The organism is Collimonas rhizosphaerae (assembly GCF_038896935.1).
Classification (GTDB): domain Bacteria; phylum Pseudomonadota; class Gammaproteobacteria; order Burkholderiales; family Burkholderiaceae_D; genus Collimonas; species Collimonas rhizosphaerae.
The window spans coordinates 169,936-227,261 of record NZ_JBANDC010000009.1 but is presented as its reverse complement, the minus strand read 5'-3'; the positions used below and the strand labels follow the sequence as shown (position 1 = coordinate 227,261).

General features: G+C 59.9%; 58 protein-coding genes (1 of these 58 running past the window's edge). 52 read left to right on the top strand and 6 right to left on the bottom strand.

Annotated features, from left to right (window positions below; translation table 11 throughout):
• The 15 genes from V8G57_RS15070 to coq7 all read left to right on the top strand — a co-directional run.
• On the top strand, positions 1-45 hold the final stretch of the coding sequence (locus V8G57_RS15070; RefSeq protein ID WP_092397133.1) for a Glu/Leu/Phe/Val family dehydrogenase. Its footprint begins 1,242 nt before the window's first position; only the last 45 of its 1,287 coding nucleotides appear in the window; the start codon falls outside the window, past its left edge; the stop codon is at positions 43-45.
• A 280-nt stretch (positions 46-325) separates the two neighbouring features.
• Positions 326-1,204, top strand: coding sequence for an amino acid ABC transporter substrate-binding protein (locus V8G57_RS15065; protein WP_092397189.1), 879 nt, complete (start codon positions 326-328; stop codon positions 1,202-1,204).
• 156 nt (positions 1,205-1,360) lie between these two features.
• Positions 1,361-2,314 (top strand): amino acid ABC transporter substrate-binding protein, encoded by a 954-nt coding sequence (locus tag V8G57_RS15060; RefSeq protein WP_092397131.1) that lies wholly within the window; start codon positions 1,361-1,363, stop codon positions 2,312-2,314.
• A gap of 134 nt (positions 2,315-2,448) precedes the next feature.
• Entirely contained in the window at positions 2,449-3,201 is a 753-nt protein-coding gene (locus V8G57_RS15055) for an amino acid ABC transporter permease (protein WP_092397129.1), read from the top strand.
• Between the two features lie 2 nt (positions 3,202-3,203).
• Positions 3,204-3,899, top strand: coding sequence for an amino acid ABC transporter permease (locus V8G57_RS15050; RefSeq protein ID WP_092397127.1), 696 nt, complete (start codon positions 3,204-3,206; stop codon positions 3,897-3,899).
• Positions 3,900-3,982: 83 nt separating this feature from the next.
• Positions 3,983-4,708: an amino acid ABC transporter ATP-binding protein gene (locus V8G57_RS15045; protein ID WP_092397125.1), complete on the top strand. Its 726-nt coding sequence runs from the start codon at positions 3,983-3,985 to the stop codon at positions 4,706-4,708.
• A 161-nt stretch (positions 4,709-4,869) separates the two neighbouring features.
• Entirely contained in the window at positions 4,870-5,619 is a 750-nt protein-coding gene (locus tag V8G57_RS15040; RefSeq protein ID WP_342830046.1) for an AAA family ATPase, read from the top strand.
• A 4-nt stretch (positions 5,620-5,623) separates the two neighbouring features.
• On the top strand, positions 5,624-6,658 hold the full coding sequence (pyrC, locus tag V8G57_RS15035) for a dihydroorotase (RefSeq protein WP_342830066.1): 1,035 nt from the start codon (positions 5,624-5,626) through the stop codon (positions 6,656-6,658).
• Between the two features lie 142 nt (positions 6,659-6,800).
• Positions 6,801-7,421 carry an ANTAR domain-containing response regulator gene (locus tag V8G57_RS15030; protein WP_092397121.1) on the top strand — a complete coding sequence of 207 codons (621 nt, stop codon included), beginning with the start codon at positions 6,801-6,803 and terminating at the stop codon, positions 7,419-7,421.
• 389 nt (positions 7,422-7,810) lie between these two features.
• Entirely contained in the window at positions 7,811-8,983 is a 1,173-nt protein-coding gene (locus tag V8G57_RS15025) for a CmpA/NrtA family ABC transporter substrate-binding protein (RefSeq protein WP_342830065.1), read from the top strand.
• Positions 8,984-9,144: 161 nt separating this feature from the next.
• Positions 9,145-9,939 carry a nitrate ABC transporter permease gene (gene ntrB, locus V8G57_RS15020; RefSeq protein ID WP_425458283.1) on the top strand — a complete coding sequence of 265 codons (795 nt, stop codon included), beginning with the start codon at positions 9,145-9,147 and terminating at the stop codon, positions 9,937-9,939.
• Between the two features lie 17 nt (positions 9,940-9,956).
• The gene (locus tag V8G57_RS15015; protein ID WP_144739457.1) at positions 9,957-10,769 is read left to right on the top strand and encodes an ABC transporter ATP-binding protein; all 813 of its coding nucleotides are present in this window, start codon (positions 9,957-9,959) and stop codon (positions 10,767-10,769) included.
• A gap of 19 nt (positions 10,770-10,788) precedes the next feature.
• A complete protein-coding gene (cobA, locus tag V8G57_RS15010; protein WP_092397115.1) occupies positions 10,789-11,559 on the top strand; it encodes a uroporphyrinogen-III C-methyltransferase in 771 nt (256 codons plus the stop codon).
• Between the two features lie 32 nt (positions 11,560-11,591).
• Positions 11,592-12,401: a DUF3025 domain-containing protein gene (locus V8G57_RS15005; protein WP_342830044.1), complete on the top strand. Its 810-nt coding sequence runs from the start codon at positions 11,592-11,594 to the stop codon at positions 12,399-12,401.
• Positions 12,402-12,450: 49 nt separating this feature from the next.
• A complete protein-coding gene (coq7, locus tag V8G57_RS15000) occupies positions 12,451-13,077 on the top strand; it encodes a 2-polyprenyl-3-methyl-6-methoxy-1,4-benzoquinone monooxygenase (RefSeq protein ID WP_342830043.1) in 627 nt (208 codons plus the stop codon).
• A gap of 2 nt (positions 13,078-13,079) precedes the next feature.
• Here the strand turns inward: coq7 and V8G57_RS14995 are convergent, their stop codons facing one another.
• Complete coding sequence (locus V8G57_RS14995) at positions 13,080-13,526, bottom strand: OsmC family protein (protein ID WP_092397109.1); 447 nt, start codon at positions 13,524-13,526, stop codon at positions 13,080-13,082.
• 517 nt (positions 13,527-14,043) lie between these two features.
• Between V8G57_RS14995 and rplM the strand changes: the two genes are divergently transcribed.
• The 6 genes from rplM (at position 14,044) to erpA (ending at position 17,839) form a co-directional block, all read left to right on the top strand.
• Entirely contained in the window at positions 14,044-14,472 is a 429-nt protein-coding gene (gene rplM, locus V8G57_RS14990; RefSeq protein ID WP_061944550.1) for a 50S ribosomal protein L13, read from the top strand.
• A gap of 9 nt (positions 14,473-14,481) precedes the next feature.
• A complete protein-coding gene (gene rpsI, locus V8G57_RS14985) occupies positions 14,482-14,874 on the top strand; it encodes a 30S ribosomal protein S9 (RefSeq protein WP_061534642.1) in 393 nt (130 codons plus the stop codon).
• Positions 14,875-15,173: 299 nt separating this feature from the next.
• Entirely contained in the window at positions 15,174-16,211 is a 1,038-nt protein-coding gene (argC, locus tag V8G57_RS14980; RefSeq protein ID WP_342830042.1) for an N-acetyl-gamma-glutamyl-phosphate reductase, read from the top strand.
• A gap of 75 nt (positions 16,212-16,286) precedes the next feature.
• On the top strand, positions 16,287-16,994 hold the full coding sequence (locus V8G57_RS14975; protein WP_092397107.1) for a DUF6776 family protein: 708 nt from the start codon (positions 16,287-16,289) through the stop codon (positions 16,992-16,994).
• A 12-nt stretch (positions 16,995-17,006) separates the two neighbouring features.
• Complete coding sequence (locus tag V8G57_RS14970) at positions 17,007-17,402, top strand: bactofilin family protein (RefSeq protein ID WP_092397105.1); 396 nt, start codon at positions 17,007-17,009, stop codon at positions 17,400-17,402.
• 74 nt (positions 17,403-17,476) lie between these two features.
• The gene (gene erpA / locus V8G57_RS14965) at positions 17,477-17,839 is read left to right on the top strand and encodes an iron-sulfur cluster insertion protein ErpA (RefSeq protein WP_014007938.1); all 363 of its coding nucleotides are present in this window, start codon (positions 17,477-17,479) and stop codon (positions 17,837-17,839) included.
• A gap of 122 nt (positions 17,840-17,961) precedes the next feature.
• Here the strand turns inward: erpA and V8G57_RS14960 are convergent, their stop codons facing one another.
• Positions 17,962-19,119, bottom strand: a complete 1,158-nt coding sequence (locus V8G57_RS14960; RefSeq protein WP_342830041.1) for an anhydro-N-acetylmuramic acid kinase — start codon at positions 19,117-19,119, stop codon at positions 17,962-17,964.
• Between the two features lie 95 nt (positions 19,120-19,214).
• The gene (locus V8G57_RS14955; protein WP_342830040.1) at positions 19,215-20,618 is read right to left on the bottom strand and encodes a peptidoglycan DD-metalloendopeptidase family protein; all 1,404 of its coding nucleotides are present in this window, start codon (positions 20,616-20,618) and stop codon (positions 19,215-19,217) included.
• Between the two features lie 241 nt (positions 20,619-20,859).
• Here V8G57_RS14955 and tyrS point away from each other — a divergent pair, with 241 nt between their 5' ends.
• The 26 genes from tyrS (at position 20,860) to lpxC (ending at position 48,797) form a co-directional block, all read left to right on the top strand.
• Positions 20,860-22,131: a tyrosine--tRNA ligase gene (gene tyrS, locus V8G57_RS14950; RefSeq protein WP_425458279.1), complete on the top strand. Its 1,272-nt coding sequence runs from the start codon at positions 20,860-20,862 to the stop codon at positions 22,129-22,131.
• Positions 22,128-22,586 (top strand): D-aminoacyl-tRNA deacylase, encoded by a 459-nt coding sequence (gene dtd, locus V8G57_RS14945; protein ID WP_144739440.1) that lies wholly within the window; start codon positions 22,128-22,130, stop codon positions 22,584-22,586. The genes tyrS and dtd overlap by 4 nt, the downstream gene beginning before the upstream one ends.
• Positions 22,587-22,630: 44 nt before the next feature.
• On the top strand, positions 22,631-23,266 hold the full coding sequence (locus V8G57_RS14940; RefSeq protein WP_342830039.1) for a YbhB/YbcL family Raf kinase inhibitor-like protein: 636 nt from the start codon (positions 22,631-22,633) through the stop codon (positions 23,264-23,266).
• A 22-nt stretch (positions 23,267-23,288) separates the two neighbouring features.
• Positions 23,289-23,948, top strand: coding sequence for a histidine phosphatase family protein (locus V8G57_RS14935; protein ID WP_342830038.1), 660 nt, complete (start codon positions 23,289-23,291; stop codon positions 23,946-23,948).
• A gap of 175 nt (positions 23,949-24,123) precedes the next feature.
• A complete protein-coding gene (locus V8G57_RS14930) occupies positions 24,124-25,230 on the top strand; it encodes a GGDEF domain-containing protein (protein WP_342830037.1) in 1,107 nt (368 codons plus the stop codon).
• Between the two features lie 84 nt (positions 25,231-25,314).
• Positions 25,315-26,331, top strand: coding sequence for a tRNA dihydrouridine synthase DusB (gene dusB, locus V8G57_RS14925; protein WP_092397090.1), 1,017 nt, complete (start codon positions 25,315-25,317; stop codon positions 26,329-26,331).
• Positions 26,332-26,443: 112 nt separating this feature from the next.
• On the top strand, positions 26,444-26,677 hold the full coding sequence (locus V8G57_RS14920; RefSeq protein ID WP_014007929.1) for a Fis family transcriptional regulator: 234 nt from the start codon (positions 26,444-26,446) through the stop codon (positions 26,675-26,677).
• A 117-nt stretch (positions 26,678-26,794) separates the two neighbouring features.
• Positions 26,795-28,360: a bifunctional phosphoribosylaminoimidazolecarboxamide formyltransferase/IMP cyclohydrolase gene (gene purH / locus V8G57_RS14915; protein ID WP_092397088.1), complete on the top strand. Its 1,566-nt coding sequence runs from the start codon at positions 26,795-26,797 to the stop codon at positions 28,358-28,360.
• A 329-nt stretch (positions 28,361-28,689) separates the two neighbouring features.
• Positions 28,690-29,232 (top strand): crossover junction endodeoxyribonuclease RuvC, encoded by a 543-nt coding sequence (gene ruvC, locus V8G57_RS14910; protein ID WP_092397086.1) that lies wholly within the window; start codon positions 28,690-28,692, stop codon positions 29,230-29,232.
• Positions 29,233-29,721: 489 nt separating this feature from the next.
• Positions 29,722-30,150 carry a division/cell wall cluster transcriptional repressor MraZ gene (gene mraZ / locus V8G57_RS14905; protein WP_061534628.1) on the top strand — a complete coding sequence of 143 codons (429 nt, stop codon included), beginning with the start codon at positions 29,722-29,724 and terminating at the stop codon, positions 30,148-30,150.
• Between the two features lie 10 nt (positions 30,151-30,160).
• Positions 30,161-31,129 (top strand): 16S rRNA (cytosine(1402)-N(4))-methyltransferase RsmH, encoded by a 969-nt coding sequence (gene rsmH / locus V8G57_RS14900; protein WP_092397084.1) that lies wholly within the window; start codon positions 30,161-30,163, stop codon positions 31,127-31,129.
• Positions 31,126-31,398: a cell division protein FtsL gene (ftsL, locus tag V8G57_RS14895; RefSeq protein ID WP_092397082.1), complete on the top strand. Its 273-nt coding sequence runs from the start codon at positions 31,126-31,128 to the stop codon at positions 31,396-31,398. Before rsmH ends, ftsL begins: the two co-directional genes overlap by 4 nt.
• Positions 31,395-33,176, top strand: coding sequence for a peptidoglycan D,D-transpeptidase FtsI family protein (locus tag V8G57_RS14890; protein WP_342830036.1), 1,782 nt, complete (start codon positions 31,395-31,397; stop codon positions 33,174-33,176). Before ftsL ends, V8G57_RS14890 begins: the two co-directional genes overlap by 4 nt.
• The gene (locus V8G57_RS14885; RefSeq protein WP_342830035.1) at positions 33,173-34,738 is read left to right on the top strand and encodes a UDP-N-acetylmuramoyl-L-alanyl-D-glutamate--2,6-diaminopimelate ligase; all 1,566 of its coding nucleotides are present in this window, start codon (positions 33,173-33,175) and stop codon (positions 34,736-34,738) included. The genes V8G57_RS14890 and V8G57_RS14885 overlap by 4 nt, the downstream gene beginning before the upstream one ends.
• A complete protein-coding gene (locus V8G57_RS14880) occupies positions 34,735-36,141 on the top strand; it encodes a UDP-N-acetylmuramoyl-tripeptide--D-alanyl-D-alanine ligase (RefSeq protein ID WP_342830034.1) in 1,407 nt (468 codons plus the stop codon). The genes V8G57_RS14885 and V8G57_RS14880 overlap by 4 nt, the downstream gene beginning before the upstream one ends.
• 1 nt (position 36,142) lies before the next feature.
• A complete protein-coding gene (gene mraY / locus V8G57_RS14875; RefSeq protein ID WP_014007920.1) occupies positions 36,143-37,312 on the top strand; it encodes a phospho-N-acetylmuramoyl-pentapeptide-transferase in 1,170 nt (389 codons plus the stop codon).
• A gap of 15 nt (positions 37,313-37,327) precedes the next feature.
• Complete coding sequence (murD, locus tag V8G57_RS14870; RefSeq protein ID WP_342830033.1) at positions 37,328-38,860, top strand: UDP-N-acetylmuramoyl-L-alanine--D-glutamate ligase; 1,533 nt, start codon at positions 37,328-37,330, stop codon at positions 38,858-38,860.
• Positions 38,857-40,092 carry a putative lipid II flippase FtsW gene (ftsW, locus tag V8G57_RS14865; RefSeq protein WP_092397070.1) on the top strand — a complete coding sequence of 412 codons (1,236 nt, stop codon included), beginning with the start codon at positions 38,857-38,859 and terminating at the stop codon, positions 40,090-40,092. The genes murD and ftsW overlap by 4 nt, the downstream gene beginning before the upstream one ends.
• A gap of 8 nt (positions 40,093-40,100) precedes the next feature.
• On the top strand, positions 40,101-41,177 hold the full coding sequence (gene murG / locus V8G57_RS14860; RefSeq protein WP_342830032.1) for an undecaprenyldiphospho-muramoylpentapeptide beta-N-acetylglucosaminyltransferase: 1,077 nt from the start codon (positions 40,101-40,103) through the stop codon (positions 41,175-41,177).
• 9 nt (positions 41,178-41,186) lie between these two features.
• A complete protein-coding gene (murC, locus tag V8G57_RS14855) occupies positions 41,187-42,593 on the top strand; it encodes a UDP-N-acetylmuramate--L-alanine ligase (protein ID WP_342830031.1) in 1,407 nt (468 codons plus the stop codon).
• Positions 42,594-42,623: 30 nt separating this feature from the next.
• Complete coding sequence (locus V8G57_RS14850; RefSeq protein ID WP_092397064.1) at positions 42,624-43,610, top strand: D-alanine--D-alanine ligase; 987 nt, start codon at positions 42,624-42,626, stop codon at positions 43,608-43,610.
• Between the two features lie 65 nt (positions 43,611-43,675).
• Positions 43,676-44,443, top strand: coding sequence for a cell division protein FtsQ/DivIB (locus V8G57_RS14845; RefSeq protein ID WP_342830030.1), 768 nt, complete (start codon positions 43,676-43,678; stop codon positions 44,441-44,443).
• A gap of 10 nt (positions 44,444-44,453) precedes the next feature.
• A complete protein-coding gene (gene ftsA, locus V8G57_RS14840; protein ID WP_092397060.1) occupies positions 44,454-45,686 on the top strand; it encodes a cell division protein FtsA in 1,233 nt (410 codons plus the stop codon).
• A gap of 118 nt (positions 45,687-45,804) precedes the next feature.
• Positions 45,805-46,980, top strand: a complete 1,176-nt coding sequence (gene ftsZ / locus V8G57_RS14835; RefSeq protein WP_014007911.1) for a cell division protein FtsZ — start codon at positions 45,805-45,807, stop codon at positions 46,978-46,980.
• A gap of 231 nt (positions 46,981-47,211) precedes the next feature.
• Entirely contained in the window at positions 47,212-47,718 is a 507-nt protein-coding gene (locus V8G57_RS14830; RefSeq protein ID WP_342830029.1) for a peroxiredoxin, read from the top strand.
• A 143-nt stretch (positions 47,719-47,861) separates the two neighbouring features.
• Entirely contained in the window at positions 47,862-48,797 is a 936-nt protein-coding gene (gene lpxC / locus V8G57_RS14825) for a UDP-3-O-acyl-N-acetylglucosamine deacetylase (protein WP_092397056.1), read from the top strand.
• A 94-nt stretch (positions 48,798-48,891) separates the two neighbouring features.
• Here the strand turns inward: lpxC and V8G57_RS14820 are convergent, their stop codons facing one another.
• Positions 48,892-49,293: a hypothetical protein gene (locus tag V8G57_RS14820; protein WP_342830028.1), complete on the bottom strand. Its 402-nt coding sequence runs from the start codon at positions 49,291-49,293 to the stop codon at positions 48,892-48,894.
• A 153-nt stretch (positions 49,294-49,446) separates the two neighbouring features.
• Between V8G57_RS14820 and V8G57_RS14815 the strand changes: the two genes are divergently transcribed.
• From V8G57_RS14815 to mutT, 5 genes are all read left to right on the top strand, one after another.
• Positions 49,447-50,400, top strand: a complete 954-nt coding sequence (locus V8G57_RS14815; RefSeq protein WP_342830027.1) for a M23 family metallopeptidase — start codon at positions 49,447-49,449, stop codon at positions 50,398-50,400.
• Positions 50,401-50,597: 197 nt separating this feature from the next.
• Complete coding sequence (secA, locus tag V8G57_RS14810) at positions 50,598-53,357, top strand: preprotein translocase subunit SecA (RefSeq protein WP_342830026.1); 2,760 nt, start codon at positions 50,598-50,600, stop codon at positions 53,355-53,357.
• Positions 53,358-53,575: 218 nt separating this feature from the next.
• The gene (gene argJ, locus V8G57_RS14805) at positions 53,576-54,814 is read left to right on the top strand and encodes a bifunctional glutamate N-acetyltransferase/amino-acid acetyltransferase ArgJ (protein ID WP_342830025.1); all 1,239 of its coding nucleotides are present in this window, start codon (positions 53,576-53,578) and stop codon (positions 54,812-54,814) included.
• 141 nt (positions 54,815-54,955) lie between these two features.
• Positions 54,956-55,831, top strand: a complete 876-nt coding sequence (locus V8G57_RS14800) for an ATP-binding protein (RefSeq protein ID WP_092397046.1) — start codon at positions 54,956-54,958, stop codon at positions 55,829-55,831.
• A complete protein-coding gene (gene mutT / locus V8G57_RS14795) occupies positions 55,828-56,241 on the top strand; it encodes an 8-oxo-dGTP diphosphatase MutT (protein WP_342830024.1) in 414 nt (137 codons plus the stop codon). The genes V8G57_RS14800 and mutT overlap by 4 nt, the downstream gene beginning before the upstream one ends.
• A gap of 21 nt (positions 56,242-56,262) precedes the next feature.
• On the opposite strand, the gene yacG is transcribed toward mutT, so the two are convergent.
• Positions 56,263-56,451, bottom strand: coding sequence for a DNA gyrase inhibitor YacG (yacG, locus tag V8G57_RS14790; protein ID WP_014007902.1), 189 nt, complete (start codon positions 56,449-56,451; stop codon positions 56,263-56,265).
• A gap of 21 nt (positions 56,452-56,472) precedes the next feature.
• The gene (gene zapD / locus V8G57_RS14785; protein WP_092397040.1) at positions 56,473-57,228 is read right to left on the bottom strand and encodes a cell division protein ZapD; all 756 of its coding nucleotides are present in this window, start codon (positions 57,226-57,228) and stop codon (positions 56,473-56,475) included.
• Between the last annotated feature and the right edge of the window lie 98 nt (positions 57,229-57,326).

Genomic DNA, 57,326 nt, shown 5'->3' with positions numbered 1-57,326 from the left:
ACCCGTGTGTTGCAAGCGCGTGAAATGCGTGGTTTGTATCCTTGATTGATGTTGCGTTATAGTCGGGATGTTTTGCGCGCGCTCAAGCTGCTGGCCGGCTGAGCGCGTGTCATCTGGCCCTGGGCGTATCCGGGGACTTGTCTGCAAAAGAGCGACGCTATAGCAGTCGCCGCCGACAAGCAAACAGCTGGCTTGAATATTGCATTAAGCATATTCATTGCATAAAAACATTATCGACAGCGCACATCAAGGGGAGAGCAGCGTGGGAATCAAGGACGGTAAGGGCGGCCAGGGCAGCAACGCGGCCGCGCGGTGCAATGCAGGTCTGGGAGTTGTGTTAGCGGTAACGTTGAGTATCGCAGCGGCAGCCGCGCATGCGGAAGACGTGCTGGCGAAAATCCGCGACAGCAAGACCATCACGATCGGATACCGGGAAGCGTCGTTCCCGTTCTCTTTTGTGGATCAGGATAAAAAGCCGGTTGGCTATGCGATCGACCTGTGCCTCAAGATAGCCGACGCGGTGAAGCAGCAATTGAAACTGCAGCAATTGAATATCGCGTATGTTCCAGTGACGTCATCTAATCGCATTGACATGATCGCAAGCGGAAAAATCGACCTGGAGTGCGGGTCAACCACCAACAATGCAGAGCGGCGCAAGCAGGTCGGCTTTACCATCGCGCATTTCATGGCGTCGTCGCGGATGCTGGTGCGGACCGAAGACAAGATCAAGAACTGGCCGGACCTGCGCGACAAGAAGGTGGTGACGACCAAGGGGACGACCAGCGTCAAATCCCTGGTCGACCGGGGCCAGGTCCGCTCCCTGAACATGACCATACTGGAAGGACGCGACCACAACGAATCGTTCAAGATGGTGGAAGACAAGGCGGCCGATGCGTTTGTGATGGATGACGTGCTGCTGTACGGATTGAAGGCTACCGCCAAGGATCCCGCAGCGTACGCGATTGTCGGCGAGCCTTTGACAACCGAACCTTACGCTATCATGCTGCCGAAAGGCGATACAAACTATAAAGCTGTGGTCGACCGTGAAATGGGCCGCATTATCCACGATGGCGAAATCAACAAGTTGTACACCAAGTGGTTCCTGAGTCCGATTCCGGCAAAAAATAATCTCGTGTTGAACATGCCCATGGGCTATCTTTTCAGGGAGTCTTTACGCTTCCCGTCGGACCAGGTTGGCAACTAAAGTAATCAGAATTGACTGTAATTTTTAATTTATGCAAAGGTGGAGACAGGCATTTTCGGAGGAGAAGTAAGAATAATAAATAAGCATGAGTTTAAGTCTGCTGCTGAGGCAGTGAGTTTGTTAAACTATACAGATAATTTTTTTACGGGAGTTGTTATGATGTCATCGAAATTAGTTGTCGCTTTGGTTGGCTTGGGAGTAATGGTTGGCTCCGTACAAGCACAAGAACTGACCGGAACACTCAAGAAAATCAAGGATACCGGCACCATCACCCTGGGCGTGCGCGATTCGTCCATTCCATTCTCTTACCTTGATGACAAACAATCGTATCAGGGTTACTCGATCGACCTGTGCCTGAAAGCTGCGACCGCCATTCAGAAACAGCTCGGCATGACTGCCTTGAACGTCAAGATGGTTCCAGTGACTTCGGCGACCCGCATTCCGCTGATCTCCAACGGCACCATCGACCTGTCCTGCGATTCCGCCACCAACAATGCAGAGCGTCAAAAGGTCGTTTCCTTTGCGCCGACCATGTACGTGACCGCGAACCGTATCCTGGCCAAGAAATCGTCCAACATCAAGACGCTGGACGACCTCAAGGGCAAGACCATCGTTTCCACTTCCGGCACGTCGAACCTGAAGCAAGTCACGATCCTCAATGGCGAGCGCAACCTCGGCATGAACATCCTGGCCGCCAAAGACCATGCTGAAGCGTTCCTGATGGTGGAAACCGGCCGCGCAACAGCGTTTGTCATGGACGACATCCTGCTGGCGTCGCTGGCGGCAAGCTCCAGAGCGCCTGCCGACTACGAAATCACCAAGGAAGCCTTGTCGGTTGAGCCGTACGGCATTATCGAACGCAAAGACGACCTGCCATTCAAGAAAGCGGTCGACACTGCGCTGAGCAATGTCTACACCTCGGGCCAGATCAACGACATCTACGCAAAATGGTTCCTGAAGGCGATTCCGCCGAAGGGCATCAACCTGAACGTGCCAGTCAGCCCAGAGCTGAAGGCTGCGTTTGCCAAGCCAACCGATTCGGGTGATCCGGCTGCCTATGCTGCCGTCCCTGAAGCGCAAAAGCAATCGCTGAAGTTGAAGAAAAAATAAGATAGGCGATAAGAACGGAACGGGAGGCGCAAGCCTCCCGTTTTGTTTCTGAAATTGAATTGCTGCGCCGCACAATAGGCGCTTGCCGATTGCTGGCGCAGCAATGGAGATTTGAGTAATAGAGGGGACTTAATATGCATTACAACTGGAACTGGGGCATCTTCTGGCAAGAGTCTCCCGACGGTGTCAGCACTTACATGGACACCTTGCTGGCCGGCCTGAAGTGGACGCTTGCGCTGTCCGCATCGGCCTGGATCATGGCGCTGATCATCGGTACGGTGATCGGTACGATCCGTACCATGCCGAACAAGTGGGCAGTACGCGTGGCCAACGGCTACGTTGAATTATTCCGCAACATCCCGCTGATCGTGCAGATGTTTCTCTGGTATTTCGTGATGCCGGAAATCGTCCCTGCGGGCGTCGGCAACTGGCTCAAGAGCCTGCCAAATGCATCATTCATCACCGCCTTCCTGGCGCTGGGTTTTTTTACGTCGTCGCGGATTGCCGTACAAGTCTCCGCTGGCATTAATGCACTGCCCCGTGGCCAAAAGCTGGCGGGTACTGCACTTGGTCTGACGTTGCCACAAACATATCGCTACGTTTTGCTGCCGATGTCGTTCCGGATCATCATCCCGTCCCTGACCAACGAATTCGCAGCAATCATCAAGAACAGCTCGGTCGCACTGACGATCGGCCTGGTGGAACTGACCGCCGCTACTTATTCGATGCGTGAATTTACCTTCCAGACTTTCGAAGCTCTCACCGGCGCTACCGTGATCTACGTGATCATCTCGGCGATTGCCTTGCTGCTGGCGCGCTGGCTTGAAAAAGCGATCGCGATTCCAGGTTTCATTGCTGCCGGCAGCGCTAACACGGGAGGTCATTAATCATGTTTTCGAATTTCGATTTTGACGTCATCCAGCGCTCCTGGCTCTACCTGTTCACCACCGGCATGAAGTTCACGCTGACGCTGACCTTGGTGGCGATGATAGGCGGCATCCTGTTCGGCACCGTGCTGGCGATGATGCGCTTGTCGCACAACAAGACGATTTCACTGATCGCCACCAGCTACGTCAACCTGATCCGCTCGGTGCCGCTGGTGCTGGTGATTTTCTGGTTCTACTTCCTGGTGCCGTACATCGGCGCCTGGATTATCGGCGCATCGCAGCCGGTGCAGGTCGGCGCATTCTCGTCGGCATTGATCACGTTCATCTTGTTTGAAGCAGCTTATTATTGCGAAATCATGCGTTCCGGGATCCAGTCGATCCCGCGCGGCCAGGTTTCTGCCGGCTATGCGCTGGGCATGAATTACTGGCAAATGATGGGCAATGTGGTGCTGCCGCAAGCGTTCCGCAACATGATCCCGATCCTGCTGACCCAGACCATCGTCTTGTTCCAGGACGTTTCGCTGGTCTATGTGCTGGGCTCGGTGCCGGACTTCGTTACTGTCGCATCCAAGATCGCGCAGCGCGACGGCCGCCTGGTGGAGATGTACATGTTTGTCGCCGTGGTGTACTTCGTGATGAGCTTCGGCTTGTCGTCGCTGGTCAAGAAGCTGCAGCAAAGGGTTGCGATTATTCGATAATTGTTCGACAAGATCCAGGCCCGGCCCAAGGAAGGGGCGGGCCTGGACTGCAAAACAGAATTCAGGAATTAGGAGAAATACTCATGATTAAGCTTAACAACGTCAGCAAATGGTACGGCCAATTTCAAGTCCTGACCGATTGCACCACGCAAGTGGCCAAGGGCGATGTGGTGGTGGTGTGCGGACCGTCGGGTTCCGGTAAATCGACGCTGATCAAGACCGTCAACGGCCTGGAGCCGTTCCAGAAGGGCGAGATCACGGTCGATGGCGTTTCGGTCGGCGACCCCAAGACCAACCTGTCGAAACTGCGCGCGCGCATCGGCATGGTGTTCCAGAACTTCGAACTGTTCCCGCACATGTCGATCCGCGAGAACCTGACCATCGGCCAGGTCAAGGTGCTGGGCCGCAGCCAGGACGAAGCCAATGAAAAAGGCTTGAAGTACCTGGACCGCGTCGGCCTGATTGCACAGAAAGACAAGTTCCCTGGCCAGCTGTCCGGCGGCCAGCAGCAGCGCGTGGCGATTGCCCGTGCGTTGTCGATGGATCCGATTGCGATGCTGTTCGACGAACCGACTTCAGCGCTCGATCCGGAAATGATCAATGAAGTGCTGGATGTGATGGTCGGCCTGGCGCAAGAAGGCATGACCATGATGGTGGTGACGCATGAAATGGGCTTCGCCAAGAAGGTCGCCAACCGCGTGGTGTTCATGGACAAGGGCCTGGTGGTGGAAGACTGCACCAAGGACGAGTTCTTTGGCGCGCCGCGTTCCGACCGCGCCCGCGATTTCCTGGCCAAGATCATTCACTGATCGCTGCGTTTTGCGCGAGGCAAGAAGCCGCTCCGGAGCATATCCGGGCGGCTTTTTTGTTGCCTGGTTGCCGGGCGCGGAAGGGCAGGCGGGGAGCATCCGGCGAGGCGCCGCCCCCCGGCCTGCGGTAAAATGACGCTCATCCGAACCCCCGCCGCACCATGCTAGCCACCAAACCTTACCTGCGCAGCCTGAAACTCAATCCCGAGCTGGCGGTCGATTATGATGTGTATCCCTTCAGCATCCCGGCCGTGCGCGAACTGGAGCAGATCGATTTTCATCCTGACGTCACGTTCCTGGTCGGCGAAAACGGCGCAGGCAAATCGACCTTGCTGGAAGCGATTGCGGTTGCCTGGGGGTTTAATGCGGAAGGCGGCACCAGGAACGCGAATTTCTCTACCGCCGAAGCGCATTCCGACCTGTATCGCTACATACGGACAGTGAAGAGCTTCAAGCGGCCCCGGGCCGGCTATTTCCTGCGCGCCGAAAGTTTCTTCAACCTCGCCACCTACGAGGAAAACATGGATGACGGACAGCATCCATCCTATGGCGACAAGGGGCTGCACCGGCAATCGCATGGGGAGTCTTTCCTGGCGCTGCTGCAAAACAAGTTCCAGCCTGACGGTTTTTACATGCTGGATGAACCGGAAGCAGCGTTATCGCCCAACCGCCAGCTGGCGGCGCTGGCGATTATCCACAAGCTGGCGCAAAATCGCAGCCAGTTCATCATCGCCACCCATTCGCCTATCCTGCTGGCTTATCCCCACGCCAGGATTTACCTGCTGGACCAGAGCGGCCTTGCCGAGACCCGCTACGAAGACACCGAACACTATACGACCACGCGCCATTTCCTGAACAATCCGGCAGCCATGCTGGAGCGACTTTTTGCAGAAGAGAATGAACATGACTGATGCCTTGACCGACACACTGACCATCACCCGTCCCGACGACTGGCATTTGCACCTGCGCGACGGCGTGGCGCTGGCCGCCGTCTTGCCGCATAGCGCGCGCCAGTTCGCCCGCGCCATCGTGATGCCTAACCTGAAGCCGCCGGTGACCACCACTGCGCAGGCGGCAGCCTACCGCGAGCGCATCCTGGCAGCCTTGCCGCAGGAGCTGGCGTTCGAGCCGCTGATGACCCTGTACCTGACCAACAATACGCCGCCTGACGAGATCCGGCGCGCCAAGGACAGCGGCTTCGTGCACGCCGTCAAGCTGTATCCGGCCGGCGCCACCACCAATTCCGATGCCGGCGTAACGGACCTGGGCAAGTGCTACAAGACACTGGAAGTCATGCAGGAGCTCGGCATGCCGTTCCTGGTGCATGGCGAAGTGACCGATCCTGCAATCGATATCTTCGACCGCGAAGCGGTTTTCATCGATCGTGTGATGCAGCCGTTGCGGCGCGACATGCCGGAACTGAAAGTGGTGTTCGAGCACATCACCACCAAGGACGCCGCCCAATACGTCGAGAGCGCAAGCGGGCCGGTGGCGGCCACCGTCACGGCGCATCACCTGCTGTATAACCGCAACGAAATCTTCAAGGGCGGCATCCGGCCGCATTATTATTGCCTGCCGGTACTGAAGCGAGAAGAGCACCGGCAAGCATTGGTGCAGGCAGTGGCGTCGGGCAGCACGCGCTTCTTCCTCGGCACCGATTCAGCCCCGCATCCGAAGGGTTTGAAAGAGCACGCCTGCGGCTGTGCCGGCTGTTATACCGCGCTGCATGCGATGGAGCTGTATGCGCAGGCATTCGACCAGGCCGGCGCGCTGGACAAGCTGGAGGCGTTCGCCAGCTTCAACGGCCCCGATTTCTACAATCTGCCGCGCAACCAGGGCACGGTCACGCTGGAGCGCCAGTCGTGGACCTTGCCGGCGGAATTGCCGCTGGGCGAGACTACCCTGGTGCCGCTGAACGGCGGCGAGACGATAGATTGGCAACTGGCGTAGGGTCATTTAACACCTCCGCTTTTTACCTTTTGCATCGACATGGTGCGATTTTTGCTTGCTTGAATGGCAGGAACGGATAAAACCGGCCTTCCATCCTGTCTAACCGTAGCTCACCGATTCGCCTTCGGATCCAGGTTCAAGCATGCAAAGTCTACGTATCGTTGTTGTCAATCCGGTCGCCATCGAGGGTGACGACGATCCCGCGTTCGAGGCGCAAGCCGCGCGCGGCAAGGCTTTGCGCATCGGCTTGCTGGAGGCCGGCTACAACATAGTCGCTTCACTTCCGGCCGACCTGTACCTGCCAGAGAGAATTGCCCAGTTGCAACCAGACATGGTCATCATCGATGCTGAATCCGATGCGCGCGACGTGCTTGAGCACGTGGTGATCGCCACACGCGATGCGCGCCGCCCGATCGTCCTGTTTACCGAGGATGCAAAAACTTCCAGCATGGATGCGGCGATGGCGGCCGGTGTCTCCGCTTATATCGTGGCCGGCCTGCAGACGGCGCGCATCAAGCCGGTGCTGGAGGTCGCTCTGGCGCGCTTCCGGCAAGAGCAGAAGCTGCTGGCGGAGCTGTCCGACACCAAGCTGAAGCTGGCCGAACGCAAGTTGCTGGACCGGGCCAAGGGTTTGCTGATGGATCACCATAAGCTGACGGAGCAGGAGGCATATCAAAAGCTGCGGCGGCTGGCGATGGACAAGAACCTCAAGCTGTCCGAAGTGGCGCAACGCATTATCGACGCTGCCGACCTGCTGGGCTGACCAGGCCGTGAACTGGACGCGCGGTTGCCGCGAGCTGGTTTGGTGCATTGCACAAGGCCGGTGCGCTTTTTGAGCGGAAAACCGGCACGGTCCTGCATTTCCCCCGGTAAAAATCCCTGGCACGTGGTTTGCATAGTCCATTTCAGGCGCCAACGCTGGCGCTGCTGGAATCGGCTAACGGCGGCCGTTTCCGCATAAGACAAAGGTGTCTTTCCGCATGGCTTGTCCAGCGCGGGATGACGCCTTTTTTGTTGCCGGAAACAATCTGGAGCCATGCGATGGAAGCAAGCAATGCACTGCAGCTAAACACCCCGGACACGCCGAACACGCTTGTCGACGGCAAGCGCCGTCAACTATTACAGACCGCGACTCTCGCGGCAGGAGCCAGCATGTTAGGACTTTCCAGCACCGGTGTTTGGGCCGCAGGCTCGGACAAGCCGGAAAAAACCGAGGTCAAGATAGGCTTCATCCCGCTGACCGATTGCGCGTCGGTGGTGATGGCGTCGCTGCTCGGCTTTGACAAAAAATACGGCATCAAGATCATCCTCAGCAAGGAAACCTCATGGGCCGGCGTGCGCGACAAGCTGGCCAACGGCGAACTCGACGCCGCGCATGTGCTGTCGGGCTTGATCTACGGCGTGCAGATGGGTATAGGCGGCCAGAAGAAAGACATGGCGATCCTGATGGGGCTCAACAATAACGGCCAGGCCATCACGCTGTCCAAGAAGCTGGCCGACAAAGGCGCTGTGGACGGGCCGTCGCTAGCCAAGCTGATGGCCAGCGACAAGCGCGAATATACATTTGCCCAGACCTTCCCGACCGGCACCCACGCCATGTGGCTGTACTACTGGCTGGCCGTCAACGGCGTCAATCCGCTCAAGGACGCCAAGGTGATTACGGTGCCGCCGCCGCAGATGGTGGCCAACATGCGGGTCGGCAACATGGACGGCTTTTGCGTCGGCGAGCCTTGGGGCCACCGGGCGATCGTCGATGGCATCGGCATTACCGCCATCACGACCCAGGAAATCTGGAAAGACCATCCGGAAAAAGTGCTGGGCACTACCGCCGAGTTTGCCGCCAAGAATCCGAACACCTGCCGCGCCTTGATCGCTGCCGTGCTGGAAGCGGGGAAATGGATCGATGCTTCGCTCGCCAACAAGAACAAGATGGCCGAAGCGATCGCCGACAAATCGTATGTCAACACCAGCAAGGACGTGATCGACCAGCGCATCATGGGCCGTTACCAGAACGGCCTGGGCAAGACCTGGGACGATCCGAACTACATGAAGTTTTACAACGACGGCCTGGTCAATTTCCCCTACCTGTCGGATGGCATGTGGTTCATGACGCAGCACCGGCGCTGGGGTTTGCTGAAAAGCGACCCGGACTACCTGGCGGTGGCCAAGTCGGTCAGCCAGATCGCGCTCTACAAGGATGCGGCGGCGATGACAAACACGCCGCTGCCGAAAGACCCGCTGCGGAGCTCGAAGCTGATGGACGGCACGGTGTGGGACGGCAGGAATCCGCAAGCCTATGCCGCATCTTTCAAGATCCGTGCATAAATAAATCCAGACGTTTATGAACCGCGATTTATTGGAGAGTCACTATGAGCGCAATCATGGACACGGCGGCAAATGCCAATCGCCAGGCGGCAGCAATGGATAGCAAGGCAACCGAGGTTGTGGCTGAAGCCGCGGTCGCCGCTCCGCGCCCGCTGCCGAAAATGAACCGCCGCAGCAGCATGCCGTCCTGGCTGATGAGCATCGTTGCGCCGTTGCTTGGCCTGGCGTTCCTGGTGCTGGTGTGGCAGATCATCGCGATGAGCAACAGCCAGTTTCCGACGCCGCTGCTGACCTTGCAGGAAGCGCTCAAGCTGTTTGCCGATCCGTTCTACCGGACCAGCCCTAACGACCAGGGCATAGGCTGGAATATCCTGGCTTCACTGCAGCGGGTCGGCGTCGGCTTCGGCCTGGCGGCGCTGGTGGGGATTCCCCTGGGCTTCATGATCGGCCGCTTCAAGTTCCTCTCCAGCATGTTCGGTCCCATCATCAGCTTGCTGAAACCGGTATCGCCGCTGGCCTGGCTGCCGATCGGCCTGCTGGTGTTCAAGTCGGCCAATCCGGCGGCGATCTGGTCCATCTTCATTTGCTCGATCTGGCCGATGATCATCAACACTGCTGTCGGCGTGCAGCGGGTGCCGCAGGATTACATGAACGTGGCGCGCGTGCTGAACCTGTCGGAATGGAAAGTCATCACCAGGATCCTGTTCCCTTCGGTATTGCCGTACATGCTGACCGGCGTGCGGCTGGCGATCGGCACTGCCTGGCTGGTGATCGTCGCCGCCGAAATGCTGACCGGCGGCGTCGGCATCGGTTTCTGGGTCTGGGATGAATGGAACAACCTCAACGTGCCGCACATCATCATCGCGATAGTAGTGATCGGCGTGGTCGGCCTGGTGCTGGAGCAATTGCTGGTGGCTCTGGCCAAGGCGTTTACCTATGAGCAAGTATCGAACTAACTGACATCGGGGAAAACATGGAACAGCGCGACGCCAAATTCATCGATATCCACCAGGCTGAAATGGTGTTCAGCACCAGCAAGGGCCAGTTCCACGCACTGCGCGACATCAACCTGACGGTGCGCAAGGGCGAGTTCGTGACCTTGATCGGCCATTCCGGCTGCGGCAAGTCGACCCTGCTGAACCTGATCGCCGGTTTGCTGCTGCCGAGCGACGGCGTGCTGATTTGCGCCGGCCGTGAAATCGGCGGACCATCGCCGGAACGGGCGGTGGTGTTCCAGAACCATTCGCTGCTGCCCTGGCTTACCTGCCACGAAAATATCTATCTCGGCGTGGAGCGCGTGTTCGCCGCCACCGAAAACAAGAGTGCCTTGAAGGAGCGCACCAAGGCCGCGCTGGCGATGGTGGGATTGACGGCGGCCGGGCAAAAACGCCCGCATGAAATTTCCGGCGGCATGAAACAGAGGGTCGGCATCGCCCGCGCTTTGGCGATGGAGCCCAAGGTGCTGCTGATGGACGAACCGTTCGGCGCGCTGGACGCCTTGACCCGCGCCCATTTGCAGGACGAGCTGCTGAAGATCGTCGCCAAGACCGGATCGACGGTGGTGATGGTGACCCACGATGTCGATGAGGCGGTGCTGCTGTCCGACCGCATCGTGATGATGACCAACGGTCCGGCCGCCACCATCGGCGATATCGTGCAGGTGAGGCTGGCGCGGCCGCGTGAACGCGTGGCGCTGGCGCAGGATCCTTTGTATGCCGAGTACCGGACCTCGGTGCTGGAATTCCTGTATCGCAAACAAGCCCATCCGGCCGCGCAGGCGGCCTGAGGGAAACCAGGAACCTATGATGAAACCGCAAGGTAAAGTGATGCTGGTCGGCGCCGGACCAGGTGATCCGGACCTGCTGACGCTGAAGGCTGCCAGGGCCATCGCGCAAGCCGATGTGCTGCTGGTGGACGACCTGGTCAATCCCGAAGTGCTGGTGCATGCGCAAGACAGCGCACGGGTGATCCATGTCGGCAAGCGCGGCGGTTGCCAGTCGACCTCGCAGGAATTCATCGAACGCCTGATGGTGCTGGAAGCGCAGGCAGGCCATTGCGTGGTGCGCCTGAAAGGCGGCGACCCCTATCTGTTCGGCCGCGGCGGCGAAGAGCGCGCGCATTTGCAGCGGCAAGGGGTGGCGGTCGAAGTGGTGCCGGGCATTACCAGCGGCATGGCGGCCGCGGCCAGCATCGGCATTGCGGCGACGCATCGCGACCATAGCCAGGGCGTGATTTTCGTGACCGGCCATGGCAAGAGCGAGAGCGCCCAGCCGAACTGGACGGCGCTGGTGGCGGCCGGCATGACGCTGGTGGTGTACATGGGAGTGGCCCGCTGCGCGCAGTTGCAGCGCAGCCTGCTGCAGGCCGGCATGGCCGCAACCATGCCGGTGGCGGTGATCCAGTCGGCGACCTTGGCTACGCAGGCGCAACTGCTGACCACTCTCGCGCAGTTGCCGCAAGCCTTGCATGACAGCGGGCTCGGCAGCCCCAGCATTATCGTTATCGGCGAAGTGGTGCGTTGCGCCGATGCTGTCGCCAATATCGGCCTGGACAATTTGCAGCGGGCAGTGGGCTGAGCCGCATGCGCGCGAGGTAAAATGCGCGGCAAATGCCTACTCCTGCCGCCCTCGTCGATTGGTCACAACCCTGGCTCAAGCCGTTTCACCTGCTTGGCCAGCGCCTGAGCGTCGCCGATGACTGGCGGCAGGCATTGAATACGGCCGCCCGAGAGCGCGACATCCGCAACTACCAGGGTTTGCCGGTCAGCTTTGTGGCACAGGCCGAGCTGCCTGCGGCGACCGCCTACGAGTCATTTATCGGCAGCAGCGGCAAAGTGCCGACCCGCGACAATCTCCACGATTTCCTGAACGCCTTGATCTGGCTGTCGTTCCCGGCCGTCAAGGCGCGCCTGAATGCGCTGCAGGCCGCCGAGCTGGCCAAGGCCGGGACCGTCTCCGGCAGCAGCAAGCCGCGCGGCGCGGCGCGCGATGCCGCCACCATCTTTGACGAAAATGCCGCCTTGCTGCTGGTGCCGGACAATGCCGCGGGGCAGTCGCTGAGCGCCGCATTGCGCCAGCACCAATGGCAGCAGGTGTTTATCGAGCAAGGCGCCATGTTTGGCGGCGCAGCCGAGGTCTGGCTGTTTGGCCACGCCTTGCTGGAAAAACTGGTGCAGCCATACAAGGCGATAACCGCGCATACCCTGGTGCTGCGCGTGCCGGAATCTTATTACGGGTTGAGCGATAACCTGCGGCGCGAATGGATCGACCGGCACGTTGCCGCCGAGCTGGCGCAGCAAGACGCGCTGATCGGCCGCCTGACGCCGCTGCCGGTGCTCGGCGTGCCGGACTGGAGCCAGGGACAGGACCAGGCTTTTTATGCCGACGCCGCGGTGTTCCGCCCCAAGCGCGGCAATTGAAGCCAGCCTGATAAAATCCACCTACCTAATTTTAAAAGTGATTCTTCGCATGCTATTCCTGGACAGAGCCATCGCCGATTTCGACAACGCCTTGCGGGTGATCACCGGACAAGCGTCGGCTTCGCGCCCGAATCCGGCGCTGCAGGCGGCCGACGGTGTGCTGGATGCGGCCGAGCAGCGCCACAGCGCCGGCCTGATGCGGGTCAATCACGTCGGCGAAGTCTGCGCGCAGGCGCTGTACGACGCCCAGGGCCGCTTCGCCCAAGGCGATCCGATCAAGCAGCAATTTGCCGCGGCGGGCAGGGAAGAGGAAGACCACCTGGCCTGGACTGCGGAACGCCTGCGCGAGCTGGGTTCGCACGTCAGTTTGCTCAATCCGCTGTGGTATGCCGGATCCTATGCGCTAGGAACGCTGGCGGCGCGCCTGGGCGATGCCCGGAGCCTGGGTTTTGTGTCGGAAACCGAGCGCCAGGTTGAGGCGCATCTCAGCAGCCACCTGGAACAGCTGCCGCTGCAGGACGCCAAGTCGCGCGCTATCGTCGAACAGATGCGCGACGATGAAATCGCCCATGGCGAGGCGGCGCGGTCGCTGGGCGCAGCCGAAATGCCGCGCCCGGTGCAAAAGGTGATGCAGGCGATGTCGAAAGTGATGACGACGGTCGCTTACCACATTTGAGGCTAGGCTTCGGCGGCCGCTTCGGCCAGGTCGTCGACGATCTCGAAGGAATGGGTGATCGCGGCGGTTTTTTCCAGCATGATCGAGGCTGAGCAGTATTTTTCGTGCGACAGCTTGATTGCGCGCTCGACCAGGTTGGGTTTCAGGTTGCGGCCGCGTACGGTGAAATGGAAGTGGATCTTGGTGAATACCTTGGGTTCCGTTTCCGCCCGTTCCGATTTCAGCGTGACGTCGCAGCCGCGGATATCCTGGCGGCTTTTGCGCAGGATCAGCACGACGTCGTAAGCGGTGCAGCCGCCGGTGCCGGCCAGCACCACTTCCATCGGGCGCGGCGCCAGGTTGCGGCCGCCGCCGTCAGGGGCGCCGTCCATCGCCAATACATGGCCGGAGCCGGTTTCTGCCAAAAATGTCATGCCGGACGAACCGGTCCAGCGAACTGTGCATTCCATATGATCTCGTGGGAAGTGGTTGTGTCGCAATATTCTAACTGCTCTTGACGGATGTAGCCTGGACGGGAGCGGGTTGGCAAAAAGAAAACGGGGCCATGTTTTTGGATGAGCCCGCGATTCTTTACCTTGCGATGCACCATTCTGTTTGCTAAGATCAATCTAACGGTTGCGGAATTGATTTCCGGCAATTGACGCCATGTCTCCTCCACCCTCCACAGGAGTGGATTTAAACCCGATGCCCAAGTGCGCAGTTCGGGTTTTCTTTTATCCGCAAGAGCGGCAGCCGGCGCATCGGCAAGCTTATTTACAACATCGCATAGCGCAAACGGCGATTTTTTTCAATCAATTTGACGCCAAGTCCTTGAAAAGGCTATAATTTACGGCTTTTCCGTTTGCTCAGGAAAAGATAACAAGGAAGAGTCTGTCGCTGACGCAGGACGAAGCCCCGGTCTAAAAGCCGGTTTTCGATAGCGGCGGAACCACCATTTGAGCGAATTAAACTAGTTAGGAAGTCAACATGAAAACTTTTTCCGCTAAGGGCCATGAAGTCCAGCGTGATTGGTTCGTGATTGACGCGACGGACAAAGTCCTCGGACGTGTTGCCAGCGAAGTGGCACTCCGACTGCGCGGCAAACACAAACCGGAATTTACTCCGCACGTTGATACCGGCGATTTCATCGTCGTCATCAATGCAGGCAAACTGCGCGTCACTGGCGCCAAGGCAACCGACAAGACGTACTTCCGTCACTCCGGTTACCCAGGCGGCATCTACGAAACAAATTTCCAGAAAATGCAACAGCGTTTTCCAGGTCGTGCGCTGGAAAAAGCGGTCAAGGGCATGCTGCCTAAGGGTCCGCTTGGCTACGCCATGATCAAGAAGCTCAAAGTGTACGCAGATGGCACCCATCCGCACACTGCGCAGCAACCTAAAGCACTTGAACTCTAAGGAATAGACATGATCGGTAACTACAATTACGGAACCGGCCGTCGCAAGAGTGCAGTGGCTCGCGTCTTCATCAAGTCCGGCTCCGGCCAGATCGTCGTCAACGGCAAGCCAGCGAATGAATACTTTTCGCGCGAAACCGGCCTGATGGTGATTCGCCAGCCACTGGAACTGACCAACCATGTCGAAACTTTCGACATCAAGGTCAATGTCAGCGGCGGCGGTGAATCCGGCCAGGCTGGCGCAGTTCGCCACGGCATCACTCGTGCACTGATCGACTACGATGCAACTTTGAAATCGGAGCTGTCCAAAGCCGGCTTCGTTACACGTGATGCACGTGAAGTTGAGCGTAAGAAGGTCGGTCTGCGCAAGGCACGCCGCGCAAAACAATTCTCCAAGCGCTAATCTACGCTTTCAGAATATCGAAAAGCCGCCAGGTTTGCGCCTGGCGGCTTTTTGCCATTTGCCGGGTCGTTTGTTGCGCTCTTTATCAAAAGGTAACATTGGGAAAAGCACTGCAGCGCCTGTGCCTTCAAGGAATTTCCGATTTCAATGTTAAGCCTCCTCAACGATTCATTGGCTGATAAAATAGCCAGCTCTTGGCGGCAATTTACCCAAGGCACCGGGTCCAACATCGTACGGTTTCCATATCGGGTTTGAAAAACCGGATTGGAAAGATGTACAGCTCCATGCAAGGAAAAGAAATGATCAAAGTCGGGATTGTGGGTGGTACGGGTTACACCGGAGTGGAGCTGCTGCGTTTGCTGGCAAGCCATCCGCATGCGCAATTGCAGGCGGTGACTTCGCGCAAGGAAGACGGCATGCCGATCGCCGACATGTATCCGTCCTTGCGCGGCCGCGTCGCGCTGGCGTTTTCTGCGCCGGAAAAAGCCAAGCTGACCGAGTGCGACGTGGTGTTTTTCGCCACCCCGCACGGCGTCGCCATGGCGCAGACGCCTGAATTGCTGGCCGCCGGCGTCAAGGTGATCGACCTGGCCGCCGATTTCCGCCTGCAGGACACCGCGGTGTTCGAGAAATGGTACAAGATGCCGCACAGCTGTCCCGAGCTGCTGAAGGAAGCCGTGTACGGCTTGCCGGAACTGAACCGCGCCGCCATCAAGGAAGCGCGCATCATCGGCAATCCCGGCTGTTATCCGACCACCATGCAGCTCGGCCTGGCGCCGTTGCTGAAGGCTGGCGTGGTGGATGCTTCGCACCTGATCGCCGATTGCAAGTCGGGCGTATCCGGCGCCGGCCGCAAGGCTGAAATCGGCTTGCTGTTCTCGGAAGCCAGCGACAATTTCAAGGCCTACGGCGTATCCGGCCACCGGCATTCACCGGAAACGCTGGAGCAGCTCGGCAAGCTGACCGATCAGAAAGTCGGCCTGTTGTTTACACCGCACCTGGTGCCGATGATTCGCGGCATGCATTCCACCATCTACGCGCGCCTGACCAAGGATATCGACAATGCGGCCCTGCAGGCGCTGTTTGAAGATGCGTACAAGGATGAGCCGTTTGTCGACGTGATGCCGTTCGGCTCGCACCCCGAGACCCGCTCCACCCGTGCGTCGAACATGTTGCGGATCGCCTTGCACCGCCCGGACAACGGCGACACCGTGGTGGTGCTGGTGGTGCAGGACAACCTGGTCAAGGGCTCGGCCGGCCAGGCCGTGCAATGCATGAACCTGATGTTCGGCCTTGAAGAGACCACCGGGCTGCTGCATGTGCCGGTCATGCCATGATCGCAGTGTTTCGTTTGTATCCGTCCCTGAACGACCGGGCCGGCAGCGATGAAGTATAAATTGTGGGTTCGGCGCATGTCGATTTCGGCGCCGAAAATGACGGTGAAGAGCCATTACCCGTGGCCGCTGAAAGCGCTTTTCCTGGTGCTGGTGCTCGGCTTCGGCGGCGCGGTCGCGATGTGGATATATGACCTCGGGCGCGATTTTACCGGCCATAGTCCGATGGTCAGCAAACAGCAGCTGGCGGACCTGAATGAAAAAGTGAACGCCTTGACGGCAGAGCGCGACCGTTTCTCGAGCACCGTCAATGCGGCCGAAAGCCGGCTCAATATCGAGAAAGCGGCGCAAGAGCAGCTGGGCCAGCAGATCAAGGTGCTGGAAACCCAGAATGCGAAGCTGAAAGAAGACCTGGCGTTTTTCGAGGGCCTGTTGCCGAATGCAACCGGCAGCCAGGGCATCACGATCCAGCGCCTGACCGCAGAGCTGTTGACGCCGACGCAATTGCGTTACCGGATGTTGATCATGCAGGGCGGGAAGGGTGCCAATTTTGTTGGAAATGTGCAACTATTGGTGACCGCGACAGTGGCAGGCAAAAGCACGGTGCTGATTTTCCCCGGCGCCAACGCCACGGCGGCAGAAAAGACCGCCTCGCAGCTGGATTTCAAGTACTACCAGCGCGTCGAGGCTGAACTGACTTTGCCGGAAGGCGCCGTGGTCAAGGCGATTCAGGCGAAGGTCATGGAAAAGGGCCAGATGCGGGCGCAGCAAACCTCTAATTTGTAAAAAGGAAACATCATGTTCAACCGTAAAGCAAAGAGCACTATCGATAGCTTGATTGGCTCGTCGACCAGCATCGAGGGCGATGTCCGTTTCAAGGGCGGTCTGCGCATCGACGGCAATGTGAAGGGCAATGTAGTGGCCGAGGCTGGCGAAACCAGCGTCCTGGTGATTTCCGAGAGCGCCAAGGTGGAAGGCGACGTGCGGGTCGCCCATCTGGTGGTCAACGGCGAGATCTGCGGCAATGTCTACTCCGCCGAACTGCTTGAATTGCAGCCGAAAGCCCGCATAACCGGTGATGTCAATTACAAGGCGCTGGAAATGCATAGCGGCGCGCTGGTAAGCGGCAAACTGACCCATGAACAGAATGTGGCCGAGCCGGTGCTGAAGCTTGCCATGTCGCAATCTGCCTAGATTTGGGCATTGCCTGCATGAATCCGGGCAAGCGCCTATAATGCAGTATTGTATGTCCCCCGCAGGAGCCAAAAATGAATGCTGTCGCTGAAATTCAAGATGTAGTCGCATCTCCGATCGTGTTTACCGATAGCGCCGCCGCCAAGGTTGCGCAACTGATCGAAGAAGAAGGCAATCCAGACCTCAAATTGCGCGTTTTCGTGCAGGGTGGCGGTTGCTCCGGTTTCCAGTATGGATTCACCTTCGATGAAATCGTCAACGAAGACGACACCACCATGAGCAAGAACGGTGTGCAGCTGTTGATCGATTCGATGAGCTATCAATACCTGGTCGGCGCTGAAATCGACTACAAGGACGACCTGGAAGGCGCGCAATTCGTGATCAAGAATCCGAATGCGACGACCACCTGCGGCTGCGGCTCTTCTTTCTCAGCCTGATTAAATAATCACGCAGTCCCGATACGCGGCTCTTGAGAAAAAGGACGCCGAGGAGAAATCCTCGGGCGTCCTTTTTTTATTGCATGGCGCTGATGGTTGATTGCGCTCCCGGCGGGATCCCGTCAGGCGGGATACAGCGCCCCCAGGATCCGTAAATCGCGCGCTCCGGTCACCAGCGGCAGGTTGCCAGGCCGGCGCTGGTCGAAACGCAGCGCCAGCCAGGCGAAAGCAACCGCTTCGACGTGGTTGGGAGCAATGCCGAGCGCCTCGGTGGATTGCACGGCTGCCGCCAAATGGTGCTTTTGCAGCGCTTGCGCCAGCTGTTGCATCAGGTACGGGTTGTAGGCGCCGCCACCGCAGACATACACGGTTTGCGCTGCCGGCGCATGCTGTGCGATCGCATCGGCGATGGTGGTGGCGGTCAGCACTGCCAGCGTTGCCTGCACGTCAGCGGGGGCAAGCTGCGGCAAGCTGGCGAGGTGGCGCGCCAGCCAGGCATCGTGGAACAGGTCGCGCCCAGTGCTTTTGGGCGGCGCGGCGGCAAAATAGTCTTCCTTGCGCATGGCGTCGAGCAAGGCCGGCGCCGGCTGCCCGCTGGCCGCCCACAAACCGTTCTCATCGTAATCCTTGCCGTGATGGCGCTTGATCCATAAATCCATCAGGACGTTGCCTGGCCCGGTATCGAAGCCGATGACGTCGCGGCTTTGGCCCGGCGTTGCATGGTGATGCAGCACGCTGATATTGGCGATGCCGCCGATATTCACCACCACCCGGGTTTGCGCCGGATCGGCGAAGACAGCCTGGTGGAACGCCGGCACCAGCGGTGCGCCCTGGCCGCCGGCGGCGATGTCGCGGCTGCGGAAATCGGCGATGACGTCGATCCCGGTCAGTTCGGCCAGCAGCGCCGGGTTGTTGGCCTGGCGCGTGAAGCCCAATTCGGGCCGATGCCTGATGGTCTGGCCATGGACGCCGATGGCGCGGATCTGGTCTGGCCGCAAACCGGCATCCGCCAGCAAGCGCTCGACGCAAGCCGCATAGTGCGAACTCAAGGTATTGGCGACCAGCGCTTCGCGTTCGATTTCATTCTGGCCGGCGGTTTGCAGCGCCATCAGTTCGGCGCGCAGCGAGGCCGAAAACGGCATGTAGGCCGATGCCAGCGTGGCCACCGGATGCTGCGCCGGGGCGCTGGGAAATGCCGCGATGACGCCATCGACGCCGTCCAGGCTGGTGCCGGACATCAGGCCGATGAACAGGCTGCTATGGATAGTTGTAGGGGGCATAATAAAACCGTTGTGAGATCAGCTGATTTTACTAGCGACTCGACAACGGTTCTAAATTAATTCCAAAGTCAGCAAGGCCAAGGCTCGCCGAGCATTTATTTCGATGCCAGTTTGGCGGCCGGCAAGGGCGCTGCTTCGCTGCCGCTCAACAGCGTAAAACGATGGGTGATATCGGCCGCGACCGTCTTGAAGCGCTCGAGCTCGGCGCCGGCCAGCGGGCTGGCGGTAGGCACCACCACCGACATCGGGTCGCGCGGCTCGTTGGCAACGCGGAACTCGTAGTGCAGGTGCGGGCCGGTAGCCCAGCCGGTCATGCCGACATAGCCGATGACGTCGCCCTGGCTGACCTTGCCGCCTTTGCGCGAGGTTGGCGCAAAGCGGCTCATGTGCGCATACACCGTTGAGTATTTGCTATCGTGCTTGATGATGACCACATTGCCGTAGCCGCTTTCAACGCCGGCAAAGTCGATCACGCCGTCAGCAGTGGCATGGATAGGCGTACCCGCGGCGGCAGCGAAGTCGACCCCGGTGTGCTTTTTCCATTTCCCCAGGATCGGATGCACGCGCATCGAGAAACCGGAAGAAATGCGGGTAAAGGTCAGCGGCGATTTCAGGAAAGCCTTTTTCAGCGACTTGCCGTCGAAACCGTAGTAGCCGCCCTGGCCGCTGCCGGGCTCGTCAAACCACACTGCCTGGAACGGCTTGCCGCCATTCACGAATTCGCCGGCCAGGATGCGGCCGGCGCGCAGGAACTGGCCGTTTTGCCAGAATGTTTCATAGGCGACATTGAAGTGGTCGCCGCGCTTCAGGTCGGAAGCGAAATTGATGTTGGTGCCGAACATGGCGACGATTTGCGAAGCCACGCTGTCTGGGATATCGGCGGCGTCGGTGGCGGCGAACAGCGAGGAGCGGATCACGCCGGTATGCATTTCGACGCGCCGCTCAAGCGCGGCGGTTTCTTCCGTCACGGTGAATTTATCGCCGTCGCGCTGGATCAGCAGGTTGGTGGGGGTATTATCGTCGCGGCCGTCGACGAGGGTTGCGCGCAGCATCTGCAGCACGCCGTCGTTGCTGGTCTGCGCCTGCACCGAGGTGCCGGCCTTGAGGCGCAGCATGGCGCGTGCGCGGCTGTCCGACTTGATGAAATTGCTGGCCTCGTCGTCGTCCACGCCGAGCCGCGTCAGCAAAGCCGCCAAGGTGTCGCCAGCGCGCATTTTGTCTTCGGCAACATAAAGTTGTTGCTGAGCTTCAAGTTTTGCGATCTGCTCGCTGAGGCTGGGCAATTCCAGTTCGGCGGAAATCGCCCGCACCGAGACTTCGTCGGGATCCGTTGGCAGCGGAGCAACACCGGCTGCGCCAAACGCAATCAGGGTCAGCACCACGGCGGAAGCGGAGACGATACGGGTTTTACGCGAGGAATCAGTAAACAACGCGGGTATCTGCTTGAAAAACGGCTTGATACTGGACCGCAAGTTGATGATTTTATCTTTGAGAGACATGCAATACGTTAAAATTTGCCGTTTGCTACCGATTCTTGTGTTGTTGTTTGTTTGATTGAACGACTTGCGGCGGGTTAAAAGGATCAGGGATTATACCTTAGGGTACCTTGTGCGACTGTAGGAATGGTCCGATTTATGGTAACCCTTTGTATTCGTTTCCCTTTACATCCGCAATTTCCGTTCCGTGCAGGCAGAGGCGCAGCTTTTCAGATTTCATTTTCGCTGGATTTTTATTTCCCATATGGCTCACGATTCCCACAACGCATCACCGAAGGCAGCCGCTGCTGTTGAAAACACCCCCCTGGTCCTGTCGGACCGGACCCAGGAGGCGCTGGCGATCACCAAACGCGGCGTCGACGAACTGCTGATCGAGAGCGACTTTGCGCGCAAGCTGCAGCGTTCCGAACAGAGCGGCAAGCCGCTGCGCATCAAGCTGGGCCTGGACCCGACCGCGCCCGACCTGCACCTTGGCCACACGGTGGTGCTGAACAAGATGCGGCAGCTGCAGGACCTCGGCCACAACGTGATTTTCCTGATCGGCGACTTTACCTCGATGATCGGCGATCCGTCCGGGCGCAATGCGACGCGGCCGCCGCTGACCCGCGAACAGATCGAGGAAAACGCCAAGACCTATTTTGCCCAGGCCAGCCTGGTGCTGGACCCGGCGCGCACTGAAATCCGCTACAACTCGGAATGGTCGGACAAGCTCGGCGCGCGCGGCATGATCCAGCTGTCGGCCAAATACACGGTGGCGCGGATTCTTGAACGTGAAGACTTCACCAAGCGTTTCAAGGCCGGTACGCCGATTTCGGTGCATGAACTGCTGTACCCGCTGATGCAGGGCTACGATTCGGTGGCGCTGGAGTCGGACCTGGAACTGGGCGGCACCGACCAGAAATTCAACCTGCTGGTCGGCCGCGAGCTGCAGAAGGATTACGGCCAGGAGCCGCAATGCATCCTGACCATGCCTTTGCTGGAAGGACTGGACGGCGTCGAGAAGATGTCCAAGTCCAAGGGCAACTACATCGGCATCACGGAGCCGGCCAACACCATGTTCGCCAAGGTGATGAGCATTTCCGACGTCATGATGTGGCGTTATTACGAGCTGCTGTCGTTCAAGTCGCTGGCGCAGATCGCCGGCGACAAGGCGCAGGTCGAAGGCGGCCAGAATCCGCGCGACATCAAGGTGGCGCTGGCGCAGGAAATCGTGGCGCGCTTCCATAACCAGCAGGCGGCGGAAGACGCCTTGAGCGATTTCAATAACCGCGCCAAGGGCGGCATCCCGGACGACATTCCCGAGTTGACCCTGAGCGGTGCGCCGCTGGGCATCGGCCAGTTGCTGAAACAGGCCAATCTCTGCCCGTCGACCTCGGAAGCGCTGCGCATGGTGGAGCAGGGCGGCGTGCGGATCGATGGCGCCGTGGTCAGCGACAAGGGTTTGAAAGTCGAGGCTGCGACCTTCGTGATACAGGTCGGCAAGCGCAAGTTCGCCCGGGTCAACCTGACGGCATGATCGGCCTGCTGCAACGGGTCAGCCACGCCAGCGTGGTGGTGGACGGCGCCACGGTCGGCGCTATCGAGGGCGGCCTGATGGTCTTGCTGTGCGCCGAGCGCGGCGACCGCGAAAAGGAAGCCGATGCGCTGCTGGCCAAGCTGCTGGCGTATCGCGTGTTCGCCGACGACGCCGGCAAGATGAACCGCAGCCTGAGCGACATCGGCGGCGGCCTGCTGCTGGTGCCGCAATTTACGCTGGCGGCGGACACCCAGTCAGGAACCCGGCCCTCGTTCACGCCGGCGGCGGCGCCGGAAGACGGCCGCCGCCTGTTCGACTATTTCGTCGGCCAGGCGGCAAGCCGGCACAAGCAGGTCGCGACCGGCCGTTTTGGCGCCGACATGAAAGTGTCTTTGACCAATGATGGTCCGGTGACTTTCTGGCTGCAGGTAAAACCGCCGGCCGCCAAAGCGTAAACCGTTTTTGCTGTAGCCTGACAACTTTACGACAGGAGCTTATCGTGAACCTCTGGAGCCATTCTTTCAACGACGGTGCATATATTCCCGGCGAATTTGCTTTCGCGGTGGTGCATCCCGAGACCCATGTCACGCTGTCCGCCAACCATAACCCGCACCTGGGCTGGGGCGAACCGCCGGCCGGCACGAAATCGCTGGTGCTTATCTGCCACGATCCCGATGTGCCGTCGCGCGGCGACGACGTCAACCAGGACGGCAAGATCGTGCCGGCCGACCTGCCGCGCGTCGATTTTTTCCACTGGGTGCTGGTCGATCTGCCGCCGCATGCGACTTCGATAGAAGCCGGAACCTTCAGCGATCGCGTCATCTCGCGCGGCAAGCCCGGCCCGGAAATCTATGGCAGCCCGATCCCTGGCGCGCGCCACGGCCTGAACGATTACACCGGCTGGTTTGCCGGCGATGCGGCGATGGGCGGCGATTATTTCGGCTACGACGGCCCATGCCCGCCATGGAACGACGAGACCGTGCACCGCTATTTCTTTACACTGTATGCCCTGGACATCGCGCGCTTGCCGGTAGACGGCAAATTCACCGGGCCGCAGGCGCTGGCCGCCATGCGCGGACACATCCTGGCCGAGACATCCATCGTCTGCCTGTACACCCTGAATCCCGCCTTGTAAGCAGCAATCCTGCAGGAAGCCCATGCCAACCACCGAAATCCTGCTGATACGCCACGGCGAAACCGACTGGAACCTTGAGCGCCGCCTGCAAGGCCATCTGGATATCCCGCTCAATCCGGCAGGCCGGCGCCAGGCGCTGGCATTGGCGCGCAGCCTGGATGGCCTCGCCCTGGACGCTATTTTTTGCAGCGACCTGCAGCGCGCGCAACAAACCGCGGCGCCCTTGGCCGAGGCGCGCGGCATGGCCCTGCGCCTCGAAACCGGATTGCGCGAGCGTTGCTACGGCGCGCTGGAAGGCTTGCGTTATCCGGAAGCGGCCGAACGTTTTCCTGATGCCTACGCGGCGTTGATGGCGCGCGATATCGATGTCCGTTATCCGGCCGGCCAGTACGTGGCGGAAACCATGCGCGAATTCTACGCAAGGGTGGCGGCGGTCCTGCCGGCATTGCTGGCGGCGGGTGATCTGCGTCAGATCGCGATAGTGACCCATGGCGGCGTACTCGACTGCATATACCGTCTTGCCCACCAGCTGCCGCTGGAGCAGGCGCGCAGTTGCGATATATTCAACGCCAGCATCAACCGCCTGAGCTGGAATCCCGAATGGCCGCAGCCATTGCGGGTGGACGGCTGGGGCGACGTGGCGCACCTGGACGCCTTGTCGCTGGACGAAATCGATCAATGAGCCCGGCTTGCCGCGCCAATGCAGCCAGTGTTTTGCCGCTTATGTTGGGCTTCGGCGGCAAGTCCCGAAAATCGCTATAAATCTGTATAAGCTCTTGCAAAAACAGTTGCGATAAAAGCAGCGTGCTTGTGCTAATCTTGCTGACAAGAATTAAAACAACAGCGGGACCGCCAGCATGAAACTTAACCTCTTTCCCTCCTGGACTCAGCGTGCCGCTGAGCCTGAACCGTTGGTCGAAGCGGCCGCGGGGAAACAGAGCGCGCCCGCTGCGCCGGCGCTGAACGATGAGCAGCTGGCGCTGGTCGGCGTATTGCACCAGCTGCTGCAAACCTTGCCCCAAGCCTATAGCGGCCGTGAAAGCGTGAAGCGGCTGTGCCAGATGATCCTGCCTGCCAGTCCGCGTATCCGGCTGGTGTGGGTGGGATTCTGCCAGGACGATTCGGAAGCGACCATCAAGCCGGCGGCGATTGTCGGTCCGGCGCGGGGCGAGTCGGATCATTGGCAGCTGGCCAAGGATTGTTTTGACTACGTGGCGCCGTTTGCCCAGGTCGCCGATTGGGAGGCCGGCCACGACAGTGACTTCCATGCGCTCTTTACACCCTGGCAAGCGCACCCTGAGCACTGCTCCGCCAAGGCCGCGCTGGCCATACCGCTGCGTTCGGAAAAAGCCCGCATGCACGGCATGATGGTGTTTTACGCCGATAGCGAGGATTATTTTTCAGAAACCGGGTTTGCTTCGTTCCAGGCTTTCGGCCATGTGTGCGAAGTGATCTGGAAGCAATCCAATTTGTCGCACCTGCTCACGCGCCAGGTGCAGCTTGATTCGCTGACCGGCCTGCTGACACGGCGCCGCATCGTGCATGTCTATGAGGAAGCGGTAGCCGCCACCGCCGTCGATGAGTCGCCGCTGTCGATCCTGTATTGCCAGCTGGACGATTTCCACAAGATCAACGACCTGTACGGCTGGGCGGTAGCCGACAATATCCTGGCGGCATTCGCCAAGGATACCGGCGCCCAGCTGCGCAAGACCGACAGCGGCGGCCGCTGGAACGCCACCGAATTCCTGTATGTGTTGCCGGCGACCGACACCGTCGATGCCGACAACCTCGCCGAGACTTTTCTCGGCCATTTCAAGCACCATCCGGTGAACATCGAAAACTGGTCGATCCGGCTCGCGCTGTCGATAGGAGTGGCCACTTACGGCGCCGACGGCCGCGGCCTGGATGAACTGATCCATTACGCCACCCAGCACCTGCGCAGCTCCGCCGAAGACGAACTTTGATTGTGCAAAACCCCGCTTGCTTCGGCAATCGGGATAAAATGACGCCTTTCCCTTTCGATTTCATCCCGAGTCAGCGACGCCGCCGTGAATATTGGCCCTTATTTCCTTCGTAACAACGTCTTTGTGGCGCCCATGGCGGGCGTCACGGACAGACCGTTCCGGCAGCTCTGCAAAGAGCTGGGCGCCGGCTATGCGGTGTCGGAAATGGCCGCCTCCAATCCGCGCCTGTGGCAGACCGAGAAGACTTCGCGCCGCATCAACCACGACGGCGAGATGGAGCCGCGGGCGGTGCAGATCGCCGGCGCCGATCCGCTGATGCTGGCGGAGTGCGCAAAATACAATGTCGACCACGGTGCGCAAATCATCGACATCAACATGGGATGCCCGGTCAAGAAAGTGTGCAACAGCTGGTGCGGTTCGGCTTTATTGCAGGATGAGCAACTGGTGGCACGGATACTGGAAGCGGTGGTGGGCGCGGTCGACGTCCCGGTTACGTTGAAATTCCGCACCGGCTGGGACCGTCTCAACAAGAACGCCTTGCGTATCGCGCGGCTGGCGCAAGCCAGCGGCATCGCCATGCTGACCTTGCACGGCCGTACCCGCGCTGACGGTTATAGCGGCGACGCCGAATACCAGACCATTGCCGCAGTCAAGGCAGCGGTCACGATCCCGGTAGTGGCCAACGGCGACATCACGACGCCCGAAAAAGCACGGCAAGTGCTGGAGTACACCAAGGCCGACGCCATCATGGTGGGGCGGGCGGCGCAGGGCCGGCCATGGATTTTCCGCGAGATCGAGCACTATCTGCGCACCGGGGAATATTTGCCGGCGCCGCTGGTGACGGAAGTGCAACAGCTGATGGATGAACATCTGCGTGCGCATTATGGATTTTATGGCGACTACTTGGGGGTGCGTACCGCCCGCAAGCATATCGGCTGGTATGTGCGCGATTTGCCTGGTGGAGAGGCATTCCGGCAACGCATGAACCTGCTGGAAGATTGCGGCCAGCAGCTGGCCGCAGTAAATAGCTTCTTCGAATCGCAGTTTGCGTTTGGGGAGCGGTTACAATACGGGGTGGCCGAGCAGATGCTGGCGGCCTGAATCAGATCAACAAGAAACAGGACCAGGATTTCCCCCAGCAAGGCGGGCATGACGCCGTCGACGGAACGCTGATGGAATGCCGAAATCCTGAAAAAAAGAATAGTAAAAAAGAATGAGCAAAGAAAGTATCCAAGACGTGGTGAAGCAAAGCCTTGAAAAATATTTCAAGGACCTGGGCGAGCAGCCACCGTCGAACGTGTATGACATGGTGATTTCCACGGTTGAAAAACCGGTGCTGGAAGCCGTGATTGCGCGCGCCGAAGGCAACCAGTCGCATGCAGCCGAAATGCTAGGCATCAATCGCAACACCCTGCGCAAGAAATTGCAGCAGCACGGTCTTTTGTAACAGGCAGTTCCAAGGATCCGCGGCGCCAAGCCAGGACCGACAGCAGGCCGCAGTTCTCGCCGAGACAGGCACCAGGGCTGTATTTATCCGTTTCCCTTCCCTTCCAGAGTTTCCATCATGATTAAACAAGCCCTCATTTCCGTATCCGATAAAACCGGGATACTTGATTTCGCAAAAGAGCTGTCGGCGTTGGGTGTGAACATTCTGTCGACGGGCGGCACCGCCAAGCTGCTGGCCGACAACGGCATCAAGGTGACTGAAGTGGCGGATTACACCGGTTTCCCGGAAATGCTCGACGGCCGCGTCAAGACCCTGCATCCGAAAGTGCATGGCGGCATCCTGGCCCGCCGTGATTTCCCCGAGCATGTCGCGGCCCTGGCGCAGCACCAGATTCCGGTGATCGACATGGTGGTGGTCAATCTCTACCCGTTCCAGCAGACCATCGCCAAGGAGCAGTGCTCGCTGGAAGACGCGATCGAGAATATCGATATCGGCGGCCCTGCCATGCTGCGTTCGTCGGCCAAGAACCATAAGGATGTGATCGTGCTGTGCGATCCCAGCGATTACGCCGGCGTGCTGGCCGAGCTCAAGGCGCACGACGGCGAAGTCGGCTACGGCACCAAATTTGCGCTGGCGAAGAAGGTGTTTGCCCATACCGCCCAATACGACGGCGCCATCACCAACTATTTCACTTCGCTGGGCGAAGACAAGCAGCACACTACCCGCAGCGCCTATCCGGCGACGTTGAACCTGCATTTCGAAAAGGTGCAGGAAATGCGTTACGGCGAAAACCCGCACCAGTCGGCGGCGTTTTACCGCGATACCCGCCATGTTGAAGGCGCGCTGGCCAACTACAGGCAGTTGCAGGGTAAAGAGCTGTCCTACAACAATATCGCCGACGCCGATGCGGCGTGGGAATGCGTCAAGACTTTCAACGAAACCGCCTGCGTCATCATCAAGCACGCCAATCCCTGCGGCGTCGCCATCGGCAACAATCCGCTGGAAGCGTATAGCAAGGCGCTGCAAACCGATCCGACTTCAGCCTTTGGCGGCATCATCGCCTTCAACCAGGAACTCGACGGCAATGCCGCCGAAGCCGTCGCCAAGCAGTTCGTCGAAGTCATCATCGCGCCGTCCTTCACGGAACAGGCGAAGCAGGTTTTTGCCGCCAAGCAGAATGTACGCTTGCTGGAAATCCCGCTAGCGCACGCTATCAACCTGCATGATTTCAAGCGGGTCGGCGGCGGCCTGCTGGTGCAATCACCGGATGCGCGCAACGTCGCCCTGAGCGAACTCAAGGTGGTAAGCAAGAAGCAGCCGACCCAGCAACAGCTGCAGGACCTGATGTTTGCCTGGCGCGTCGCCAAGTTCGTCAAGTCGAACGCCATCGTGTTTTGCGGCAATGGCATGACCTTGGGCGTCGGCGCCGGCCAGATGAGCCGGGTTGATTCCGCCCGCATTGCTTCGATCAAGGCGCAGAATGCCGGTTTGTCGCTGGTCGGTTCGGCGGTCGCCTCGGACGCGTTTTTCCCGTTCCGCGACGGCCTCGATGTCGTGGTCGACGCCGGCGCCACCTGCGTGGTGCAGCCAGGCGGTTCGATGCGCGACCAGGAAGTGATCGACGCCGCCGACGAACATGGCGTCGTCATGCTGCTCACCGGCACCCGCCACTTCCGTCACTAAGTAGCAGCGGCCGGCGCTTCGTGCTTGCCACGGCGAAGCGCTTCGGTCATTGTCTGGTTAGAGCTCATTTCATCAATATTCGTGAGATGCGTTCTTGCCAGAAGAGGCGCTGGCAAGGCGCGCGACGCGTCCGATAGCGGTGCTATCGGCAAGGAGCGCAACGCGGCCAGCGCCTCTTCTGGCAAGAACCCTTCGGGAACGGGCAATTTGGGCGTATTGCTGCGTTGCGCCGCTTGCCAAGGGAACCACCCTTGGCTGCGCGGCGCGCCTTGCACTACCTCCCAAATTGCCGCGTTCGCACTCACGAATATTGATGAAATGAGCTCTATATGAAAATCCTCGGTATCGACCCCGGTCTGCGGACCACCGGCTTTGGCGTCATCGACAAGCAGGGCAGCAAGCTCAGCTATATTGCGTCGGGCACCATCAAGACCCCGGATGCCGATCTGCCGCAACGCCTGAAGGTAATCCTGGCCAGCGTTTCGGAAGTCATCCGCACCTATGCGCCGGATTGCTCGGCGATCGAAAAAGTCTTCGTCAACGTCAATCCGCAATCGACGCTGCTGCTGGGGCAAGCCCGCGGCGCAGCGATTTGCGCCTTGGTCAGCGCGGATTTGCCGGTGGCTGAATATACCGCCTTGCAGATCAAGCAGGCGGTCGCCGGCCATGGCAAGGCGCAAAAGCAGCAGGTGCAGGACATGGTGCAGCGGCTGCTGCAGCTGCCGGGGTTGCCTGGCACCGATGCCGCCGATGCGCTGGCGGTGGCGATCTGCCACGCCCACAGCGGCGAGGCACTGGCGCATCTGAGTGCGCTGGCGCCGGGCCTGGCCAAGAAGGGCTTGCGGGTGCGCGGCGGCCGGCTGGTGGGTTAAGCCGCTGTCGTGGTCATCGCCGTTCCCGATTCTGGTGCATTGTTTGAAGCTGGTTCTTGTCGCTACAATAGGAATTAATTCTATTCCACCATCCGCAGCCGTTTATCCCGCGCTATCAAGCCGCCTACTCCTCGCTTTATCTGCGATTTGTCTCATTTTGCGTATCGGAAGCTTCGTTCAATTGTGAACCTTTGTTTCCGCAAAATTACGGCAAACACATGTGTATATCTGAGAGCTGACATTTACATATAGCGCTAAGTCCTTCATTTATTTAGTAATTCAAAATAAGGGCACTCTCGGCCGATTGTGAGATACCAGCGCTAAGTCATTGACTTTACTCGGATATCTTGCAATTGCAGGCAGCTAAATGGCTTGACCTAGAATAGTGCATCCTCTAAAGTGGGTGGAAGTGTGGAAAAGTGTTTTTTTGTGGGGCATTTTTACTTGCTGCCAGAGAATTTTTTCAAGATTGATTAAGGAGCGTGTGCGGTGTTTCAGGGGGCGTCAGCATTAAATCTCGATGCGAAAGGGCGGATGGCAGTGCCGTCCAAGCATCGTGACGCGCTCACCGTTCAGTGCGAGGGGCGCTTGACGCTTACCAAACACCCGCATGGCTGCCTGCTGCTGTTTCCCCGTCCGACCTGGGAGAGCCACCGCGAACAGATCGCTGCGTGGCCGATGTCGGCGCGCGCCTGGCAGCGGATTTTCCTTGGCAACGCCTCCGACGTCGAGCTTGACTCCGCCGGCCGGATCCTGGTGGCGCCGGAGCTGCGTTCGGCCGTCGGCCTGACGCGCGAGGTGATGCTGCTGGGCATGGGAAGCCATTTCGAGATTTGGGATGCGGCCAAGCTGGCTGAGAGCGAGTCGCAAGCAGTTGCGGCTGGCATGCCCGAAGTGTTAAGCAATTTTTCGTTCTGACGGGCCGGCCATGAGTGAACCAGTGGTGCCCGAGTTCCAGCACCGCACCGTGTTATTGGATGAGGCTGTCAGTGCGTTGGCGATCGTCGGTGCGCGCGCGGACGGCATCTATGTCGACGGTACTTTCGGCCGTGGCGGCCACAGCCGCAAGATTTTGCAGAGCCTGGGGCCGCGCGGCCGCCTGATCGCTTTCGACAAGGATCCGCAGGCCATCGCTACCGCGGCCGAGATTGCCGATCCGCGTTTCGAGATCGTGCACGACAGCTTTGCGACGATGGCGCAGGCATTGCAGGAAAGAGGCATACAACAAGTCGACGGAGTGTTGCTGGACCTGGGCATCTCGTCGCCGCAGGTGGACGACGCCAGCCGCGGATTCAGTTTCCGCGCCGACGGCCCGCTCGACATGCGCATGGATACGACGCGCGGCATGTCGGCAGCAGCCTGGCTGGCAGTCGCAGATGAACAAACAATCGGAAAGGTGGTACGTGATTATGGGGAAGAACGGTTTGCTGTTCAGATTGCAAAGGCGATTGTTGCTAGCCGGACAGTCCAGCCCATTACTGGCACACGACAGCTTGCCCAGATCGTGGCAAACGCCGTCAAGACCCGCGAGAAAGGCAAAGACCCGGCCACTCGCACCTTTCAGGCTATACGGATTTTCATCAATCAAGAGCTTGAAGAACTCGAGATAGTACTGGATCAGGCATTTCGGCAGATGGCCCAGCAAGGGAGATTAGTCGTGATCAGCTTTCATTCGCTGGAAGATCGGATCGTCAAGCAGTTCATGGCTTCCAAAGCCAGGCTGCCGCAGCCCGACCGTCGCCTGCCGATTCGCGCGGTCGACCTGCCGCAGCCGGAATTGAAGCTGGTGGCCAGGATCAAGCCGTCCGATACCGAAGTCGCCGACAATCCGCGCGCGCGCTCCGCCATCATGCGGGTCGGTGAACGCCTGGCTGCACCTGCCGGAGTCCAGCCGTGAGCGGGCGCCTCAATTTTGTCCTGGCCCTGGCGCTGGTGCTATGCGCATTGGCGCTGGTCAACGCCCAGTACCAGGCGCGCCAGCTGTTCATTGAACTGGAGCGGACCGCCAGCCAGTCGCGCCAGCTGGACATCGAATGGGCTCAATTGCAGCTTGACCAGTCGACGCTGGGCAAGAACGCCAGGATCGAAGCCAGCGCCACGCGCGACCTGAACATGGTGCCGTTGACTGCTGCCCGCACCCAATACCTGACGGTGGGGGAAAAATGACGCGTAATCCCCCGCGCAGCTCGCACACAGGACGCATTGCCGCCGGCAAGGGAGTGCCGTTTTCGGCCAGCCCCATGCTCAAGGTCAAGCTGCCGGTATGGCGCTCGCGGGTAGTCTTGTTCGCCATGTTTGCGGCCTTCCTGGCGCTGATCGTGCGCGCTCTGTGGCTGCAAGGCATTTCCACCGATTTCCTGCAAAAGCAAGGCGCTTCGCGCTATGCGCGCACCCTGGAGCTGCCGGCCACGCGCGGCAAGATCACCGACCGCAACGGCCAGGTGCTGGCGTCGTCGGTGCCGGTCAAGGCGATCTGGGCGATTCCCGAAGATGTGCAGGCCGCGCCGAAAGAAAAGCTGCAGGCATTGGCGAAACTGCTCGACATGAGCTACGCCGAACTCAGCAAGAAACTCGATTCCGACCGCAATTTCGTCTACCTCAAGCGCCAGGTAGAGCAAGACGTTTCCGACCAGATCGTCAAGCTTGGCATCGACGGCATCGAGACCCGCAAGGAATACAAGCGCTTCTATCCGGAAGGCGAGGTGATGGCGCACGTGGTCGGTTTTACCAATGTGGAAGACGCCGGTCAGGACGGCATGGAATTGTCGCAGCAGAAAAACCTCGCCGGCACGACCGGCAGCCGGCGCGTCATCAAGGACCGCCTGGGCCGCATTGTCGAGGATATCGAAGCGGTCAAGGAACCGCATGACGGCAAGGACCTGGTGCTGTCGATCGACAGCAAGATCCAGTACATCGCGTTTACTCAATTAAAAGAAGCCGTGGCCAAGAGCAAGGCCAAGGCTGGCGGCATCGTCGTGGTCGACGCCAAGACCGGCGAGGTGCTGGCGCTGGCCAACCTGCCCAGCTACAACCCGAATGACCGCTCGGTGCTGACCGGCGCGCAATTGCGCAACCGCGTGATGACCGACACCTTCGAGCCGGGCTCGACCCTGAAGCCGTTTACCGTGGCGCTCGCGCTCGACACCAACCGGGTGCAGGCCACCACCACCTTCCAGGTGCCCGACAAGATGACCATCGGCACCGCGACCGTGGGCGATTCCCATCCGCATCCGGTGTGGACCATGAGCGTTGCGCAGATCATCCAGAAATCCTCGAATATCGGCACCGCCAAGATCGCGCTGCAAATGCCGGCGGAGGAAATGTGGGAAATGTTCACCACGGTCGGCCTCGGCCAGCAGCCGAAATTCGGCTTCCCCGGCGCTGTCGCCGGCCGGGTGCGTCCTTTCAAGTCATGGCGGCCGATCGAGCAGGCCACCATGAGCTATGGCCATGGCATCTCGGTATCCCTGATCCAGATGGCGCACGCTTACACGATCTTTGCGCGCAACGGCGACCTGATCCCGCTGTCGTTCCAGAAAGTCAACGATCCTCCAGTCGGCCAGCGCGTGGTTTCTGAAAAGACCGCGCTCACCATGCGCGCCATGCTGGAGCGGGTCACCGCACCGGGCGGCACTGCGCCTAAAGCGCAAGTGCCGGGTTACCGCGTGGGCGGCAAAACCGGCACCGCCTACAAGATAGAAGGCGGCAAATATGTCAAAAAATATATCGCCGATTTCGTCGGTTTTGCACCGGCTTCCGACCCGCGCCTGATTATTGCGGTGATGGTGGACGAGCCTAGCGTCGGTTCGCATTTCGGCGGCGATGTGGCGGCACCGGTATTCGCGACGGTTGCGGCGAATGCCTTGCGGGCGCTGAACGTGTCGCCGGATTCCACCGTCACCGACATCATCATCCCGACCGACGGTCCGCAGGAGGGCTTGTGACGAAGCCTAAGCTACAGCAGTTGCCAGAAATCCAGCAATGGCTGGACAGCGTTGCCCCGGCAGGTGCGGAGCTGGTGTCGGACTCGCGCAAGGTGAAAGCCGGCGACGTGTTCTTTGCCTATCCGGGCGATGCCGCGGATGGCCGCGCCTATATTGCACAGGCGCTGGAAAACGGCGCCTGCGCGGTGTTGTACGAGAAAGAGAAATTTGCCTGGGACACAACCTGGCGCGCTCCGCATCGCGCAGTGAGCGGGCTCAAGCAGCTCAGCGGCGAGATCGCCCACGGTTATTACGGCCAGGCGGACCAGGGCATGCTGGTGGTGGCCGTCACCGGCACCAATGGCAAGACTTCGTGCAGCCAATGGCTGGGCCATGCGCTGTCGCACCTGGGCCAGGCTACCGGCGTGATCGGCACCCTGGGCACAGGGATCTATACACAAGGCGAGCGCGGCGAATTCGAGGAAACCGGCAACACCACGCCGGACGCGCTGCTGCTGCAGCAAACGCTCAACGGCATGCGGCGGCAAGGCGCGACCGCACTGGCGATCGAAGCATCGTCGATCGGCCTGGAGCAGGGACGCCTGAACGGCTTGCATGTCGACATCGCCCTGTTCACCAATTTCACGCGCGATCACCTGGACTACCACGGCGACGAGCAGCACTACGAAGCCGCCAAGCGCATGCTGTTCGACTGGCCCGGACTGCGGCACGCGGTGATCAATCTCGACGACGCCATGGGTTTGCGCCTGGTGAAACATCTGCAGCAGAAGCAACCGGCAATCCCGGTGATCGGTTACAGCTGCGAGGAACTGGCGGCGCCGACGGGTGTTCCTGCGGCCGGCGCTCCGGCGGCAGGCGCCCCGGTGCTGCGGGCCTCGGCGATCCGCACCAATGTCAATGGCACGGCGTTCCATGTCGATTCGCCTTTCGGTTCGGCGCAAGTCAAGACGCAGCTGGTGGGACAGTTCAATGTCAGCAATGCACTGGGCATCCTGGGCGTGTTGCTGGCAAAAGGCGTGGTCTGGGACGCCGCGCTGAATGCGATTGAACTGTTGGTTGCGGTGCCGGGTCGAATGCAGCAGTTCGGCGGCCAGGACGCGCCGCTGATAGTGATCGATTATGCACATACCCCTGATGCGCTGGAAAAAACCTTGAATACCTTGCGGCAAGTAACGCAGCAGCGCAACGGCGAGTTGTGGTGCGTATTCGGTTGCGGCGGCGATCGCGATCCCGGCAAGCGGCCGCAGATGGGCGCCGTGGCGGAACGCGCGGACCACGTCATCGTCACCAGCGACAATCCCCGCAGCGAAGAACCCGCCGTCATCATCAGCCAGATCCTGGCCGGGATGAAAGCGCCGCAGGCAGCGCAGGCGCTGGAAGATCGCGCTGCCGCGATTTTATGGGCGGTGCGGCATGCGGCCAAGGCCGATGTGGTCTTGCTGGCAGGCAAAGGACATGAGACTTACCAGGAAATAAAAGGAAAGAAATTGCCGTTTCTAGATGCCGACCATACCGCGCTGGCCCTGGCTGCGCGCGCCACGATGAAAGGCGGCAACATATGAAGACTTCATTGCAGCAATTGCAATCGTGGTTGGGATTGCCGCCGGCAAGCGCCGCCAGCCAGGTCGCGGTGAACGGCTTGTGCACCGACAGCCGTGCGGTGACGCCAGGTTCACTGTTTGTCGCCTTGCGCGGCGAGCGCTTCGACGCCCACGATTTCCTGGAACAGGTAGTGGCCCAGGGCGCCGCTGCAGTGGTGGTGGAGCGCGACCCAGGCACGCTGGCAGTGCCGGCGCTGGTGGTAAGCGATACCAGGGCCGCGCTGGGCAGGATAGGACAGTGCTGGCGGCAGCAATTCACGCTGCCCCTGATTGCCGTCACCGGCAGCAACGGCAAGACCACGGTAAAGGAAATGATTGCCGCGATCCTGGCCGCGGCTTTTGGCGTCGACAAGTCGCTGGCGACACGTGGCAATTTCAATAATGAGATTGGCGTGCCGCTGACCTTGCTGCGGCTTGACGCCGGCCACCAGGCCGCCGTGATCGAGCTGGGCATGAACCATCCTGGCGAAATTGCGTTGCTGACGGCATTGGCGGAGCCGACGGTGGGGCTGGTCAACAATGCTCAGCGCGAGCACCAGGAATTCATGGCCAGCGTGGCGGCGGTCGCCGAGGAAAACGGCAGCGTGATTCGCGGCCTGCCGGCCAGCGGCATCGCGGTGTTTCCGGCTGACGATCCCTATACCGGCCTGTGGCGCGGTTACGCCGCCGGCAAGGCCGGCAGCATCAGTTTCGGCCTCTCGCCTGATGCCGATGTCAGCTGCAGCTACGCCAGCGCGGCGCATGGTTTCGGCAGCGACCTGATCGTTACCTTCGCCACTGCGGGAGGTCCGCAAATATTTGCATTGCAGCTGGCTGCCGCCGGCGAACACAATGTGCGCAACGCGCTTGCCGCGATCGCCTGCACCTTGGCGATCGGCGTCGACGTCGCGGCGATCAAGCGCGGCCTGGAAACATTCGTGCCGGTCAGCGGCCGCCTGCAACGCAAGCTGGCGACAGTCGCCGGCTGCGCCGGGGCGCTGGTGATCGACGACACCTACAACGCCAACCCGGATTCAGTGCGGGCCGCCATCGATGTGCTGGCGCAGGCAGGCGCGCCGCGTCTGCTGGTGCTGGGCGACATGGGCGAAGTCGGCAACGAAGGCAGCAAGTTTCACCAGGAGATCGGCGCCTACGCGCAGCAGCGCGGCATCAGCCGGCTCTTCACCCTGGGCGAGCTGGCGGCTGACGCCAGCGCTGCCTTCGGTCCGCAAGCACAACACTTTAACGACATCGCAGCGTTGCTAGCCGCGCTCGATGCGACCATGACGCCGGACACCACGGTGCTGATCAAAGGGTCGCGTTTCATGAAAATGGAACGCGCTGTCCAGCACCTGGCCGGTACAACATCTGAGGGGATTCACTAACATGCTGCTATGGCTGGCACAAAATTTCCAGCAGGATTTCAGTTTCCTGCGCGTCTTCAACTTCATCACGTTTCGCGCCGTGTTCGCGACGTTGACGGCGCTGATGATCGGCCTGATCGCGGGACCTGGCGTGATCCGCATGCTGGCGCGCCTGAAGGTAGGCCAGGCGGTGCGCACCGACGGTCCGCAGACGCACCTGATCAAATCCGGCACGCCGACCATGGGCGGGGTGCTGATCCTGATTGCGATCGGCATTTCGACCTTGCTGTGGAGCGACCTGGGCAACCGTTTTGTCTGGATCGTACTGGTAGTGACGCTGGGTTTCGGCACCATTGGCTGGGTCGACGATTACCGCAAGGTGGTCTACAAGGATCCGAACGGCATGCGTTCGCGCGAAAAATATTTCTGGCAATCCGTGATCGGCGTCGTCGCCGCGATCTACCTGGCGTTCTCGGTCTCGGCGCCGAACAATACCCAGGTCTGGGACCTGTTCGTAGCCTGGGTCGAGTCCGGCTTCAGCCTCGATCTGCCGCCCAAGGCCGACCTGATCGTGCCTTTTTTCAAGACCATCAGCTATCCGCTGGGTGTCTGGGGTTTCATGGCCTTGACCTATTTTGTCATCGTCGGCACCAGCAATGCGGTCAACCTGACCGACGGCCTGGACGGCCTGGCGATCATGCCGACCGTGATGGTAGGGGCTGCGCTGGGCCTGTTCGCCTACCTGACCGGTAACGTCACTTTCGCCAAATACCTGCTGATCCCGCATATCCCGGGCGCCGGCGAGCTGCTGATTTTCTGCGGCGCGATGGCCGGCGCCGGGCTCGCTTTCCTCTGGTACAACGCCTATCCGGCCCAGGTATTCATGGGCGATGTCGGCGCACTGGCCTTGGGCGGCGCCTTGGGCACCGTAGCGGTCATCGTGCGCCAGGAAATCGTGCTGTTCATCATGGGCGGTATTTTCGTTGTAGAGACTTTGTCGGTGATGTTGCAGGTAATCTATTTCAAGTACACGAAAAAGCGTTTCGGCGTCGGCCGCCGTGTGCTGCTGATGGCGCCTTTGCACCATCACTATGAACAAAAAGGCTGGAAAGAAACGCAGGTTGTGGTGCGCTTCTGGATCATCTCGATGATGCTGGTGCTGTTCGGGCTTTCAACTCTGAAGTTAAGGTAGGCAGGTAAGGCGGTAATGGACTATACGGGTAAACATGTTCTGGTATTAGGGCTTGGAGAATCGGGCCTGGCATCCGCATTGTGGCTGGCGCACTGCGGTGCGACGGTGCGCGTGGCGGATACGCGCAGCGCGCCGGAACGCTTGCCGCTGCTGCAACAGGCGATTCCGGCGGTGGAATTCTTCGGCTCGGGCGACGGTTTTGACGTCAGCCTGCTGGACGGCATCGACTTTGCCGTCACCAGCCCCGGCCTGGCGCCCGCCGGCGAGCTGAAGGAAATCCTGTCGGCGGCGACCGACCGCAACATCCCGGTATGGGGTGAAATCGAAGTGTTTGCGCAAGCCCTGGCGGCGTTGCGCGAGAGCCGCGCCTATGCGCCGAAAGTGATTGCCATCACCGGCACCAACGGCAAGACCACGGTCACCAGCCTGACCGGTCTGCTGTGCGAACGCGCCGGCTTGACGGTGCAGGTGGCCGGCAATATCAGCCCGGCCGCGCTGGATGTATTGCGCAGCGCGCTGGAAAAAGATGCTTTGCCGCAGGTCTGGGTCCTGGAGCTGTCCAGCTTCCAATTGCATTCAACCTGCAATCTGCAAGCAGACGCGGCCACCATCCTCAATATCACCCAGGACCACCTCGACTGGCACGGCGACATGGAGTCCTATGTCGCCGACAAGGCGCGCATTTTCAGCGCCGATACGGTACGGGTGCTGAACCGCGACGATCCTTTGACAATGCAGTTCAATAACGGCAACAGCATCAGTTTCGGTTTCGACGAGCCGCTGGACGGCGACTGTTTCGGCCTGGTGAGCGACAACGGCATGCAATGGCTGTCGGTAGCGGTGCCAGGCGACGAAGAGGAACGCGCCGCAGACGGCAACAGGAAACGGCGCAACAAGAAAGAACAGCTGGCCTTGCTGCCGGTTTCAGTGAAACGCCTGATGCCGGCCGACGCGCTGCGGATCCGCGGCCGTCACAATGCCGCCAACGCGCTGGCCGCGCTGGCCTTGTGCCGCGCCATCGATTTGCCTTTTGCGCCGCTGCTGCACGGCTTGCGCGAGTATCACGGCGAACCGCACCGGGTCGAACTGGTGACAACGATTGGCGGCGTGGAATACTACGACGACAGCAAAGGCACCAATGTCGGCGCCACGGTGGCGGCATTGAACGGCTTGGGACGCGGCTGCGACGGTGACGGCAACGCTAGCCGCTTGCTGCTGATCGCCGGCGGCGAAGGCAAGGGGCAGGATTTTGCGCCGCTGGCCGCGCCATTGGCTGCCTATGGCCGCGCATTGCTGCTGATCGGCCGCGATGCTCCGGCGATCCGCGCTGCGGTCGAAAAACAGGCAGCCGGCATCGCCATGATCGATTGCGCCACCCTGGAAGAGGCGGTGACGCGCGCCGCCGAACTTGCGCACGCGGGCGATGCCGTATTGCTGTCGCCGGCTTGCGCCAGTTTCGACATGTTCCGCAATTACGCCCATCGCGCGCAAGTATTCGTCGATGCCGTGCGTGAACTGGCCTTGTCGCGTGGCGAGGTCGGACTATGAAATTCGCCTTCCCATCATTTTCAGGCAAGCCGGCGGACCATGCGCCGGCGCGGCCGCGCACGCTTGATAGCCAGAAACCTGGCGTCCAGCGTTCGAAAATGATGGAGTACGACCAGCCGCTGGTGTGGGTGGTCGTGCTGCTGATGCTGTTCGGGCTGGTGATGGTGTATTCGGCTTCGATCGCGCTGCCGGATTCGCCCAAGTATTCGAATTACACGAATGGCCACTTCCTGGTGCGGCAAGCGATCTTTATCGGCGTTTCGCTGCTGGCCGGACTGGTGACCTTCCGCATCCCGATTGCCACCTGGCAGCGCTGGGCGCCGTACCTGTTCGTGATTACCCTGATCCTGCTGGCGATGGTGCTGGTGCCGGGCCTGGGACGCGGCGTCAACGGCGCCAAGCGCTGGCTGTCGTTCCGCGTATTCAATTTGCAGCCATCGGAATTGATGAAGCTGTTTATTGTCCTGTATGCCGCCAACTACACGGTGCGCAAGCAGGAAGTGATGCACAAGCTGACCAAGGGATTCCTGCCGATGACCGCCGCGGTCGGACTGGTCGGCCTGCTGCTGATGCTGGAGCCGGATCTCGGCGCGCTCGGCGTGATCGTCTGCATCGCGATGGGCATCCTGTTCCTGGGCGGGATCAACGGCGTCTGGTTCGGCGGCATAGGGGCGATGCTGGCCGGCATGTTCACCCTGGTGATCTGGCTGTCGCCATGGCGGCGCGAGCGGATCTTCGCATACCTGAATCCATGGGCGGAAGAAAATGCCCTGGGCAAGGCTTATCAGCTGTCGCATTCGCTGATCGCCTTCGGCCGCGGCGAACTGTTTGGCGTCGGCCTCGGGGCCAGCGTCGAGAAGCTGCATTATCTGCCGGAAGCGCATACCGACTTCTTGCTGGCGGTGATCGGCGAAGAACTCGGGTTTGCCGGCGTGCTGGTGGTGGTCATGCTGTTTTACTGGATCATCAAGCGCTCTTTTGAAATCGGCCGCCAGGCGATCGCCATGGAACAGACTTTCGCCGGTTTGACCGCCAAGGGCATTGGGATCTGGATCGGTGTCCAGACCTTCATCAACATGGGCGTCAACCTGGGTTTGCTGCCGACCAAGGGCCTGACCCTGCCACTGATGAGCTACGGCGGTTCCGGCGTGCTGATCAATTGCGTCGGCCTGGCGATCCTGCTGCGCATCGATTACGAAAACCGGGTTCTGATGCGCGGAGGCCGGGCATGAAACCGGGTATGAAACATTTATTGATCATGGCCGCAGGCACCGGCGGCCACATATTTCCCGGCCTGGCGATTGCCGACACCATGCGCGCGCGCGGCTGGCAAGTGAGCTGGCTGGGGACTACCCACGGCATGGAGCGCGACCTGGTGCCGCAGCACGGCATCGAGATGGACCAGATTGCGTTCTCGGGTTTGCGCGGCAAAGGCTTGGCGCACACCTTGCGCGGCGTCTGGCGCTTGCTGGCGAGTTTTCCAGCCTGCTTCCGCATCCTGGGCCGGCGCCAAGCCAACGTGGTGCTGGGCATGGGCGGCTATGTGACGGTGCCGGGCGGAGCGATGGCGCGCTTGCGCGGCGTGCCCCTGGTGCTGGTGAATGCCGATGCGGCGTTGCTGTTGTCGAACAAGACCTTGACGCCGCTGGCACAGCGGGTGCTGTTCGGATTTCCGGCCGATTTCGGCCGGGCCGCCAACAAGGCGCTGGTCACCGGCAATCCGGTGCGCAAGGAAATCCTGGCGCTGCCGCTGCCGGCAGAACGTTACGGCGGCCGCATCGGTCCTTTGCGTTTGCTGGTGGTGGGCGGCAGCCTGGGCGCGAAGGCGCTCAACGATTGTTTGCCGGCGGCGCTGGCCCTGATTCCGGTCGATCTGCGGCCCAGCATCACGCATCAATCCGGCAAGCAGCATATCGATGCCTTGCGCAGCGCGTATGCGGCGGCCGGCGTGACAGCGGAGGTAGTGGCGTTCATCGACGACATGCCGCGCCGTTATGCCGACGCCGACCTGGTGATTTGCCGCGCCGGCGCGATCACGATTTCGGAACTGACGGCGGCCGGCGTCGCCAGCGTGCTGGTGCCGCTGGTGGCGTCGACCACATCGCACCAGCGCGACAATGCGCGCTGGATGGCGACGCAGAAAGCGGCGATCCATTTGCCGCAGACAGATTTGAGCAAAGAGCGCCTGGCCGCCTTGTTGACGCGGATCTCGCGCCAGGACTGCCAGACGATGGCGCAGGCAGCATATGAAAACGGCCGGCGCGACGCCAACCAGGCGATCGCGCAGGTTCTTGAAGAATTGGCAGGTGCGCAGTGAGTGACGACCATGAAACATAAAGTAAAAAATATCCATTTCGTAGGCATTGGCGGCAGCGGCATGAGCGGCATCGCTGAAGTGCTGCTCAACCTCGGTTATACGATTTCCGGCTCCGATCTCGGCGACAACGCCGCGACCCGGCGCCTGGCCGCCCTCGGCGCCAAAGTCAGCCGCGGCCACGCAGCCGCGAATATCGACCAGGCGCACGCGATCGTGACATCGACGGCGGTGCAGGCCGACAACCCGGAAGTGGTCGCTGCGCGCGAAAAGCATATCCCCATCGTGCCGCGCGCGGTCATGCTGGCGGAGCTGATGCGCCTCAAGCGCGGCATTGCGATTGCCGGCACCCATGGCAAGACCACCACCACCAGCCTGGTGGCGAGCGTGCTGGCGCAGGGAGGCCTCGATCCGACTTTCGTGATCGGCGGCCGCCTGACCAGCGCCGGCGCCAACGCCAAGCTGGGTTCGGGCGACTTTATCGTGGCCGAAGCCGACGAATCGGATGCATCGTTCCTGAACCTGTCGCCGGTGATCGAAGTGATCACCAACATCGATGCCGATCATATGGATACCTATGATCACGATTTCGGCAAGCTGAAGCAGGCTTTTGTCGAGTTCACCCAGCGCTTGCCGTTTTACGGCGTGGCGGTGCTGTGCATCGATGACGCCAACGTGCGCGAAATCATGCCGCAGATTTCCAAGCTGATCACCACCTACGGTTTCCACGCCGACGCCGATGTGCGCGCGATCGACGCCAAGGCCGTCGCCGGCCACATGCAGTTCACGGTGATCCAGAAGGGTTATGCGGCGATGCCGATCAGCCTGAACCAGCCCGGCATGCACAATGTCCAGAACGCTTGCGCCGCGATTGCGATTGCGCGCGAGCTGGGTGTCGCCGATGCCGCGATCCAGCAGGCGCTGACCGAATTCAACGGTGTCGGCCGCCGCTTCACGCGCTACGGTGAAATCAAGCTGCAGGACGCCGCCGGCAAGGCAAACGGCGAATTCGCCCTGGTCGACGATTATGGCCACCATCCGGTGGAAACCGCGGCGACCATTTCGGCGGCGCGCGGCGCGTATCCGGGGCGGCGCCTGGTGCTGGTGTTCCAGCCGCATCGCTACACCCGTACCCGCGACCTGTTTGAAGATTTTGTGAAAGTGCTGTCGACGGTGGATGTGCTGGTGCTGGCGGAAGTGTACGCCGCCGGCGAAGCGCCGATTGTCGCCGCTGACGGGCGCGCCCTGGCGCACGCCTTGCGGGTGGCTGGCATGGCTGAGCTGGTGTTTGTGGAAGATATCAACGACATGCCGGCATCGGTCTTGAATCTGGTGCGTGACGGCGATGTAGTGATGACGATGGGCGCCGGCTCGATCAGCGGCGTGCCCGGCAAGCTTGCGCAGCTGGTAGAGCAGTAAAAAACAGTCATACCAAATATCGAGATACAAATGAGCAAAAAAATGGTGACCAATCAATTCGGAAAAGTCGGCGTGCTGTTCGGCGGACGTTCGGCCGAGCGCGAAGTCTCCAACATGTCTGGAGCAGGCGTGCTGCAGGCGCTGAAAAGCCGCGGCGTCGATGCCCATCCTTTCGATCCGGCACAGCGCAGCCTGGCGGAACTGGCGGCGGAAAAGTTCGACCGCGTGTTTATTGCGCTGCACGGCCGCTATGGCGAAGACGGGACGTTGCAAGGCGCGCTGGAGCAGCTCGGCATTCCTTACACCGGGCCGGGCGTGATGGCGTCGGCGATCGCGATGGACAAGGTCATGACCAAGCGCATCTGGCAAAGCATGGGATTGCCGACGCCGCGCTTCATCGTGCTGGATGCGCACAGCGCGACCCGCGAAGAACTGCGCCAGGTGCCGGACGTGCTGGGCTTGCCGCTGATGCTGAAAGCGCCGCATGAAGGATCGACCATCGGCATCAGCAAGGTCGTCGGTTATTCCGACATGAACGAAGGGTTTGCCCTGTGCGCCAAGTTCGATGAAAAAGTGCTGGCGGAAGAATTCATCGCCGGCCGTGAATTGACGGTGCCGGTGCTGGGCGCCGGCCGCAATGCGCGGGCTTTGCCTATCGTCGAGATCCGCGCGCCGGAAGGCAATTACGATTATCAGCATAAATATTTTACCGACGACACCAAGTACCTGTGTCCGGCGCCGCTGGATGAGGCATTGGCCCAGCGCATACAGTCGCTGGCGGTACAGGCCTTCAACGCGATCGGATGCGAAGGATGGGCGCGGGTCGATTTCATGCTGCGCTCGTCCGATAACGAGCCGTTCCTGCTGGAGATCAATACCTCGCCAGGCATGACCGGCCATTCGCTGGTGCCGATGGCGGCCAAGGCGGACGGCGTCAGCTACGAAGACCTGTGCGTTGAAATACTGAAGTCGGCTTCGCTGGACCTGAAGCCGTCGGAAGACTGGAAACCGGACTGATCCGGGCGGAATGCAGAAAGCGTGAATAGAAAACCTTAACGATCCAAGCGATAAAGTCGATAACCATGTGGCAAGACATCAAAATGTTGAACGCAATCTCCGGCACCTTGCTGGGACTGGCTGCGCTCGCATTGCTGGCGTCTGGCGTCTGGTGGCTGGCGCAGCGTCCCATGTTCACGCTGAAGACGATCCGGATCGAGGGGGCAGGGCAGAGCGAACTGCGGCGTGTCAATCCATTGATCATCCGCGCCAGCGCGCTGCCTCGCATCAAGGGCAATTTTTTCACCGCCAACCTGGATACGGTGCGCAGCGCATTCGAATCGGTGCCCTGGGTGCGCAAGGCGGCGGTGCAGCGCGAATGGCCGAACACGCTGATCGTGACGGTGGAAGAGCACCAGCCGCTGGCGACCTGGGACGACGACGGCCGCTTGCTGTCGGTGTATGGCGATTTGTTTACCGCCAACCTGGATGAGGCGGAAGAGGATGGCGAGCTGCTGCGCTTGTCTGGTCCGAAAGGCAGTGAAAAAGATGTGACGGCGCGCCTGGCGGATTTTCGTGCCTGGTTTGCGCCGTTGAAGCTGAACCCGGTAGAGGTGGATTTATCGAGTCGTTATGCGTGGACCGTAAAACTGGACAACGGCATGACGGTGGAGTTGGGGCGTGAGCAAAACAAGAACACGCTGAAAGACCGTGTGGAACGACTGGTGCAGATTTATCCGCAACTGCTGTCGCGTTTGCAGAACCGGATCGAGAGTGTGGATATGCGGTATCCGAATGGCTTGGCGCTGAAGGCGAGCGGTTTGTCGGCCGGATTGGGAAGCAAGAAAAAATAAGCGAAACACTATGACAAAAGACGCAAAAAACTTGATCGTCGGTCTCGACATCGGCACCTCCAAAGTGGTGGCCGTGGTAGCCGAGGTATTGTCCGACGGGCGCCATGAAGTCATCGGCCTGGGCCAGGCTGAGTCCAAGGGGCTGAAAAAGGGCGTGGTGGTGAACATCGAAGCCACCGTCGAATCCATCCAGCGCGCGCTGGAAGAAGCGGAGCTGATGGCCGACTGCAAGATCCGCAACGTGTACACCGGGATCGCAGGCAGCCATATCCGCAGCTTCAATTCCAGCGGCATGGTGGCGATCAAGGACAAGGAAGTCAGCGCGGCCGACGTCTCGCGCGTTATAGAAACGGCCAAGGCGGTCAACATTCCTACCGACCAGCAATTGCTGCATACCGTGCCGCAGGAATTTATTGTCGACAGCCAGGAAGATGTGCGTGAACCAATCGGCATGAGCGGCATCCGACTGGAAGTCAAGGTGCACATCGTCACCGGAGCAGTATCGGCGGTGCAGAACATCGTCAAGTGCATCCGGCGCTGCGGGCTGGAAGTATCGGACCTGACCTTGCAGCCGCTGGCCTCGGCCGATGCGGTGTTGACCTCGGACGAGAAAGAGCTGGGTGTGGTGCTGGTCGATATCGGCGGCGGCACCACCGACGTGGCGGTGTTCACCGAAGGCGCGATCCGGCATACCGCGGTGATCCCGATTGCCGGCGACCAGATTACCAACGACATCGCGATGGCGCTGCGGACGCCGACCAACGAGGCGGAAGAAATCAAGTTGCGCTATGGCGTGGCCAAGCAGATCCTGGCCGATCCGGGCGAGACGCTGGAAGTGCCCGGCCTGGGCGACCGCAATCCGCGCACCCTGTCGCGCCAGGCGCTGGCGGCGGTGATCGAACCGCGCGTCGAAGAGCTGTTTGCGCTGGTGCACCAGGTGGTCCGCGAGTCGGGTTACGAAGAGGTGCTGTCGAGCGGAGTAGTGCTGACCGGCGGCTCCGCGATGATGCCCGGCATGATCGAACTGGCGGAGGATATTTTCCTCAAGCCTGCGCGCCTGGGAACGCCGGATTATCGCGGCCAGCTGGCCGATGTGGTGCGCAGCCCGCGTTATTCGACGGTGCTGGGTTTGCTGCTGGAAGCGAAGAAGCAATACCTGCGCGGCTACATCGTGACGCGCCAGGAAGGTTCTGCGAAGGCGATCTGGCAGCGCATGAAGGAATGGTTCCTGGGTAATTTTTAAGAACTTTAATACGAGATTTGTTTTTAACGTTGTTTGTGCAACACGCAGTTGTCAGTTGCTAGGCCTCACACAGCGTGATGCCTATTGACTGGATGCTGCATCTTTATGAGGAAATATCATGGAAATCGATATGCTTGACAATGCAACTTTGGGCACCGTGATTAAAGTTGTCGGCGTCGGTGGCGCCGGCGGCAACGCGGTCCAACATATGATCAACAAGGGTGTGTCAGGAGTGGAGTTCATCGCTGCCAACACCGATGCGCAGGCGCTTAAGCAGTCGAAGGCGCACAACGTGATCCAGATCGGCGAGACCGGCCTGGGCGCGGGCATGAAGCCGTCGGTGGGGCGTCAGCTGGCCGAGGAATCGCGCGGCCGGATTGAAGACGCATTGCGCGGCGCGCACATGGTGTTCATCGCCGCCGGCATGGGCGGCGGCACCGGCACCGGCGCGGCGCCGGTGGTGGCGCAGATCGCCAAGGAACTGGGCGCGCTGACGGTGGCGGTGGTGTCCAAACCGTTTTCATATGAAGGCCAGAAGTGCATGGACATCGCCGATGAAGGCCTGGAAGCCCTGTCCCAGCATGTCGATTCGCTGATCATCATCCTCAACGAAAAGCTCGAAGAGATTTATGAAGACGACAGCATGATGGAATGGCTGCAGCACGCCGACGACGTCCTCAACAATGCTGTTGCCGGGATCGCCGAAATCATCAATGTGCCTGGCCACATCAACGTCGACTTCAACGACGTCAAGACCATCATGGGCGAACAAGGCAAGGCCATGATGGGAACCGCCACGGCATCCGGCGTCGACCGCGCGCGCCTGGCGGCGGAGCAGGCAGTCGCCTCGCCGCTGCTGGACGGCATCGACCTGTCCGGCGCCCGTGGCGTGCTGGTCAACGTTACCGCCAGCCGCAGCCTGAAGGGTAAGGAAATCAAGGAAGTGATGGCGACCGTGCGTGCGTTTGCGGCGCCGGATGCTTCGATTGCCCAAGGCATTGCCTACGACGAAACCATGGGCGACGATATCCGCGTCACCGTGGTGGCGACCGGCCTGGGCCGTGCGCGCAAGGCAGTGCAGCTGGTGCAGGCGCCGATGATGCGTACCGGCACCCACAATGAGCCGATGATGCATGGCCAGGCTTCGGTGGGACACGGCAGCTCTTCGTTCGAAGGCATGAAGGCGCCGGCGGTATGGCGTCGCGAGTCGGCTTCCGACACGGTGCGGGCTTTGGAAAAGAACGGCATGGAAACCTACGACATTCCGGCTTTCCTGCGCAAGCAGGCCGACTGAGTCCAGGCTGTCCTGAGCAATAATGATGGCGGGTGCTGATACCCGCTATCATCGCCGGCCTTCTGCATGAATTTGCGGAACAAGGCATACTGCGGGTTCCACGCCGCGTCGACAGGCGCGGCGTTTTCTTTTGTAACATCCGCTAACTCCCAGTTCCTCTGAAAGTCCGGCGCGTGACCCAGTTCCGTGCTGCGTTTTTAGAGGCTTCTTCATCCAGACAAGGACTTAATCATGACCATCAAGATCGGCGATAGCCTGCCGGAAGGCAAATTAGCAGAATTCATCGAAACCGAGACCGAAGGCTGCGCGCTCGGACCAAATACGTTCAATGTGAGCGAGCTGGCGAAGGGCAAGAAAATCGCCTTGTTCGCAGTGCCGGGCGCTTTCACGCCAACCTGCTCCGCCAAGCATTTGCCGGGCTACATCCAGCACGCGGCAGAATTCAAGGCCAAGGGCGTCGATGAAATCTGGGCGATTTCCGTCAACGATGCGTTCGTCATGGGCGCCTGGGGCCGTGACCAGAAAGCTACCGGCATCGTGCGCTTGCTGGCTGACGGCAACGCCGATTTCGTCAAGGCGCTGGGCCTGGATGCCGACTTCGGCAAGTTCGGCATGGGCGTGCGCTCGCAGCGCTTCTCGGCGCTGGTCGAAGATGGCGTGGTCAAGCAGCTGAACGTGGAGCAGGGCGGCAAGTTCGAAGTGTCCAATGCAGAAACCCTGCTGGCGCAACTGGCGTAACAGCTGGTAATTTTGATCAACAAGGCGGCGCCCCAAGGCGCCGCTTTTGTGTGCGCGCGCAAAAAACGCCTGGCCGTGTTTTTTACCCCACAGTGATTACACATCGCTACAGAATAATTATCAGTCAGACTTATAATGTCATCATGTTGAAACAACGCACCATCAAAAAAATTGTCAAGACGACAGGCATTGGCGTCCATTCCGGCACCAAAGTCGAGCTGACCTTGCGCCCAGCGGCCGTGGACACCGGCATCATTTTCCGCCGTGTCGATATTGACCCTGCTGTCGACTTCCCGGCCAAGGCCACCGAAGTCGGCGATACCCGCATGGCCTCGGTGCTGGTCAAGGATGGCGTGCGCGTCTCGACCATCGAGCATTTGATGTCAGCCTGCTCGGGACTGGGCATCGATAACCTGTATGTCGATGTGACGGCCGAGGAAATCCCGATCATGGACGGCTCGGCGTCGTCATTTGTGTTCCTGCTGCAGCAAGCCGGGCTGGAAGAACAGAACGCCGCCAAGAAATTTGTCCGCATCAAAAAATCCGTCGAAGTGCGTGAAGGCCAGGGCGAGCGCGAAAAATGGGCGCGGCTGGATCCGTGCAACGGTTTCAAACTGAAATTCTTTATCGAATTCAATCACCCTGCGGTGGATGGCACCGGCCAGACTGCGGAAGTCGATTTCAGCATCCAGTCGTATGTGAAGGAAGTGGCGCGCGCCCGCACTTTCGGTTTCATGCAAGATGTGGAAACCATGCGCGGGCTGGGGCTGGCGCGCGGCGGTTCGCTGGAAAACGCCATCGTGATGGATGAGTACCGCATCCTCAACAGCGACGGTTTGCGCTACGAAAACGAATTTGTCCGCCACAAGATCCTGGACGCCATTGGCGACCTGTACCTGATCGGCCATCCGCTCCTGGCCAGCTACACCGCCCACAAGTCGGGCCATGGCTTGAACAACCAGCTGCTGCGCGCGCTGTTGGCGCAGCCGGATGCGTATGAGGTAGTCAGCTTCGATGAACTGGCCGAGGCTCCTGGCGCCTATCAGCGCCAGGTCGGGCAGGAATGGGCTTTGAATTAAGCGTTTGAATTAAGTGTTTGAATTAAGTGTTTGAATTAAGTGCTTATGTATAATGCCATTTTTGCAAGATGGCGTTTTTCTTTACTGTGGCGGCTTATTTCTTGTCGCTATAGCGCTTGACCATCGCGGCGATAGCATTTTTCAGCGCTTCGTTTGCAGCCGATGGCTCCAGTTCTTCCATCAATGAAGAGAATGCCGAAACAGCTTTGGATGAAAGTAATGCCTGCTTGACAGCAGGCGCTTTCATTAGGTTTTGGCTTACTTGCACTTTGATTCGGATTGCATTAATCTGCCAATTTCCTGCCAGCAATTGGCTTTGCAGGCGTGGCAGTTGCTGCTTCAATTTGCTGGCCAAGGCCGCGTTGGGCGCCGACAGTACCAGCTGCCCGGCTTCGCATTGCAATACCTCGCAGGTACTGAACATGGCAGGCAATTCGGCGGCGCATTGTTTTTGCAATGCCGCCATGCGTGTGACAGCGGGCAGCAAAGCCGCCATCTTGTCATTCCCCCGTAAGAAATCGGCAACGGCTTTTTGAGTTTGAGGCCTGGAACCCGTTGTCGCTGGCCGGTAAGAAGAAGGTGAGAGTCTACGCATGATGGTGAAACCATATCACACCTGTGACCCGCTCAGGGCGTCACCGGAGCTGCAATGCAGGTAATTCTGTTGCACCCGCGTTTTAATCGCGCAAAATCCATCACCCTAGGCGCCAAGCACATCATCCTGATGATTGCCGGTTTCTTGCTGGCGGTATTGCTGGCGACCGGACTATTGTATTTCCTCACGGCCCGTTACGCGGTTGGCCTGCCGTTTGCCGGCAAGGCGCCCGGCAACTCCGTAGCCGGGGTGCAGGATAAAGACAAGTACCTGAAGGAAAACCTGGCGGCGATGGCTATCAAGCTCGGTGAAATGCAGGCGCAGCTGATGCGCCTGGATGCCTTGGGGGAGCGGGTCCAGGGTTTGGCCGGCGTCAAGCCGGAAGAATTCAATTTCAAGGAAGCGCCGGGACGCGGCGGCGCCGAATCGAGCAGCCTGTACGACAGGCGTTCGCACGACATGAGCATGAGCGAATTCCAGCTGGCGCTGGACGCCATGTCGCGCGACGTCGGTTATCGCACCGACTACCTGAATGTGGTCGAAACCGTGCTGATGAGCGACCGGATCAAGTCCAAGCTGTTGCCAACCAACCAGCCGGTCAACGTCAACTACAATTCATCGAGTTTCGGCTGGCGGCTCGATCCTTTTACCGGCCGCAGCGCATTTCATGAAGGATTGGATTTCCCGGCCTCGGTCGGCACCAATATAGTCGCCGCCGCCGCGGGCGTAGTGATTGCCGCCGAATATCATCCGCAATACGGCAATATGCTTGATATCGACCACGGCAACGACATCATCACCCGTTATGCGCATGCATCAAGGCTGCTGGTCAAAGTGGGCGACATCGTGCAGCGCGGCCAGCACATTGCCGATATCGGCACCACCGGACGTTCGACCGGGCCGCACCTGCATTTCGAGGTAAGGATCAAGGGCGTGGCGCAGGATCCGCGCAAGTTCCTGAATGCCGGCACCGACTTGGCGAAAATGGCAACATTGGCAGGGAAGTAATGGATGTTGTTGTAATGCAAGCAGGATAGGCTGGAAGCGGGCACAATTTGCGCAACTTGCTATTGTTTCCTGGCGCATAACCCCAATGTGTCGGGGACTGCATGATAAAATTCTCCGATTATTTAGCCACAGCCCGGTTTCGGGGTCATCCACAAGATGCCGCGGAATGCCGCCGGCGCTTTTTTTAGAATCCAAGCATGTCATTACTGACCCAGATTTTCGGTAGCCGCAACCAGCGCCTGCTTAAGCAATATAAAAAAGTCGTCCGACAAATTAATGCACTTGAACCGGCGTTCGAAAAACTGTCCGATGCTGAACTGCAGGCGAAAACGCCGGAGCTGAAGCAGCGCATTGCCGGCGGCGAAAAGCTTGATGCCTTGCTGCCGGAAGCTTTTGCCGTTTGCCGCGAAGCCGGCAAGCGCGTCTTGAAAATGCGCCATTTCGATGTGCAGCTGATCGGCGGCATGGTGCTGCATTATGGGAAAATTGCCGAAATGGGCACCGGCGAGGGCAAGACGCTGATGGCGACATTGCCGGCCTACCTGAATGCGCTGTCCGGCAAGGGCGTGCACGTGGTGACCGTCAATGACTACCTGGCGCAGCGCGATGCCGAATGGATGGGGCGCCTGTACGGCTGGCTGGGCCTGACGACCGGGGTCAACCTGTCGTCGGTAGAGCATGACGCCAAGCAAGTGGCTTACGCTGCCGACATTACTTACGGCACCAACAACGAATTCGGTTTCGATTACCTGCGCGACAACATGGTGTACGACGCCGCTGACCGCGTGCAGCGCACCTTGAACTTCGCCATCGTCGATGAAGTCGATTCGATCCTGATCGATGAAGCGCGGACGCCGCTGATCATTTCCGGCCAGGCTGAAAACCATACCGACCTGTATTACAAGATCAATGAAGTGCCGCCGCTGCTGACCCAGCAGATCGGCGAAGAAACGCCGGACGGCAAGGGCAAGGTTGAAGTTCCTGGCGATTACACCAAGGATGAAAAGGCGCACCAGGTCCTGCTGACCGAAGCCGGCCACGAAAAAGCCGAGCAGATCCTGACCAACATGGGCCTGCTGGCAGAAGGCGCGTCGCTGTACGACGCGGCCAACATCAGCCTGATCCATCATCTGTACGCGGCATTGCGCGCGCACTCGCTGTACTTCAAGGACCAGCATTACGTCGTGCAAAACGGCGAAATCGTCATCGTCGACGAATTCACCGGCCGCATGATGACCGGCCGTCGCTGGTCGGACGGCTTGCACCAGGCGGTGGAAGCCAAGGAAGGCGTCAAGATCCAGAACGAGAACCAGACCCTGGCCTCGATCACGTTCCAGAATTATTTCCGCATGTACGGCAAGCTGGCCGGCATGACCGGCACTGCCGATACCGAAGCCTACGAATTCCAGGAAATCTACGGCCTGGAAACCGTGGTGATTCCGCAAAACCGGCCGAACCAGCGCAAGGACCGGCAGGACCAGGTCTACAAGACTTCGCAGGAAAAATACAATGCGATGCTGAAGGATATCCAGGATTGCTACGAGCGCGGGCAACCGGTGCTGGTGGGCACCACCTCGATCGAAAACTCGGAATTGCTGTCCGGGATCCTGGCCAAGGCCAAGCTGCCGCACAACGTGCTGAACGCCAAGCAGCATGCTAGGGAAGCGGAAATCATCGCCCAGGCAGGCCGTCCGCAAGCAATCACTATTGCCACCAACATGGCCGGGCGCGGCACCGACATCGTATTGGGCGGGAATGTCGAGAAACAGATCCAGTTCATTGAAGCCGACGACGCGCTCGGCGACACGGAAAAACAACTGCGCTCCGACAAGCTGCGCGACGAGTGGCAATCGCTGCATGACCACGTGGTCAATGCGGGCGGCTTGCATATCGTCGGCACCGAGCGGCATGAGTCGCGCCGGGTGGATAACCAGCTGCGCGGCCGCGCAGCGCGCCAGGGCGATCCGGGTTCCTCGCGTTTCTACCTGTCGCTGGACGACGCCTTGCTGCGCATTTTCGCCGGCGACCGCGTGCGCGCCATCATGGACCGGCTGAAAATGCCGGAAGGCGAGCCGATCGAGGCTGGCATCGTTTCGCGCTCGATCGAATCGGCCCAGCGCAAGGTAGAGGCGCGCAACTTCGATATCCGCAAGCAGCTGCTGGAATACGACGATGTCGCCAACGACCAGCGCAAGGTGATCTATCAGCAGCGTAACGAGTTGCTGGAATCGCAAGGCGTTTCCGAGACAGTGGCGTCGCTGCGCGAAGGCGTGCTGGACGACACTTTCCGCACCCATGTGCCGGAAGAGTCGCTCGAAGAACAATGGGATATCCCGGCGCTGGAAACAGCCCTGGCCAACGACCTGCATCTGGAAGTGCCGCTTGGCGAGATGCTGAAGTCCGAGCCCAACCTGACCGATGAGCAGTTGCTGGAACGTGTGCTTGCTGCTGCCAACGCTTCCTATGACGCCAAGACTGAAATCGTCGGCAAGGAGTCGTTCGCAGGCTTCGAGCGCAGCGTCATGCTGCAAAGCGTCGACAGCCACTGGCGCGAACACCTGGCGGCGCTCGATCATCTGCGCCAGGGGATTCACCTGCGCGGCTACGCACAAAAGAATCCGAAGCAGGAATACAAGCGCGAAGCGTTCGAGCTGTTTGGCCAGATGCTGGACCTGATCAAGAACGAAGTAGTCAAGGTAGTGATGACGGTGCGTATCGAAAACCGCGAGGAAATTGCCGCGGCTGAAGAGGAAATGGCGCAGTCCCACGTGGAAAACGTGCACTACCAGCACGCCGACTTCGATCCGAGCGCGGCGCCGGAAGCGTTGCTGGCGCCCACCGCGCATAGCGACGAATCGCAGCAACCGGGCAGCAGCGTGCCGAAGGTTGGCCGCAACGACCCGTGCCCTTGCGGCAGCGGCAAGAAATACAAGCAGTGCCACGGCCAATTGATGTAAACGCCAATGGCAGGCAGCAGTTAAAGCAGGGCGGGGAAACCCGCCCTTTGCTTTTGTTGCGGCAGATGTACACACGGCCTCCGCATTACCCATTAATACCCCTTAAAATAGGCACCTGGATTACCTGCCGGTCCGCTGGACCGGGCGATCCGACACCCAACACCCATTAATCTCGGCAAACCAGCGCCGCCAACATCTCTACCTAGTTAAGGATTCTCATGGCCGTCAATTCCCCCATTCCTGTCGCCGCCGATCTGTTGCCTGTGGCCGGCATCGAGCTTGGTCACGCCGAAGCCGGCGTGCGCAAAGCGAATCGCAAGGATTTGCTGGTGATGAAACTGGCGCCGACGGCGACGGTAGCCGGGGTGTTCACGCAAAACCGCTTTTGCGCCGCGCCGGTGCAGGTGAGCAAAGCGCACCTGGCCGCTGCCGAGATTTCCGGCGAGCCTATCCGCGCGCTGCTGATCAATACCGGCAACGCCAACGCCGGCACCGGCGAAGCCGGCCTGGCGGCAGCCAACGCTACTTGCGACGCGCTGGCGGAGTTGCTGGGCTGCCACGCTGCGCAGATCCTGCCGTTCTCGACTGGCGTGATCCTGGAGCCGCTGCCGGTGGAGCGCGTCACTGCCGGCCTGCCGCAGGCGATACAGAATCTGCAAGGCGACAACTGGTTCAATGCCGCCGAGTCCATCATGACCACCGATACCCAGCCGAAAGCCGCTTCGCGCAGCCTGGTTATCGCCGGCAAGAAGGTGACGCTGTCCGGCATCAGCAAAGGCGCCGGCATGATCAAGCCGAACATGGCGACCATGCTCGGTTTCCTGGCGATCGACGCGAAAGTGGCGCAGCCGGTGCTGGAAAAAATGGTGCGCCAGGCTGCCGACCGTTCGTTCAACTGCATCACCATCGACGGCGATACCTCGACCAACGACTCGTTCATGCTGATCGCCACCGGCGCCGGCGAGCTGGAAGTCGGCAGTGTCGACAGCCCGGAATATGCCGAACTGGCTGCTGCCGTTACCGATATCTCGCAGCACCTGGCGCAAATGATCATCCGCGACGGCGAAGGCGCCACCAAGTTCATCACGGTCACCGTGGAGCATGGGCAGAGCGTTGCCGAATGCCGCAAGATCGCTTATTCGATCGCGCACTCGCCGCTGGTCAAGACGGCCTTCTTCGCTTCCGACCCGAATCTTGGCCGGATCCTGGCTGCAATTGGCTATGCCGGCGTCGACGACCTGGATGTCAGCAAGCTGGACCTGTACCTGGATGACGTGCTGGTTGCCAAAAACGGCGGCCGCAATCCCGAATACCAGGAGGCTGACGGCCAGCGCGTCATGAAACAAAGCGAGATCACGGTGCGGGTGCAGCTGGCGCGTGGCGATGCCGAGGCGACTATCTGGACTTGCGACTTGTCGCACGATTACGTATCGATCAATGCCGACTATCGCTCTTGAGCGGATAGTTTTCCGGGAAAAATGCCGCCCAAGGCCGATTGCCGGCCAAGGCGGCGCATTTGCTCCGACAAATAATATTCACCCAGCAGCGTTTTGCTTTGCGTCAGAATGGATGAAATCCCATTTGTCTCCAAACCAGCCATGACTCAACTAGATCAATTCCTGACCCGTGCCGAAGCCCTGCTGGCGCGGCTTGAATCCATCCTGCCGCAAGCCAAGGCGGCTCCCGACTGGCAGGCGGCCACCGCTTTCCGCTGGCGCCATCGGGGCGGCGGGGCTGGCGGTTACCTGCAGGCGGTGGGCCATATCTCCGATATTGCGCTATCGGATTTGCACAATATCGAAGTGCAGAAGCAGCAGATCGACCAGAACACGCGTCAATTCGTCGATGGCCGGCCGGCCAACAACGTGCTGTTGACCGGTGCCCGCGGCACCGGCAAGTCGTCCTTGATCAAAGCTTGCCTGAACCAGTATGCCTCCCAGGGTTTGCGCTTGATCGAGGTAGATAAGGACGATTTGGCGGCGTTGCCCGATATTGTCGACCTGGTGGCAGAGCGCCCGGAGCGCTTCATCATTTTTTGCGACGACCTCTCGTTCGAAGAGGGCGAGAGCGGCTACAAGGCGCTCAAAGTGGCGCTCGACGGCAGCATCGCCGCACAGTCGGACAATGTGCTGATTTATGCCACCTCCAACCGGCGTCATTTGCTGCCGGAGCGGATGTCCGATAACGCCAGCTACAAAACCACCGAGGACGGCGATTTGCATCCGGGGGAAACCGTCGAAGAAAAGATTTCACTTTCAGAGCGTTTTGGACTGTGGGTGTCGTTTTATCCGTTCAAGCAAGACGATTACCTCGATATCGTCGGCCACTGGCTCAGCCATTTCGGCTGCAACGCGGAGCAGATTGCCGAGGCGCGCGGCGATGCCTTGCGCTGGGCGCTGCAGCGGGCTTCGCGTTCGGGCCGGGTGGCATGGCAGTTCGCCCGCGATTACGCCGGCCGGATGACGCCGCCATGAGCCGTCTTGAGCGGGAACCGGTCAATGTAGCCGTCGGCATCCTGATGAAGCCTAACGGCGACGTACTGCTGGGCCAGAGGCCCGCGGGCAAGCCGATGGCCGGTTACTGGGAGTTCCCGGGAGGGAAGGTAGAGTCGGGCGAGTCGATTTTCGACGCGCTTAAACGTGAACTGCTGGAAGAGCTGGGGGTCGAAATCGCTTCGGCCGAGCCTTGGTGCGGGATCGAGCATCAATATGCCCATGCGCACGTACGGCTGCATTTCTACATCAGCCGCGAATGGCGCGGCGAACCGCAAAGCCTGGAAGGGCAGGCGTTCTCATGGCAAGGCAGTGTCGACGTCGAGCCTTTGCTGCCGGCGGCGATTCCCTTGATTGAATGGCTGGACGAATTGCGGCAGGAAAGCGTTTAAGCTGCCCGGTGAAATCGGCGACTATTGCGGCAGCTTGCCGTCATCGTCAATTTCATCCGGCGGATTGACTGCCGGGATCGCATATTTCTCTTCAGCCCAAGCGCCCAGGTCGATCTGCTTGCAACGCTCCGAGCAAAACGGCCTGAACCGGTTGGCGGCAATCCATTCAACTTTTGTGCCGCAAGTCGGGCAATCGACGGTAGTAGTCATACAAATCTATTCAAAAAGCATTTAAAAATTGCAAAGGGTCAGCTCGAACGGTACGTCGCCTTCATAGGCTTTCGGCTTCAGATCGCCGCCCTGGGTGGTAAAACGTACCCATAGCATGTATTTGTTGGCTGATATCTCAGGGATGGCTGCGAGCCGTTCATCAATGATCAGGCGCAGCATCTGGTAAGATTTTCCTTGCAGCATTTGCTGATAACTGCCGTTTTGTGCATCTATCTTTACTGAACTTCCGGTTTCTCGCAACAATCGCAATACGATGCTGATAGCGTCGAACAATGGCGCCAGCGGCGCGAACCAGCCGATGATGTCGGCAAACCGCTGTTCGGCGGGGTGTTGCTGCCAGGCGTAGTAAGAAGGCAAGTCGAATTCACAGGCGCCGCCGGGAATGATGGTGCGGCCGCGTATGCTCATCAGCCATTCATTCTCGCGGATATGCTGGCCGGTTTTGCCTTGGGTCGCCATCAGCGCGGTGCTGATCCTGTCGATTTCCTGCAGGATGGCGTCCAGCATGTCGGGCGCAACGTTGGGATTGGATTTAAAGCCGAGCAGGGTTTGTTTTTGTCGTTCCAGTTCTTGCAGCAAATCCGACTTCAAATCAGCGCGTCCGGCAACCTCCAGCATCTCGAAAATGGTGGATAGCGCGATATGGTGTTGCAACGGACTTTCCTGCTGCACGAAAAAGCCGAATCTTTCATGCAGGTCTTCCAGCCGCAACAGGGTGCGAATGCGCTCGTTGAAAGGATATTCGTAGACGATCAAAGTGACATCCCTTAAAAATTTGAGCCGGATAAGACATGATTCTGAACGATGCGAACAGAAATTACAAATGCCCCCCTGTTTTCGACGTTGGGCAGAGG

Coding starts and splice junctions, on each gene's coding strand:
- V8G57_RS15060 (WP_092397131.1), top strand. CDS start 1,361: ATGATGTCATCGAAATTAGTTGTCGCTTTGGTTGGCTTGGGAGTAATG.
- V8G57_RS15055 (WP_092397129.1), top strand. CDS start 2,449: ATGCATTACAACTGGAACTGGGGCATCTTCTGGCAAGAGTCTCCCGAC.
- V8G57_RS15050 (WP_092397127.1), top strand. CDS start 3,204: ATGTTTTCGAATTTCGATTTTGACGTCATCCAGCGCTCCTGGCTCTAC.
- V8G57_RS15045 (WP_092397125.1), top strand. CDS start 3,983: ATGATTAAGCTTAACAACGTCAGCAAATGGTACGGCCAATTTCAAGTC.
- V8G57_RS15040 (WP_342830046.1), top strand. CDS start 4,870: ATGCTAGCCACCAAACCTTACCTGCGCAGCCTGAAACTCAATCCCGAG.
- V8G57_RS15030 (WP_092397121.1), top strand. CDS start 6,801: ATGCAAAGTCTACGTATCGTTGTTGTCAATCCGGTCGCCATCGAGGGT.
- V8G57_RS15025 (WP_342830065.1), top strand. CDS start 7,811: ATGTTAGGACTTTCCAGCACCGGTGTTTGGGCCGCAGGCTCGGACAAG.
- ntrB (WP_425458283.1), top strand. CDS start 9,145: ATGAACCGCCGCAGCAGCATGCCGTCCTGGCTGATGAGCATCGTTGCG.
- V8G57_RS15015 (WP_144739457.1), top strand. CDS start 9,957: ATGGAACAGCGCGACGCCAAATTCATCGATATCCACCAGGCTGAAATG.
- cobA (WP_092397115.1), top strand. CDS start 10,789: ATGAAACCGCAAGGTAAAGTGATGCTGGTCGGCGCCGGACCAGGTGAT.
- V8G57_RS15005 (WP_342830044.1), top strand. CDS start 11,592: ATGCCTACTCCTGCCGCCCTCGTCGATTGGTCACAACCCTGGCTCAAG.
- coq7 (WP_342830043.1), top strand. CDS start 12,451: ATGCTATTCCTGGACAGAGCCATCGCCGATTTCGACAACGCCTTGCGG.
- V8G57_RS14995 (WP_092397109.1), bottom strand. CDS start 13,526: ATGGAATGCACAGTTCGCTGGACCGGTTCGTCCGGCATGACATTTTTG.
- rplM (WP_061944550.1), top strand. CDS start 14,044: ATGAAAACTTTTTCCGCTAAGGGCCATGAAGTCCAGCGTGATTGGTTC.
- rpsI (WP_061534642.1), top strand. CDS start 14,482: ATGATCGGTAACTACAATTACGGAACCGGCCGTCGCAAGAGTGCAGTG.
- argC (WP_342830042.1), top strand. CDS start 15,174: ATGATCAAAGTCGGGATTGTGGGTGGTACGGGTTACACCGGAGTGGAG.
- V8G57_RS14975 (WP_092397107.1), top strand. CDS start 16,287: ATGTCGATTTCGGCGCCGAAAATGACGGTGAAGAGCCATTACCCGTGG.
- V8G57_RS14970 (WP_092397105.1), top strand. CDS start 17,007: ATGTTCAACCGTAAAGCAAAGAGCACTATCGATAGCTTGATTGGCTCG.
- erpA (WP_014007938.1), top strand. CDS start 17,477: ATGAATGCTGTCGCTGAAATTCAAGATGTAGTCGCATCTCCGATCGTG.
- V8G57_RS14960 (WP_342830041.1), bottom strand. CDS start 19,119: ATGCCCCCTACAACTATCCATAGCAGCCTGTTCATCGGCCTGATGTCC.
- V8G57_RS14955 (WP_342830040.1), bottom strand. CDS start 20,618: ATGTCTCTCAAAGATAAAATCATCAACTTGCGGTCCAGTATCAAGCCG.
- tyrS (WP_425458279.1), top strand. CDS start 20,860: ATGGCTCACGATTCCCACAACGCATCACCGAAGGCAGCCGCTGCTGTT.
- dtd (WP_144739440.1), top strand. CDS start 22,128: ATGATCGGCCTGCTGCAACGGGTCAGCCACGCCAGCGTGGTGGTGGAC.
- V8G57_RS14935 (WP_342830038.1), top strand. CDS start 23,289: ATGCCAACCACCGAAATCCTGCTGATACGCCACGGCGAAACCGACTGG.
- V8G57_RS14930 (WP_342830037.1), top strand. CDS start 24,124: ATGAAACTTAACCTCTTTCCCTCCTGGACTCAGCGTGCCGCTGAGCCT.
- V8G57_RS14920 (WP_014007929.1), top strand. CDS start 26,444: ATGAGCAAAGAAAGTATCCAAGACGTGGTGAAGCAAAGCCTTGAAAAA.
- purH (WP_092397088.1), top strand. CDS start 26,795: ATGATTAAACAAGCCCTCATTTCCGTATCCGATAAAACCGGGATACTT.
- ruvC (WP_092397086.1), top strand. CDS start 28,690: ATGAAAATCCTCGGTATCGACCCCGGTCTGCGGACCACCGGCTTTGGC.
- rsmH (WP_092397084.1), top strand. CDS start 30,161: ATGAGTGAACCAGTGGTGCCCGAGTTCCAGCACCGCACCGTGTTATTG.
- V8G57_RS14890 (WP_342830036.1), top strand. CDS start 31,395: ATGACGCGTAATCCCCCGCGCAGCTCGCACACAGGACGCATTGCCGCC.
- V8G57_RS14880 (WP_342830034.1), top strand. CDS start 34,735: ATGAAGACTTCATTGCAGCAATTGCAATCGTGGTTGGGATTGCCGCCG.
- mraY (WP_014007920.1), top strand. CDS start 36,143: ATGCTGCTATGGCTGGCACAAAATTTCCAGCAGGATTTCAGTTTCCTG.
- murD (WP_342830033.1), top strand. CDS start 37,328: ATGGACTATACGGGTAAACATGTTCTGGTATTAGGGCTTGGAGAATCG.
- ftsW (WP_092397070.1), top strand. CDS start 38,857: ATGAAATTCGCCTTCCCATCATTTTCAGGCAAGCCGGCGGACCATGCG.
- murG (WP_342830032.1), top strand. CDS start 40,101: ATGAAACATTTATTGATCATGGCCGCAGGCACCGGCGGCCACATATTT.
- murC (WP_342830031.1), top strand. CDS start 41,187: ATGAAACATAAAGTAAAAAATATCCATTTCGTAGGCATTGGCGGCAGC.
- V8G57_RS14850 (WP_092397064.1), top strand. CDS start 42,624: ATGAGCAAAAAAATGGTGACCAATCAATTCGGAAAAGTCGGCGTGCTG.
- V8G57_RS14845 (WP_342830030.1), top strand. CDS start 43,676: ATGTGGCAAGACATCAAAATGTTGAACGCAATCTCCGGCACCTTGCTG.
- ftsA (WP_092397060.1), top strand. CDS start 44,454: ATGACAAAAGACGCAAAAAACTTGATCGTCGGTCTCGACATCGGCACC.
- ftsZ (WP_014007911.1), top strand. CDS start 45,805: ATGGAAATCGATATGCTTGACAATGCAACTTTGGGCACCGTGATTAAA.
- V8G57_RS14830 (WP_342830029.1), top strand. CDS start 47,212: ATGACCATCAAGATCGGCGATAGCCTGCCGGAAGGCAAATTAGCAGAA.
- lpxC (WP_092397056.1), top strand. CDS start 47,862: ATGTTGAAACAACGCACCATCAAAAAAATTGTCAAGACGACAGGCATT.
- V8G57_RS14820 (WP_342830028.1), bottom strand. CDS start 49,293: ATGGCGGCTTTGCTGCCCGCTGTCACACGCATGGCGGCATTGCAAAAA.
- V8G57_RS14815 (WP_342830027.1), top strand. CDS start 49,447: ATGCAGGTAATTCTGTTGCACCCGCGTTTTAATCGCGCAAAATCCATC.
- secA (WP_342830026.1), top strand. CDS start 50,598: ATGTCATTACTGACCCAGATTTTCGGTAGCCGCAACCAGCGCCTGCTT.
- argJ (WP_342830025.1), top strand. CDS start 53,576: ATGGCCGTCAATTCCCCCATTCCTGTCGCCGCCGATCTGTTGCCTGTG.
- V8G57_RS14800 (WP_092397046.1), top strand. CDS start 54,956: ATGACTCAACTAGATCAATTCCTGACCCGTGCCGAAGCCCTGCTGGCG.
- mutT (WP_342830024.1), top strand. CDS start 55,828: ATGAGCCGTCTTGAGCGGGAACCGGTCAATGTAGCCGTCGGCATCCTG.
- yacG (WP_014007902.1), bottom strand. CDS start 56,451: ATGACTACTACCGTCGATTGCCCGACTTGCGGCACAAAAGTTGAATGG.